50 protein-coding genes and 2 pseudogenes are annotated in these 49750 nt (G+C 62.4%); 16 read left to right on the top strand and 36 right to left on the bottom strand.

The window, feature by feature from the left end; genetic code table 11:
- The 8 genes from AC1DZ8_RS32120 to AC1DZ8_RS32085 form a co-directional block, all read right to left on the bottom strand.
- Positions 1–1775 (bottom strand): Ig-like domain-containing protein (locus tag AC1DZ8_RS32120; protein WP_477402303.1); only part of this gene is annotated, 1775 nt, incomplete at its 3' end.
- Positions 1776–1785: 10 nt separating this feature from the next.
- A complete protein-coding gene (locus AC1DZ8_RS32115) occupies positions 1786–2259 on the bottom strand; it encodes a hypothetical protein (RefSeq protein ID WP_477306928.1) in 474 nt (157 codons plus the stop codon).
- Between the two features lie 1072 nt (positions 2260–3331).
- Positions 3332–4591 carry an ABC transporter substrate-binding protein gene (locus AC1DZ8_RS32110; RefSeq protein WP_477307032.1) on the bottom strand — a complete coding sequence of 420 codons (1260 nt, stop codon included), beginning with the start codon at positions 4589–4591 and terminating at the stop codon, positions 3332–3334.
- A 42-nt stretch (positions 4592–4633) separates the two neighbouring features.
- On the bottom strand, positions 4634–5062 hold the full coding sequence (locus AC1DZ8_RS32105) for a hypothetical protein (protein ID WP_477306930.1): 429 nt from the start codon (positions 5060–5062) through the stop codon (positions 4634–4636).
- Positions 5059–6114 carry an aldo/keto reductase gene (locus tag AC1DZ8_RS32100; RefSeq protein ID WP_477402301.1) on the bottom strand — a complete coding sequence of 352 codons (1056 nt, stop codon included), beginning with the start codon at positions 6112–6114 and terminating at the stop codon, positions 5059–5061. The genes AC1DZ8_RS32105 and AC1DZ8_RS32100 overlap by 4 nt, the downstream gene beginning before the upstream one ends.
- Entirely contained in the window at positions 6111–6464 is a 354-nt protein-coding gene (locus AC1DZ8_RS32095; RefSeq protein WP_477306934.1) for a TIGR04076 family protein, read from the bottom strand. The genes AC1DZ8_RS32100 and AC1DZ8_RS32095 overlap by 4 nt, the downstream gene beginning before the upstream one ends.
- A gap of 1 nt (position 6465) precedes the next feature.
- Positions 6466–6954, bottom strand: coding sequence for a DUF3830 family protein (locus AC1DZ8_RS32090; RefSeq protein WP_477306936.1), 489 nt, complete (start codon positions 6952–6954; stop codon positions 6466–6468).
- A gap of 1 nt (position 6955) precedes the next feature.
- Positions 6956–7678, bottom strand: a complete 723-nt coding sequence (locus AC1DZ8_RS32085) for a GntR family transcriptional regulator (RefSeq protein WP_477306938.1) — start codon at positions 7676–7678, stop codon at positions 6956–6958.
- A gap of 127 nt (positions 7679–7805) precedes the next feature.
- On the opposite strand from AC1DZ8_RS32085, the gene AC1DZ8_RS32080 reads away from it, so the two are divergent.
- From AC1DZ8_RS32080 to AC1DZ8_RS32055, 6 genes are all read left to right on the top strand, one after another.
- Entirely contained in the window at positions 7806–8603 is a 798-nt protein-coding gene (locus AC1DZ8_RS32080; protein ID WP_477306940.1) for an ABC transporter ATP-binding protein, read from the top strand.
- Positions 8600–9367: an ABC transporter ATP-binding protein gene (locus tag AC1DZ8_RS32075; protein WP_477306942.1), complete on the top strand. Its 768-nt coding sequence runs from the start codon at positions 8600–8602 to the stop codon at positions 9365–9367. The genes AC1DZ8_RS32080 and AC1DZ8_RS32075 overlap by 4 nt, the downstream gene beginning before the upstream one ends.
- Positions 9364–10272 (top strand): branched-chain amino acid ABC transporter permease, encoded by a 909-nt coding sequence (locus tag AC1DZ8_RS32070; protein ID WP_477402298.1) that lies wholly within the window; start codon positions 9364–9366, stop codon positions 10270–10272. Before AC1DZ8_RS32075 ends, AC1DZ8_RS32070 begins: the two co-directional genes overlap by 4 nt.
- Positions 10269–11252, top strand: a complete 984-nt coding sequence (locus tag AC1DZ8_RS32065) for a branched-chain amino acid ABC transporter permease (protein ID WP_477306946.1) — start codon at positions 10269–10271, stop codon at positions 11250–11252. Before AC1DZ8_RS32070 ends, AC1DZ8_RS32065 begins: the two co-directional genes overlap by 4 nt.
- Complete coding sequence (locus AC1DZ8_RS32060; RefSeq protein WP_477306948.1) at positions 11249–12544, top strand: NAD(P)/FAD-dependent oxidoreductase; 1296 nt, start codon at positions 11249–11251, stop codon at positions 12542–12544. Before AC1DZ8_RS32065 ends, AC1DZ8_RS32060 begins: the two co-directional genes overlap by 4 nt.
- A gap of 154 nt (positions 12545–12698) precedes the next feature.
- On the top strand, positions 12699–14660 hold the full coding sequence (locus tag AC1DZ8_RS32055) for a 3-hydroxyacyl-CoA dehydrogenase NAD-binding domain-containing protein (protein ID WP_477402295.1): 1962 nt from the start codon (positions 12699–12701) through the stop codon (positions 14658–14660).
- Between the two features lie 9 nt (positions 14661–14669).
- Here the strand turns inward: AC1DZ8_RS32055 and AC1DZ8_RS32050 are convergent, their stop codons facing one another.
- The 5 genes from AC1DZ8_RS32050 to AC1DZ8_RS32030 form a co-directional block, all read right to left on the bottom strand.
- The gene (locus AC1DZ8_RS32050) at positions 14670–15947 is read right to left on the bottom strand and encodes a cysteine desulfurase-like protein (protein WP_477306952.1); all 1278 of its coding nucleotides are present in this window, start codon (positions 15945–15947) and stop codon (positions 14670–14672) included.
- 45 nt (positions 15948–15992) lie between these two features.
- Positions 15993–16667 (bottom strand): amino acid ABC transporter permease, encoded by a 675-nt coding sequence (locus AC1DZ8_RS32045; protein WP_477280153.1) that lies wholly within the window; start codon positions 16665–16667, stop codon positions 15993–15995.
- A 163-nt stretch (positions 16668–16830) separates the two neighbouring features.
- Entirely contained in the window at positions 16831–17628 is a 798-nt protein-coding gene (locus tag AC1DZ8_RS32040) for an ABC transporter substrate-binding protein (protein WP_477306954.1), read from the bottom strand.
- A 91-nt stretch (positions 17629–17719) separates the two neighbouring features.
- Positions 17720–18919 (bottom strand): pyridoxal phosphate-dependent aminotransferase, encoded by a 1200-nt coding sequence (locus AC1DZ8_RS32035; RefSeq protein WP_477306956.1) that lies wholly within the window; start codon positions 18917–18919, stop codon positions 17720–17722.
- 182 nt (positions 18920–19101) lie between these two features.
- Positions 19102–19863, bottom strand: a complete 762-nt coding sequence (locus tag AC1DZ8_RS32030) for an HpcH/HpaI aldolase family protein (RefSeq protein ID WP_477306958.1) — start codon at positions 19861–19863, stop codon at positions 19102–19104.
- A 123-nt stretch (positions 19864–19986) separates the two neighbouring features.
- Between AC1DZ8_RS32030 and AC1DZ8_RS32025 the strand changes: the two genes are divergently transcribed.
- A complete protein-coding gene (locus AC1DZ8_RS32025) occupies positions 19987–21078 on the top strand; it encodes an LLM class flavin-dependent oxidoreductase (RefSeq protein ID WP_477306960.1) in 1092 nt (363 codons plus the stop codon).
- A gap of 23 nt (positions 21079–21101) precedes the next feature.
- On the opposite strand, the gene AC1DZ8_RS32020 is transcribed toward AC1DZ8_RS32025, so the two are convergent.
- The 13 genes from AC1DZ8_RS32020 to AC1DZ8_RS31960 form a co-directional block, all read right to left on the bottom strand.
- Positions 21102–21497 carry a RidA family protein gene (locus tag AC1DZ8_RS32020; RefSeq protein ID WP_477306962.1) on the bottom strand — a complete coding sequence of 132 codons (396 nt, stop codon included), beginning with the start codon at positions 21495–21497 and terminating at the stop codon, positions 21102–21104.
- A gap of 59 nt (positions 21498–21556) precedes the next feature.
- The gene (locus tag AC1DZ8_RS32015; protein ID WP_477306964.1) at positions 21557–22705 is read right to left on the bottom strand and encodes an acyl-CoA dehydrogenase family protein; all 1149 of its coding nucleotides are present in this window, start codon (positions 22703–22705) and stop codon (positions 21557–21559) included.
- The gene (locus AC1DZ8_RS32010; RefSeq protein ID WP_477306965.1) at positions 22705–23517 is read right to left on the bottom strand and encodes an enoyl-CoA hydratase family protein; all 813 of its coding nucleotides are present in this window, start codon (positions 23515–23517) and stop codon (positions 22705–22707) included. Before AC1DZ8_RS32010 ends, AC1DZ8_RS32015 begins: the two co-directional genes overlap by 1 nt.
- A complete protein-coding gene (locus tag AC1DZ8_RS32005) occupies positions 23514–23984 on the bottom strand; it encodes a MarR family winged helix-turn-helix transcriptional regulator (RefSeq protein WP_477280145.1) in 471 nt (156 codons plus the stop codon). Before AC1DZ8_RS32005 ends, AC1DZ8_RS32010 begins: the two co-directional genes overlap by 4 nt.
- Entirely contained in the window at positions 23978–24751 is a 774-nt protein-coding gene (locus AC1DZ8_RS32000) for an SDR family NAD(P)-dependent oxidoreductase (RefSeq protein WP_477306968.1), read from the bottom strand. Before AC1DZ8_RS32000 ends, AC1DZ8_RS32005 begins: the two co-directional genes overlap by 7 nt.
- Positions 24748–27042 carry a bifunctional salicylyl-CoA 5-hydroxylase/oxidoreductase gene (locus AC1DZ8_RS31995; protein ID WP_477306970.1) on the bottom strand — a complete coding sequence of 765 codons (2295 nt, stop codon included), beginning with the start codon at positions 27040–27042 and terminating at the stop codon, positions 24748–24750. Before AC1DZ8_RS31995 ends, AC1DZ8_RS32000 begins: the two co-directional genes overlap by 4 nt.
- Before the next feature lie 143 nt (positions 27043–27185).
- Positions 27186–27785 (bottom strand): VOC family protein, encoded by a 600-nt coding sequence (locus AC1DZ8_RS31990; protein ID WP_477402291.1) that lies wholly within the window; start codon positions 27783–27785, stop codon positions 27186–27188.
- Positions 27786–27862: 77 nt separating this feature from the next.
- Positions 27863–28693 (bottom strand): ATP-binding cassette domain-containing protein, encoded by an 831-nt coding sequence (locus AC1DZ8_RS31985; protein WP_477402289.1) that lies wholly within the window; start codon positions 28691–28693, stop codon positions 27863–27865.
- Entirely contained in the window at positions 28686–29564 is an 879-nt protein-coding gene (locus tag AC1DZ8_RS31980) for an ABC transporter ATP-binding protein (RefSeq protein WP_477306976.1), read from the bottom strand. The genes AC1DZ8_RS31985 and AC1DZ8_RS31980 overlap by 8 nt, the downstream gene beginning before the upstream one ends.
- Entirely contained in the window at positions 29561–30409 is an 849-nt protein-coding gene (locus AC1DZ8_RS31975) for an ABC transporter permease (protein ID WP_477306978.1), read from the bottom strand. The genes AC1DZ8_RS31980 and AC1DZ8_RS31975 overlap by 4 nt, the downstream gene beginning before the upstream one ends.
- Positions 30402–31409 carry an ABC transporter permease gene (locus AC1DZ8_RS31970; RefSeq protein ID WP_477306980.1) on the bottom strand — a complete coding sequence of 336 codons (1008 nt, stop codon included), beginning with the start codon at positions 31407–31409 and terminating at the stop codon, positions 30402–30404. The genes AC1DZ8_RS31975 and AC1DZ8_RS31970 overlap by 8 nt, the downstream gene beginning before the upstream one ends.
- A gap of 71 nt (positions 31410–31480) precedes the next feature.
- A complete protein-coding gene (locus AC1DZ8_RS31965) occupies positions 31481–33010 on the bottom strand; it encodes an ABC transporter substrate-binding protein (protein WP_477306982.1) in 1530 nt (509 codons plus the stop codon).
- 112 nt (positions 33011–33122) lie between these two features.
- Complete coding sequence (locus tag AC1DZ8_RS31960) at positions 33123–34697, bottom strand: phytoene desaturase family protein (RefSeq protein ID WP_477306984.1); 1575 nt, start codon at positions 34695–34697, stop codon at positions 33123–33125.
- A 119-nt stretch (positions 34698–34816) separates the two neighbouring features.
- Between AC1DZ8_RS31960 and AC1DZ8_RS31955 the strand changes: the two genes are divergently transcribed.
- From AC1DZ8_RS31955 to AC1DZ8_RS31930, 6 genes and pseudogenes are all read left to right on the top strand, one after another.
- Entirely contained in the window at positions 34817–35608 is a 792-nt protein-coding gene (locus tag AC1DZ8_RS31955; RefSeq protein ID WP_477280136.1) for a cyclase family protein, read from the top strand.
- Between the two features lie 16 nt (positions 35609–35624).
- Positions 35625–37196: a phytoene desaturase family protein gene (locus AC1DZ8_RS31950; protein WP_477306986.1), complete on the top strand. Its 1572-nt coding sequence runs from the start codon at positions 35625–35627 to the stop codon at positions 37194–37196.
- A complete protein-coding gene (locus AC1DZ8_RS31945; protein ID WP_477306988.1) occupies positions 37196–37678 on the top strand; it encodes a MarR family winged helix-turn-helix transcriptional regulator in 483 nt (160 codons plus the stop codon). Before AC1DZ8_RS31950 ends, AC1DZ8_RS31945 begins: the two co-directional genes overlap by 1 nt.
- 43 nt (positions 37679–37721) lie before the next feature.
- Positions 37722–39875: a thiamine pyrophosphate-dependent enzyme gene (locus AC1DZ8_RS31940; protein WP_477306990.1), complete on the top strand. Its 2154-nt coding sequence runs from the start codon at positions 37722–37724 to the stop codon at positions 39873–39875.
- A pseudogene (locus AC1DZ8_RS31935) lies at positions 39868–41321 on the top strand (indolepyruvate oxidoreductase subunit beta family protein). The gene AC1DZ8_RS31940 and the pseudogene AC1DZ8_RS31935 overlap by 8 nt, the downstream one beginning before the upstream one ends.
- Before the next feature lie 5 nt (positions 41322–41326).
- On the top strand, positions 41327–41491 hold the full coding sequence (locus AC1DZ8_RS31930; protein WP_477402285.1) for a hypothetical protein: 165 nt from the start codon (positions 41327–41329) through the stop codon (positions 41489–41491).
- Positions 41492–41866: 375 nt separating this feature from the next.
- On the opposite strand, the gene AC1DZ8_RS31925 is transcribed toward AC1DZ8_RS31930, so the two are convergent.
- The gene (locus tag AC1DZ8_RS31925) at positions 41867–42046 is read right to left on the bottom strand and encodes a hypothetical protein (RefSeq protein ID WP_477306994.1); all 180 of its coding nucleotides are present in this window, start codon (positions 42044–42046) and stop codon (positions 41867–41869) included.
- Positions 42047–42276: 230 nt separating this feature from the next.
- Between AC1DZ8_RS31925 and AC1DZ8_RS31920 the strand changes: the two genes are divergently transcribed.
- Positions 42277–42933, top strand: coding sequence for an outer membrane protein (locus AC1DZ8_RS31920; RefSeq protein WP_477306996.1), 657 nt, complete (start codon positions 42277–42279; stop codon positions 42931–42933).
- Between the two features lie 933 nt (positions 42934–43866).
- Here AC1DZ8_RS31920 and AC1DZ8_RS31915 read toward each other — a convergent pair.
- The 5 genes from AC1DZ8_RS31915 to AC1DZ8_RS31895 form a co-directional block, all read right to left on the bottom strand.
- The gene (locus AC1DZ8_RS31915; RefSeq protein ID WP_477307000.1) at positions 43867–44271 is read right to left on the bottom strand and encodes an MAPEG family protein; all 405 of its coding nucleotides are present in this window, start codon (positions 44269–44271) and stop codon (positions 43867–43869) included.
- A 298-nt stretch (positions 44272–44569) separates the two neighbouring features.
- Positions 44570–44674 carry a LuxR C-terminal-related transcriptional regulator gene (locus AC1DZ8_RS31910; protein WP_477402305.1) on the bottom strand — a complete coding sequence of 35 codons (105 nt, stop codon included), beginning with the start codon at positions 44672–44674 and terminating at the stop codon, positions 44570–44572.
- A 316-nt stretch (positions 44675–44990) separates the two neighbouring features.
- Complete coding sequence (locus AC1DZ8_RS31905; protein WP_477307002.1) at positions 44991–45791, bottom strand: class I SAM-dependent methyltransferase; 801 nt, start codon at positions 45789–45791, stop codon at positions 44991–44993.
- 103 nt (positions 45792–45894) lie between these two features.
- Positions 45895–46116 (bottom strand): hypothetical protein, encoded by a 222-nt coding sequence (locus tag AC1DZ8_RS31900; RefSeq protein ID WP_477307004.1) that lies wholly within the window; start codon positions 46114–46116, stop codon positions 45895–45897.
- A 132-nt stretch (positions 46117–46248) separates the two neighbouring features.
- Positions 46249–46713, bottom strand: coding sequence for a hypothetical protein (locus AC1DZ8_RS31895; protein ID WP_477402282.1), 465 nt, complete (start codon positions 46711–46713; stop codon positions 46249–46251).
- Between the two features lie 11 nt (positions 46714–46724).
- Here AC1DZ8_RS31895 and AC1DZ8_RS31890 point away from each other — a divergent pair, with 11 nt between their 5' ends.
- Positions 46725–46934, top strand: coding sequence for a hypothetical protein (locus AC1DZ8_RS31890; RefSeq protein ID WP_477307008.1), 210 nt, complete (start codon positions 46725–46727; stop codon positions 46932–46934).
- Positions 46935–47931: 997 nt separating this feature from the next.
- A complete protein-coding gene (locus AC1DZ8_RS31885) occupies positions 47932–48222 on the top strand; it encodes a hypothetical protein (RefSeq protein WP_477307010.1) in 291 nt (96 codons plus the stop codon).
- Between the two features lie 54 nt (positions 48223–48276).
- On the opposite strand, the gene AC1DZ8_RS31880 is transcribed toward AC1DZ8_RS31885, so the two are convergent.
- From AC1DZ8_RS31880 to AC1DZ8_RS31865, 4 genes and pseudogenes are all read right to left on the bottom strand, one after another.
- A complete protein-coding gene (locus tag AC1DZ8_RS31880) occupies positions 48277–48498 on the bottom strand; it encodes a PIN domain-containing protein (RefSeq protein ID WP_477307012.1) in 222 nt (73 codons plus the stop codon).
- A 222-nt stretch (positions 48499–48720) separates the two neighbouring features.
- On the bottom strand, positions 48721–49134 hold the full coding sequence (locus AC1DZ8_RS31875) for a hypothetical protein (RefSeq protein ID WP_477307014.1): 414 nt from the start codon (positions 49132–49134) through the stop codon (positions 48721–48723).
- 66 nt (positions 49135–49200) lie between these two features.
- Complete coding sequence (locus AC1DZ8_RS31870; protein ID WP_477307016.1) at positions 49201–49401, bottom strand: hypothetical protein; 201 nt, start codon at positions 49399–49401, stop codon at positions 49201–49203.
- 3 nt (positions 49402–49404) lie between these two features.
- Positions 49405–49750, bottom strand: a pseudogene (locus AC1DZ8_RS31865) (DNA ligase); the annotation flags it as partial.

Raw genomic sequence — 49750 nt, 5'->3', positions numbered from 1 at the left:
TTGCCGATGTCGGCGACCGCGATTGATTGGCCTGCCGTCACGTCGACGCCGCTCAGCTTGAGCACGCCGTTGCTCGCCAGCGTGGTGATCGTCACCGCCGCCAGGGCGTTGGCCGGGCTGTCGTTGGCATCGGTGAAGCCGAAATCGGCCGCCGCGAACGTGTAGGTCCCGTCCTCGTTGATGGTCTTCGAATTGTCGGTGCCGTCCGGCGCGTCGTTCACACTGGTGACGTTGATGGTGATGCTGGCGGTCTCGTCGGCGCCGCCGTTGGACACGGTGTAGGAGAACATGGCCGGGCCGTTGTAGTCGGCGGCCGGGGTGAAGGTGAGCGTATTGCCGGCGCCGAGGGTGACCGAACCGTGGCTKACAGCAATGGCCGGCCCGCCCACGGTGATCGCGCTGCCGTTGATGGCGGTGATCTGCGCGCTGCCCTCGAAATTGTCGGCGCCCGAGACTTCGTTGGCCCCGCTTACCGGGTTGAAGGTGATGGCGGTGTCTTCATTGGTGGTGACCGTATCGGCGMCGATGTCGCTGACGGCATTGACCGTGACGGAGATGCTGGCGGTCTCGGTGACGCCGCCAGAGGTGACGGTGTAGGAAAATACGGCTGGGCCGTTGTAGTCGGCRGCCGGGGTGAAGGTGAGCGYATTGCCGGCGCCGAGGGTGACCGAACCGTGGCTGACAGCAATGGCCGGCCCGCCCACGGTGATCGCGCTGCCGTTGATGGCGGTGATCTGCGCGCTGCCCTCGAAATTGTCGGCGCCCGAGACYTCGTTGGCCCCGCTTACCGGGTTGAAGGTGATGGCGGTGTCTTCATTGGTGGTGACCGTATCGGCGACGATGTCGCTGACGGCATTGATGGTAATCGCTACGGTGTCCGTGTCGGTCGCCAACCCGTCCGAAGTCGTGATGGTAAGGTTGTCCGCACCATTATAGTCCGGCACTGCCTTATACGTCAGATTAGAGAGCACGGCGTTGATTTGCGCCGATGTACCCGCAATGATGACAGAATTCGTCCCGTTCTGTGTGACGCCTGGCCCGGACGTCACCGTAAGCGTACCGTGATTGACCGAGATCGTCGTCGTTAGTAGCCCGCCGTCGGAATCCGCGACAGATATTCCCCCGATCGCTTTTGTCGTGTCCTCGGTCGCGATCTGTGCCACAAGGGGGACAGTGTTTATCGGTCCATGATTTGTCGTGTTGTCGACCGTCACAGGGGCGATCGTCTCGACCGCACTGACCTTCAGGTTGATGCTCTTGAACTGGTAAAGTGACTGATCAGCCTGCAGCGTTTGCTGATTTCTGTGAGCCGGATACCAAACCGTATTGAAATAGTTGATCTCGTCGTTCAGCGCATGCATGAATGCGGCGTCATTGCTTTGTTGGACGCTGACGTAGATCTTAAGGGTGTCTATCTCCCCGGTTCCGCCCTTGGCCGAGCCGTTTCCGCCATCGTAGTTGTCGTATCCGCCAAAAGAACTGCCGCTCTGAGCGGCTCCGTTGTCGTAGACGGTGCCGCCGGCGAGAGTGCCGGGCAATCCGCCTGATCCCGCAACGTAGGTGCTCCCAAGCTTGTATTGGTTCTCATAGGCCCGGAAGATCAGAACGTCAGCGCCTGATCCGCCCAGAAGGTCATCAAAACCGCTGCCTCCATCGAGCGTATCGGCGCCTGACCCGCCATTCAGCCGGTCGCTTCCAGCGCCCCCCGACAGCACGTCGTCGCCGCTGCCGCCGACCAGATTGTCGTCGCTGCTTGTGCCAATGGTCGTCGCCATGCCCAGTCCCCTACCTTGCCAATTGTTCTTGTCGATCAAGAAGTGTCGACATCGACCCGCCGCTTGCAGCGGCGTCGCTCAAAAATTGTGAATCTGTGAGGGTAAGTTCGCCTCCGCCGACAAACGGCTTGATCCCAGGCGAGAGCGCCAGACCAAATGAGTTCGCGTTCAGACCAATGACATGTGTACCAATGCCAAACGCCCAAGCCCGCCAGTTCGGCAAACACAGACTGGTGCGCGCTGAACTTTCGCAGACAACAGCGGATTTCTTCCTATTGGTCGAGGTAGAAAACTCATCATCGCCAGAGCAAAGCGCGATTCCAACTAAATCCTTGCTCAACACATCGAAAGAAACGACGGCAAGGAGAGTGCAAATGGGGATGGTCGCATCTTCGGAAAAACTGGAGGCGTCATCGCCGGCCTGTGGCGTATCGCAAAGCGACTTCACAGCCCCGTTGCCGTCGGTGATTTGAGAAGACGCCATTCAACCCCCCTTTACCCATACACAGATGCCCCCACATCCGTTCACCGACCGCACTGAAAGACAAACTGCTCCCTGTCAGAAACTCCTGGCCGTCTATTGTCAGCGCATCATCCAAGCCGCCACAAGCCTGCCGCCTCACGACGAGCCCGACTAGCAAGGCCGTTTACAGACGGATGGCGGTTCGATGATGATAATAGCTCGCGGTGACATAAATCGCCGCCTTGCGTCTCCCTACCCCAATTGCACCATCTACTCGTTGGTTGCTGATCACGAGTTTTTAGAGAGTGCTAAATTAAGAGATTATTAACTCTTCCGAAGAGGAGGCGTCAACGTGCAAGTTTGCAAACAGTTAATGGTTGGGACCGCGGCCACTCCACAAATCCGTCTCTCAGACCAGATTCTCGCCTTAAAGCGTTTGCAGCGCGGCGTCGTACAGCAGCGGCAGTGACAGTTGGCCCACCCCGATGCCACTACTTCTGTCCGTCAGCACGGACTACCCGTGTCTCGAGCTTCGCCCGCGCCCCAGCCTTCGCCCTTGCCGGAATTTGCCAAAGTACCGCCAACGCAAAACCGTCATCTGCGGGCGATTTTCTTTATATATTTCAAAACGCTGACCTGAAAAAAGGACTGTCAGGCCCGAAAATCCGTGACGGTACTTTTCGCGGACGCTGAGCCTCGTATGAAAAGTCCCGTCAAAAGTACCGTCAGATTGATCTGCGTAGAATATTTTGAGGTTTCACCCACACTGCCGGGATCAATGGGACGATTTCTGCGCGAAGGGAGTTATCCGAGGGCGCGTTCAAGCGATCATGAGAAGTACCGTCAACGCTCCAACGGCGCCGCGACCTACGCGGCGCTCAACGTCAAGGCAAGGCGGATGCGATCACCTTCGGTTCACATTCTCGAAGACGGTCTTGTTCCGCTGCATCGTGGTGGGTCGGATAGAAGACCGCAGGCGATGTGGCGGGCGGGACGAAAGGCCCGCAGAATTTGCGCTTTCGGCTCTCTCGCCGCCGCGCGTTGTCCGGCGCTGATCTCGAGGATCGAATGCGCCGGACAAGGTGCCTGTGCCTTACTGCAGCTTCGCCTGCAATGCATTGACGTCGTCGGTAGTCATTTCACCATCCGTCGTCACTTTGCCGTCAACGATCTTCCACAGACGGAACGGGCCGGTGATATCACCATACTTGTCGAAGGAGACCGGGCCGATGACACCTTCGTAGCGGATCGGCTTGCCGTCCTTGATCAGGCCGAGCGCCTTGGCGAACTCGTCCTTGCCGGCATAGATCGGTGCACCGGCCGGATCGACCGCCTTGTACATGGCGTCCTTGATCTTGGCCGGATCCTCGGAGCCGGCAATGGCGATGGCGAGGCCGACAATGGCGCCGGCATCGTAGGAACGGTCGGCCGCCGGGTTCGACGGTTCGATACCGGAAAACGCCTTGTAGTTCTTGGTGAAATACTCCGTCGAGGCCGTCGGGCTGGTGCCCGAGGAGGTGCCATAGGCATCCTTGAGATAATCGGCGCCGACGGACTCGATGAAGTCGGGGCTGTTCATGCCGTCATTGAGCAGGAATTTTTGCACGCCGCCTTGCGAAATCCAGGTGCGGGCGACCGTTGCGCCGTCGACCGGCGTGCTGACGAGATAGAGCCCGTCCGGTTCGCCGCCCATCGCCGCCGTCACTTCCGAGGCGTAGCTCGACTGCTTCTCGTTGTAAGGCGTATCGGAGACGATGGTGCCGCCGAGCGCTTTGTAGGCGCGCGAGAATTCGGCCACCATGTTGACGCCGAAGTCGTTGTTGACGTGGATGATCGACAATTTCTTGAAGCCCTTGTCGATGGCGTATTTGGCGGCGGCGACGCCTTGCAGCGCATCCGAGGTGATGGTGCGGAAGAAGATGCCGTTGGTCTTGCCGTCGCGGCCAAGTGCGGTCAGCGTCGGCGAGGACGAAGCCGGTGAGACCTGGACGATCTTGGCCGGCCCGGTGACCGAGGTCAAAATCGGGATCGACACCGAGGAGATGATGCCGCCGATGATCACCGGCACCTTCTTGACCTGCACCAGCTGGGTCGCGGCGTCGACGGCGATATTGCCCTGGCTCTGGCTGTCGCGCGTGTCGGTCACCAGGTCGCAGCCGCGCACACCGCCGGCTTCGTTGATGTCGCGAAAGGCCATCTCGACCGATTTCGCGCCGGCCTGGCCGTATTCGCCGGCCGGTCCGGTCAGTTCCATGACCAGGCCGACGGTGATCTTGCAGTCTGCTGCGTGTGCGGCGCCGGCCATCGTCACGAGAGCCAGTGCGGTGGTGAATTGAAGTATTGTCTTTTTCATTTTCATTGCTGTTCCCCTTTTCTCAACTGAAACTTTGCCTGTTCAGCCTTCCGGCGCCTGCAGCCAGGTCTCATGCAGATGCCGCCATTCGACGCCGTTAGGCGCCGATGAACTGGTGGTGAAGACAGCACTGGACTGCCGGCGACTGTGCTTGCCGGCGCGCAGCTGCGCTTCGATGTAGAAGACAACGATCGTGTTCGCGTCCTGCCAACCCGGCCTGATATCCTCGATCGATATGGCAAAACCCTCGTCGCAAGTGGCGCGGCTTGTCCGGACATGGTCGACGACCGCGGCGCGATCGAGGATCTGGCCATTCGGCGCGACCATGGTGAGGCCTTCACCCATGACGGCCTCGAAGCGGCCGAACTCCACAGCGTCGGCTCGCGCTGCGACAAACCAGTCGACGAAGAAGCGATGCAGCTCGATGATTTCGGCGCTGGCACGCGAAAAGAGGGAGGGCTTGCCGCTCATTTCTTCCCCGCATTGAGGTTGTAATGCATGATCGAGCCGTGGCGGCCATGACGATCTCGCTCCAGCGTGTAGACATCGCCCTCGAGGCCGCGGCTTTCCGAGAGCACCGCGGCGATCCTGGCCCGGTCTTCCGCGTCGAGCGCGACGTCCATGATCTTGGCATTGGCCAGCGCATGCGCCTGGTTGCGGGCGCCGACAATGACGGCGGCCACTTGCGGCTGTTCGAGCACCCAAGCCGAAGCAATGGTGGCGATGTCGACGCCGTGGCGATCGCCGACGGCTTTCAGCGCCTTGAGCAGGGACTGGAACAGATCCCAGCCGCCGAAATCATCGATGATCAGCTTGTATTTGACCAGCGAACGATTTTCGAGCGGCGTGGCTGGCTCGGCCGCGCCAAGCCATTTGTCGCTGAGGAAACCGCCGGCCACCGAGCCGTAGCAGAGGAAGCTGACACCGTTCTTCGCGGCGAGGCCCGCCAGGCTGTTTGCCGGCCGCTGGTCGAGCACCGAATATTGCAGTTGCTGGCTGACCAGCGGAATGCCTGCGGCCAGGATTTCGGCCAGACGCGGCGTATCGAAATTGGTGGTGCCGAGATTGCGCACCTTGCCTTCCAGCCGAAGCTCGTCGAGCCAGCCCATCGCATCGACATAGCGAGGCTGGTCATAATCCCACCAGTGAAACTGCACGAGATCGATCCGCTCGGTCTTGAGCCTGCGAAGCGACTGATCGACGATGCCCCTGATATAGTCGCGGCTGATGCTGGCCAGCCGTTCGAGGTCAGGCACCAGCTTGGTGTGCACCTTCATCCTGGCCGCGACATCGAGGCCGCGCTCGCTGGCCAGCCGCAGGCGTGCGGCGCCGATCAATTCCTCGACGCCGGTGTAGATGTCGGCGCAGTCATAGGTCCAGATGCCGGCATCGAAAGTGGCGATCAGGTCGGTCACTGCCTGGCTGCGGTCGATGGCGCCATGGCCACCGGCGAGCTGCCAGCCGCCGCGGATGACGCGCGAGATCGTGTAGCCGGGGCTGAGTTCGACGGTCCTGGCGCTCATCGCTTGTCGGTCTCCTTCGGCAGGGGCACGGCCGTGGTTTCGGCATGGCTGAACCGCCGCCTGGCCAGCCTGACGATCCGCAGGCGGCTGGCGCAATTGGGATCGGGACAGGCGATCTCGGCATCAGAGGTCATCCAGTCATTGGCGTGCGTCGGGCGCTGCTTGGCCGCCAGGAGCGGCAACACGGCCGCGATCGAATAGATCGAAAAGCCTTGCCCGGCCGGCAGCGACAGCATCTCGCCCTTGAGCTCGAAATAATCGCCCGCTCTGGCGCCGCAATAGATCGGCTTACCCTCGGGGATGACCGCCTCGACGCGAAGGTCGAAGAGCTCGAAACTGTCGTCGGCCATGTCAGACCTCCACCAGACTCAAAGTGATCTCGCAGGCGCCGTTGCGGCGGATGACGCCGCAAGCAGCGGCGAACTGGTCGCGCTCTTCGGAACGCACCTGGGCGACGACGCTGCCGGCCAGCCAGCCGATCGGGAACAGCAGCCGAGCCCCCTGCCCGTAGTACAGGCCGATATCGAAGATGGCATTGGGATTGCCGCCCCACATGCGTGGCGGCACATAGGACAGCACGATATCGCCGGGCTGAGGCGTCAGCGTTGCATTCTCCGCCGGCAAGGGCCTGGCATAGGCCTCCCCCTCGAGCTGCGCCGAGGGAACCGGGCAGGAAATCTCGGGGCCGGTCCACATCGCATGGATACCCGGGACGATGCGTGGCTGCGCCAGATACGCCAGCAGGAAGGCGGCGTTTTCGGGGACCTTCTCCGGCAACAGCAGCGCCGTCACGGAAAGCTTCGAGCGTGGCTCTGTGATGCTGATGGCGGGCTTGGTCATGTCAGTCCTTCGCCGATTGAAGCTTGTCGCGCAGGAAGGCAAAGGGGCGGCTGATGTCAGCCACCAGCGCCTCGCGCGCCGCTTGCGCATCCTGTTTGGCAAGAGCCGCGACGATGCTACGATGATAGTGCGCGGTGTCGACCTCGCCGGCTTCGGAGAACGCGTAGATGGCGACGCGTATGCATGGCCCCGATTGAAGCCAGAGGCTTTCGATCATCGGGATCAGCACCGCCGAGCCGCAGCAGCGGTAGATTTCGAAATGGAAGCGCTGATTGAGCGTCGCTTCGCGGTCGATGTCCTTCTTGTGCTTCAGCGCCCGCATCTCGTCCCACTCGCCAAGCATGGCCTCGATGGTGGCGATCTGGCGCGGCCCCATCCGCGTGGCGGCAAGCGCGATCGCTTCGCCTTCGATGAGGGAACGCGCGCGCAGGAGGTCGTCGATGCGCTCCAGCGTGATCGGCGGCACACGCACGGAACGGTTGGGCAGCGCCTCCAGCGCCTTTTCCGTGATCAGCCGGCCGAGCGCCTCTCGCACCGGCATGGTCGAGGTGACCAGCGCATCGGCGAGACCGCGGATGGTCAGCACCTGGCTCGGTTCGAAAAGACCGCCGATCAGGGCCCGTCGCAACTCCGAGTAAACGCGATCCTGCACGGTCTCGCGGCCGACCGGCGTGAGCTGGGACGCGATCGTTTCGTTGTTTCGCTCGATGGCAGCCTTTTGCATGGCATTCCCAGTCTTGGCCCGTTTTCGGCTTGCGGAGAAAATTAAAGCCGATTAGCGTGATCAAAGCAAGTGTGATCACAAATCAAAAAAATCAGAAAGCGGCAAAGACCGCTCGGCCAGAGGGTGCATGAGCGAGACAGCTGAACGGCAGGACGAAATCCGCGCACCGGTTCTGTCGGCGACGAATGTCGTCAGGCGGTTCGGTGGCCTCGTCGCCGTCAACGGTGTCTCGTTTGATGTCAAAGCGGGCGAAATCCTCGGCCTGATCGGCCCGAATGGCGCCGGCAAGACGACGATGTTCGATCTGTTGGCGGGCAGCATATTGCCGACTAGTGGCGATATCCTTCTCAACGGCACGCGCGTCTCGGGTGAAGCCGCTCATCTGCGCATCGGCCGCGGGCTTGGCCGCACCTTTCAGATCCCGCGCCCGCTGCCCAATCTGACGCTGGTCGAAAACATCATGCTGGCGGCACAGGGCCAAACCGGCGAAAAGCTGCTCGCCAATTTCGTCACGCCTTGGCGGGTGGCCGCGCAGGAAAAAGCGGCTAGGACAAAGGCGCTCGAACTGCTGGAGTTGGTCACCCTCACCCACCTCGCGCATGAGCCGGCGCGCGTGCTCTCGGGCGGCCAGCGCAAGCTGCTCGAACTCGCCCGCGTCATGATGGCCGACCCGGCGATCATCCTGCTCGACGAGCCGGCGGCAGGCGTCAACGCCACACTGCTCGAAGTCATCATCGACCGCATCCGCGACATCAACGAAAGCGGCATCACCTTCCTGTTGATCGAGCACAATATCGACATGGTGACGCGGCTCTGCCACCGCGTGCTGGTGATGGCGAGCGGCGAATTGCTGTGCGAAGGCACGGCCGACGAGGTGGCGCGCGATCCGCGCGTCATCGAGGCCTATCTCGGAGGCGCGGCATGAGTGAGATCGTGCTGGACGTCCGTGACCTCGAGGCCGGTTACGAGCCCGGCGTGCCGATCGTGCGCGGCGCCTCGATCACCGTCAACAAGGGTGAAATCGTCGTCGTGCTCGGGCCGAACGGCGCAGGCAAGTCGAGCCTCATCAAGGCCGTCGCTGGCCTGGTGCCGATCAGCCGTGGCAGCGTGCTGCTCGACGGCAAGGACATTACCGCGGCGCCGGCGCACACCATGGTGCGCCTCGGCCTCGCCTTCGTGCCGCAGACCGAAAACGTCTTTACGCTGATGTCGGTGGACGACAATCTGAAGGTCGCCTGCGGCATTCTCGAGCGGCGCGAGGCTCCTGCCCGCATCGAGGAAATGTACGCCACCTTCCCCGACCTTGCGCGCCAGCGCCGCACGGCGGCCGGCTATCTCTCGGGCGGTCAGCGGCAGATGCTGGCGGTGGCCCGCGCGCTGATCGTCCATCCCAAGGTGCTGGTGCTCGACGAACCCTCGGCCGGCCTGTCGCCGAAATTCGTGTCGATGGTGTTTGAGATGCTGGCCGGCATCCGCAAGTCCGGCGTCACCATCCTTCTGGTCGAACAGAACGCCAAGGCAGCACTGGCCATCGGCGACCGCGCCTATGTGCTGGTCGAAGGCAAGGACCGGCACGAGGGCATCGCCTCGCAGCTGTGGAACGATCCCGTCGTCGCCGAGCTCTATCTCGGCCAACGGCCGCTACATCAAGAGAGCGCCGCAGCGTCCGGCAAGGGAGGCGCAGCATGAGCCTGCAATTCGTCGTCGACGGGCTGCTGACCGGTTCGATGATCGGCCTTGGCGCCATCGGCGTGACGCTCACCTATTCGATCTTGCGCTTCTCCAACTTCGCCCATGGCGACTTCATGGCCTGGGGCACCTATGCAACGCTGGCCGTCGTCAGCGCCATCGGCGCAACTTTCGGCAAGGTGGCGCCGATCGCACCGCTGTCCTTCGGCTGGCCGCTGCTTGTCGCCCTGGTTGTCGGCATGGCGTTCACCGCTGTGCTCGCGCTACTGCTTGACAAGATACTGTTTTCGCGGCTGCGCTCTCAAGGCCAGGCGATCATCGTGGTGATGGCGAGTTTCGGTGCTTCGATGGCGCTGCGCAGCCTGCTTGAATTCACCTTCACTTCGCAACCGACCTATTTCAGCCGGGCGATCCAGATCGCCATGCCGGTCGGTTTCGGCATCCGCATTACGCCCGACCAGATCGCATTGCTGCTGCTGACGGCTGTGCTGGTACTCGGCGTGCATCTGTTGATGACGCGCACGCAGACCGGACGCTCCATGCAGGCGCTGAGCCAGAACGCGGCGCTGGCCCGCATCGTCGGCATCGACGTCGCCAGCGTGGTGCGCGTCACCTGGATCATCGGCGGAGCGCTCGCCTGCGTCGCCGGGGTGATGATCGGCATTCTGGTGCAGATCCGCCCGTTTATGGGCTTCGACATGCTGCTGCCGATGTTCGCCGCTGCCATTCTGGGCGGCATCGGCAGCATACCAGGCGCCGTGCTCGGCGGCCTGATCATTGGCCTCGCCGAAGCCGGCGCGGTGCAGCTGATCGGCGCCGAATGGCGGGCCGCAATCTCCTTCATTATCCTGATGGCGGTGCTGTTCGTGCGGCCGATCGGCCTCTTCGGCGTGGGGGAAAGATGATGGACCTCATCGGTTACGGCGCTTTCTTCCTGACCACCGCGCTGATCTTTTCGCTGGTCACGCTGGGGCTCAATCTGCAGTGGGGGCTGACTGGGCTGTTCAATGTCGGCCTCGCCGGCTTCGTTGCCATCGGCGCCTATACCTCGGCGCTGTTGACCACGCCCGACGATGCCGCGCGTCTCGGCGGCTTCGGCCTGCCGATCCTCGTCGGTTGGGCGGGCGCCATGATCGTCGGCGGTATCGCCGCGGCCCTGACCGGAATCGCCACGCTGCGGCTGAAATCGGACTATCTGGCGATCACCACTTTCGGCGTCGCCGTCGTCGTGCAACTGGTCGCGCTCAACGCGCAGAAGCTGACCGGTGGTCCCTTCGGCATTGGCTTCATTCCGCGCCCTTTCGGCAGCCTTGCCGAGACGCCGCTGCTGTTCAACCTGTCCAACCTCGCCGTCGTCTGCGTGGTGACGTTGATCGCCTATCTCGCTCTGGAGCATCTGTCGCGCAGCCCCTGGGGCCGGGTGCTGAAGGCGTTGCGCGAGGACGAGCGGGCAGCGATCTCGCTTGGCAAGAGCGCGCGCTTCTACCGTGTCCAGGCCTTTGCCGTCGGTGGCGCCATCATGGCGCTGGCCGGCGCGTTGCAGGCGCATTTCACCGGCTTCATCGCGCCCGACAATTATCTGCCGATCCTGACCTTCCAGGTCTGGGTGATGCTGATCGTCGGCGGCTCGGGCAGCAATGCCGGCGCCATCGCCGGCAGCATCCTGGTGTGGGCGATATGGGCGGGTTCCGGCACCATGACCAGCGTGCTCTTCTCGCCGGAACAACAGGCCCGCGCGGCCTCGCTGCAGATCGTTGCCATCGGCGTCATGCTGTGCCTCATCCTGCTGATCCGGCCGACCGGCCTGTTTGGCGATCGGCCAAAGCGGCCGAAGCTCGGCAAACAGACGAAGCCCGTAGCAAGCGAGAGCGAGGCTGGATCATGAACGCCATGGTTCGGCAGCAAGTGCATGGCGTCTCGCTCTGGCATGCCGTCAGCCGCATCCGCCGCGAACGACCCGCACTGCAAGGCGGGCTCGACGTCGATCTCGCCATTGTCGGCGGCGGTTTTTCCGGCCTGTCGACGGCATTGCATGCAGCCGAGAAAGGGCTTTCGGTCGCCGTCCTCGAGGCCGAGTACATTGCCTGGGGCGCGACCGGGCGAAATGCCGGCCTCGTCGTGCCGAACTTCGCCAAGCGCGACCCGAACGATATCATCGCCGAACTCGGAGCCGAGCGCGGCGAGCGGCTGGTCGACTTCGCTGCCGGCAGCGCCGATCTCGTCTTCGGCCTGATCAAGCGGCACGGCATCGAATGCGACGCGCTGCAGAATGGCTGGATCCAGCCGGCGCATTCGCCTGCCGCGCTGGCAAAGACGAGATCGCGCGCCGAGCAATGGGCGGCGCGTGGCAGGCCGACTGTAACGCTTGATGCCAAGGCGGTCACGACGCTGACCGGTATCGGCGGCTATGCCGGCGGCTGGATGGACAATTCGGGCGGCGTACTTAATCCGGCCGAGTATGCGCGTGGTCTTGCCGATGCGGCCGACAAAGCCGGTGCACGCATCTTCGAGCAGACGCGCGTCACCTCGATCGATCGGACAAAAGATGGCTGGGTATTGAAGACCGCATCCGGCGCTGTGCGGGCGGGAAAGGTGCTGGTCGCCACCAACGCCTATGGCGGAGCGCTGAACCGAACGCTGGCGCGGACCTATGTCCCGCTGAAAGTATTCCAGATCGCCACCGCGCCGCTGCCGCGTGCCATACGCGCGCGCCTGCTGCCCGGCGGCCATGGCATCGGTGACACAAGGCGCAACCTGTTCACCTGCCGCTTCGACAGCCAGAACAGGTTGATCAGCGGTGGCATGCATATCGTCGGCAGCGGCGCCGAGACGCGCGTGCCGCGAACGGTCTGGCGACGGCTCGCCAGGCATCTCGATTTGCCTGACCTGCCGCCGCTTGCCTACAGCTGGACGGGCGTGGCGGCGGTGATGCCGGATTTCCTGCCGCGCCTCATCGACCTCGGCCCGGGCTTGATCGCCGGCTTCGCCTGCAACGGGCGCGGCATCGCCATGACCACGGCGATGGGCAAGGTGTTGGCGGACTGGGCTGCCGGAGCGGACGCCCACGATCTGCCGCTTCCCTTCGCCGCGCCATCGCCGATTCCGTTCCATGAAGTTGTCCGCTATGCGCCGAACATGTTGCTCCCCTGGAGCATGCTGCGCGACCGGCTGGATTAGACTGCCAACCCAAGGATGCAGGCTTGAAGTTTTTTGAATTCTAATTATTTTAAGCTTGAAGTTTTTTTGAAGACTCCACGGCGCTGCATTCGCCCGAGCCGGGGCCTCGCGCCATTTGGCTGGAGAGCAGGCCGTCGTTGCGGAATGAAACTCCATGAGCACTGAACGATTTTTCGAGAGTGTCGTTGGCAACATCGTCGATGGAGTTCTCATCGTCACCATCGAAAATCCGCCGGTCAACGCGCTCTCCTTCCACGTCAGGGGCGGACTGACGGCTGCGCTTGAACGCGCGAGATCGGATGACGTGTCCGCCGTGGTGCTCACTGGCGCCGGGCGTACTTTTGTCGGCGGCGCCGATATCAAGGAATTCGGCAAGCCCGCTATTGAACCCACACTGCCTGAGGTCATCGAAGCGATCGAGAGCTTCGCGAAACCGGTGGTCGCGGCAATCGGCGGCGCGGCGCTCGGCGGCGGCTGCGAGATTGCGCTGGCCTGCCACTACCGCGTCGCCGGCAAGGCGGCCAGCTTCGGGCTGCCCGAGGTCAAGCTCGGGATCGTGCCCGGGGCTGGCGGAACCCAACGCTTGCCTCGCCTCGTCGGCACCGTCGTTGCAATCGACCTCATCGGCACGGGTCGCGTCGCGAAAGCCGATGAAGCCCTCACTCTCGGCCTGATCGATGCCATTGCGGACGACCTTCCCGAAGGCGCGCTCGATGCCGCTCGCCGTCTCGTTGACCAGCCGTTGCGGCGGACAGGCGCACTCTCCGTCCCGAGTTCGCAACCTGGGGCCGACGCGGCCGCTGCAAAGAAGGTGCTTTCCCTTAGCCGTGGACAGATCGCGCCTGCGGAAGCTGTGCGACTGGTCCAGGCGGCGTCCACGGCCAGACTGAAGGACGGTCTCGCGGACGAACGCGCGACCTTCCTGCGCCTTCGGGATTCCCGCGAGGCGGCGGCATTGCGCCACGTCTTCTTTGCCGAGCGGCAAGCCAGCAAGGTCGACAGGCTGGAGGGTGTTGCGCCTCGCAAGGTCGAGACGGTCGGCATCGTCGGAACCGGCCTGATGGGCGCAGGCATAGCAGTCTCGGCCCTGAATGCCGGCTATCGCGTGATCGGCATCGAGCAGACCGACGAGGCGGCGGCCAAAGGATACGAGCGTATCGCTGGCCTCCTCGACAAGTCGGTCCAATCCGGCCGCCTCACGGATCATGCGCGCGGGGAGGCACTGAGCCGGCTTGAAACGGCCAGTGACGCCGGCAGGTTGGCAGAGGCCGATCTGGTCATAGAAGCGGTGTTCGACGAACTCGCAGTAAAAACCGAGCTCTTCCGCAAGCTCGATCGCATCGTCCGCCCCGACGCCATCCTTGCCACCAACACCAGCTACCTCAATCCCGACGAGATCGCCTCGGCAACCGCCCGGCCCGAGCGGATCGTCGGCCTGCATTTCTTCTCGCCGGCCAACGTCATGCGGCTCACCGAAGTGGTGGATTGCGCGGCGACCGCGCCCGACGTGCTCGCCTCGGCGATCGCCTTCGTGCGAAAGCTCGGCAAGCTGCCTGTCGTGAGCGGCGTGACCGAGGGTTTCATCGGCAACCGCATCTATTCGGCCTACCGCCGCGAAGCGGAGTTCATGGTCGAGGATGGCGCGACACCGGAAGAGGTGGATGCCTCGCTGGAGGCCTGGGGCTTCCCGATGGGGATCTTCGCCGTCAACGACATGGCTGGACTGGAGATAGCATGGGCGCGGCGCAAGCGGCAAGCGCCCATGCGCGATCCAAAAGCGCGATATGTCGAGATCGCCGACCGGCTGTGCGAGACCGGCCGCTTCGGCCGCAAGACCGGGCGCGGCTGGTACGACTATTCGAACGGCGAGCGCAGGAGCGACCCGCAAGTGATGGCGCTGATCGAGGGGGCACGGGCAGCCAAGGGCATTGAGCCGCGCCGCTTTTCGGCCGACGAGATCGTCACGCGCCTGCTGGCGGCAATGGCCGACGAAGGCAAGGCGTTGCTCGCCGAAGGCATCGCGGCGCGTGCCTCCGACATCGATCTGGTGATGATCAACGGCTACGGCTTCCCGGCCCACAAGGGCGGACCGATGTTCCATGCCGGAGATGTCTGAGGGTCCGAACTAAGACAGCCTGGCGATGACGGCGCGCAGCGCTTCGCCGAAACGCCTGACCTCGTCGACCGTGTTGTAATGCACCAGCGAAGCGCGGATGGCGCCGCTGTCCATCGACAGGTTGAGGCGCTTCATCAGCCGCGGCGCGTACATGTGGCCATCGCGGATGCCGATCTGCATCTCGGCCATCTCCTCGACGATTTTCTGCGGCGACAGCTTGCCGATGTTGAAGCAGAAGGTCGGCACGCGCTCATGGATGCGGGCCTCTTCGGCGACGCCGTAGATCGTGGCATTGCAGTCCTTCAGCACGGCCAGCATCTCGCGCGCCAGGAGCAGTTCATAGTCGCGGATGGCCCCCATGCCGGCAACGATATTCTCACGCCGCGAACGGTTGTTGGACGGCGCCAGATTGCGGCCGATCAGTTCCAGGTACTGCACGGCGGCATCCATGCCCGAGACGTTCTCGTAGATGAAGGTGCCTGCCTCGACCTTGTAGGGCGGCTCGTCGGGGATGAAATCCTCGCGGAAGGTCGGCAGCCGCTTCAGTGTTTCGAAGCGGCCCCACAGAAAGCCCATATGCGGCGAGAAATTCTTGTAGCCGGAGCAGACGAGATAGTCGCAGTCCCAGGCCTGCACGTCGATCAGCCCGTGCGGTCCGTAGTGCACGCAGTCGAGGAACACTTCCGCGCCGGCGGCGTGCGCGATTCTGGCCACCGAGGCCACATCGACGATCGAGCCGATCGAATGCGCCGTCACCGTGCAGGCGACGAGGCGGGTGCGCTCGGACACCAGCGGCTTGAGGTCGTCGACATGCAGATTGCCGTCCTCGCGCATGCGCCACCACTTGAACTTGGCCCCGGCGGACTCCAGCGCCAGCCACGTCGCGATGTTGGCGTCATGGTCCATGTCGGTGATGACGATCTCGTCGCGCGTCCCATCAGTGTCTCTGGCCAGCATCTGGCCGATGCCGAGACTGACCAGGCGGATGAACGAAGTGGCGTTCATGCCGAAGCAGATTTCCGACGGACTATAGGCGTTGATCAGTAGCGCCACGCTTGTCCTTGCATCGGCGACCGATTGGTCGACCGTGACGGAGCGACCATAGCGGCCGCCGCGCTGCACATTGTGCGAGACCAGATGGTTGGTCACCGCGTCGAGCACGCTCTGCGGGATTTGCGCGCCGGCGGCATTGTCCATGAAGATGAAATCACCGGCCCGCTGCAAGGCGGGAAACATGGCGCGTATGGTGTCGACCGGAAAGCCGCCGGTGGCTTGGGAAGTGCTCAATTGTATCTCCTGCGCAGGGCTTGGACGTGGGTTTGATTGGCGAGGTCAGCGAGCCTTCTCGTCCTTGAAGCGCGCTTCAAGCAGACTGACGAGGCGGACCATCGGCCAGAGGAAGATGAGATAGACCAAAGCGGCGCCGATCAGCGGCGAGGGATTGGCGTAGAGCGACTGCGCGTTGGTCGCTTCCTTCAACAGTTCCGGCAACGCCACGGTGGAGGCGAGCGACGTGTCCTTGAACATCGAGACGCAATTGCTGGTCATCGGCGGGATGACCACACGGATCGCCTGTGGCAGCACCACCTTGCGCAAGGTGAGCAGGAACGGCAGGCCGAGCGCCTGCGACGCCTCGAACTGGCCGCGCGGAATGCTTTCTATGCCAGAGCGGAACACTTCGGCCGAATAGGCCGACATGATGATGGCGAACGCCGTCACCGCGGAGGCCCAGGACGACAGGCGTATGCCGAGGAACGGCAGCGCGTAATAGATCAGGATCAGCACCACCAGCACCGGCAGGGCACGGAAGATGTCGGTGTAGCCTACCGCCAGCCAGCGCAGCGGCTTCGGCGCGTAGAGCCGCAACAGGCTTATCCCCAGGCCGATCGGAATGCCGATGCCGATGCTCAAAATGCCGAGCAGCAGCGTGTTCAGGAAGCCGCGCAGCAGCGCCGGCAGGCTGGACATGATGACATCGGGATTGAAGAAGGTGTCGATCAGCGACATCAGGGCATTCCCGACCGTTTGTGCGTCACGCGACGCTGGAGAAGGGCCCGGAAGCATCGAAAGCGGTTTGCCGCGCTGACCTGTGGCTCCGGGGAAGGATCATGAATGGAAACGAGACGTGCCGGCCCTTAAGCCGGCACGTCTTGTGTTTGCCGGCGGCCGTTCAGGCCTTGGGCAGCGGCAATTCCTTGACCGTTGAGGAATCAGCCGGCGCGTCGCTGCCGAACCACTTCTTGTGGATCGCGGCCAGCGTGCCGTCCTTCTTCATCGCGCTCAGCGCGTCGTTCAGCTTGCCGAGCAGCGGGTGATCCTTGCTCATCATCAGCCCGTACTGCTCACCGGTCTTGATGCGTTCCTTGACAACGAGGTCCTTCATCTTCTGGAAGGAGTACTGCATGCCGGGAATGTCGCTGACGGCGGCGTCGACGCGGCCGGCGCTGAGATCGAGCAGAAGATTCTGCTGCGTGTCATAGCCCTTCACGTCGCTGTAGCCGTCTGCTTCCTGATGCGCCTTCACCCAAGTCTCGCCGGTCGAGCCCGACAGCACGCCAACGATCTTGCCCTTGAGGTCGGCCTCGGTATTGACGGCGCTGTCTGTCTTGGTGGCGATGCCCATATCGGAATCATAATAGGGCTGAGTGAACGACAGCGTCTTCAGCCGCTCCGGCGTGATGGTGATCGAGGAGATCGCGACATCGATGCGTTTGGAGCTGACAGCCGCAAACAGCGCCTGGAAGCCGAGATCGGCAATCTCGGTGGTCATGCCGACGCGCTTGGCCGCCTCGTTGACGATATCGACCTCAAAACCCTCGAACGTGCCGCTCTCGTTCTTGTATTCGAAGGGCGGGTTGGTCGGGTAAGCGCCGACATTGAGCACATCTGCCGCGTAAGCAGTTGCGGGACCGGCGGCGATGCCGATGGCTGCGGCGAAAAGGATGAGATTGCGACGGCTAAGCTTCATAGGTGTTTCCCTCTGGGGTGTTCCCTCTGGTTGTTGATCGGACGGGAATTCTCCCGCACGGTTTGTTGCCGTCCCACCTCCCAGCGGGGCGTCAATTCATGGCGGCGACCATGCGCTCGAGCGCGGTCGCGATCTGGTTGCGGTCTCGGCACACGCACATGCGCAGGAAGGCCGCGGCCGAATGTCCAAAGAGGTGGCCGGGCGCCAGCCCGACGCGCGCTGTCTCCAGTATCCTGGCACAGGCCTGCCGGGCGTCGCTTTCGCCGTCCATGGCAAAGAAGGCATACATGCCGCCGCGCGGTTTCGTCGGCAGGATGATGCCGGGAATTTGGGCTAGCCTGTCATAGGCAAGGTCGAGGCCGGTCTTGATCCGCTGTCTGATCTCCTCGACCAGCGGTTCGCCCTGGCGGATGGCGGCAACAGCGCCTGCCTGGATCGGCGCGGCAGTGCCGCTGTTGATATACTGCGTCATGGCACCAAGTTGGTCGGTCACCCCCGACGGATGCGTCAGCCAGCCGATGCGCCAGCCGGTCATCGCCCACGCTTTCGAAAAGCTGTTGACCGACAGCACCCGGTCGCCATCCTCGGCGATCTGCAGGATGGAAGGGGCAACATCGCCGTCGAAATAGAGCCGGCCATAGACCTCGTCGGAAATGATCCAGATGCCGGTGCGCCGGCTGAAGTCGAGCAGCGCCTGCATCTCCTCGCGCGACGCGGCCCAGCCGGTCGGGTTGGACGGCGTCGACAGGAAGATCGCGCGGGTGCGCGCGTCGCAGGTTGCAAACAGCCGGTCGAGATCGAGCTTCCAGTCCCCTTTGAAGTCGAGCGAAAACGGCCTCGGCTCGCCGCCGATCAGATGGATGGCGTTGTGGATGTTGGGCCATTGCGGCGCGACATAGACGACGTTGGTTCCGGTATCGACCAGCAGTTCCAGCGCCAGGTACAGCGCCTGCATGCCGCCCGGCGTGACGGTGGTGCGCGCGATCGGGATCGAGCGGCCGTGAATGCGCGTCTGGTAGTCCGACAGCGCCTCGTTCAATGGACCGTGGCCGCGCATGTTGGGAACGTAAAAGGTCTGGCCTTCGTCGAAGGCAGCCTTGGCGGCGTCTCGGATGAAGGCGGGCGTCACCATGTCGCCTTCGCCGTACCAGAGCGCGATGACGTCGCCCAGTTCGCGGGCGCGCACGGCAAGGTTGGCGATGTTTTCGGTGTGCAGGTCACGAATCTGCGCGCGCACGCCGTCGAAAGCATAGCGCGCGCTGGACGATGACTGGGGCAGTATGAACGACAAGGACTGAAACCCCTCCCACCCGGAGCACTACGACTGCCCGGCAAGCCCCTCCGGCACCGCAGTCGCTACCGGCCTGGATGCTATCCAAAGCGCGGCGCTTTTCAAGGAAAAAGTTTTAAGCTTAAAAAGTTTGGCTTGGCTGTTGCCTCGCCGATACGCCCTTTTTCCTGGCTGCGCCCGTCTCATGCCAATTCGTCGCGCGCGGCGGCAAAGTTGGCCGCCGCACCTGCGCCAAGAAACATCGCGTCGCTGGCCAGCATGAAGAAGCTCGCGCCGATCGCTGCCCACCGGCCGATATTCTGCGGGCTGGCGCAAAATATGCCGGCTGCCTTGTCGTGTGCGATCGTCACACGAATGATTGTTTCGATCGCCGCGTTGAGCTTGTCCGCGCCTTTCGCCGCGATCGCATCGATCGAGACAGAGAGATCACCGGGGCCGACGAAGATCACATCGACGCCGTCGACGGCAGCGATCGCCTCGATGTTGGCGAGCCCTTCCGATGTCTCGACCTGGACCGCGACGACGATCCTGTCATTGGCGGCGGCCAGATATTCGGGAATGCGATAGCCATAGCCGGCCGCGCGGCCAGGCCCGACGCCGCGTTCGCCCAGCGGCGGATAGCGCGAGAACTTGACCGCCATCGCGGCCTGCGCGGCAGTTGAGACGCGCGGCACCAAAACGCCCTGAGCGCCGCTGTCGAGCGCCGCCTGAATGGTTTCCGGCGCATGGCCGGGAACGCGCACCATCGCTGGCACGCGGTGCACATCGGCCGCGCGCACCATGGCCTCGATCGTGTCGCGCGCGATCTGGGCATGTTCCCAGTCGATGCACAGGAAGTCGAGGCCGGCGAGCGCCATCACCTCGACTGCGACGGGGTGTGGAATGGCTGCGAAAGAGCCGACGAGACTGGTCTTGCCGATGCACTTCTGACGGAACTCGCTCATCGCCATCCCTTTCGATGTTCCGGAGAATCCATATCCGCAAACGGCGTCGAGGCGAAGCTATTTCAGGCTTGAAATATTTTCGCGTGGGCCTAGCGTGTGGGTCTCCCGCCGCGAGTTCCCACCATGATCAAAACGCATCCGCTGCACGGCCCGAACAAACTGAAGCTCGGCGTCTTCTCGACCAATGCCGATGGCGGCCTGGCCATCACCGATGTGCCGGAACGCTGGACGGCGAGCTGGCAGGACAATCTGACGGCGGCGCAGATTGCCGACCGCGCCGGGCTGGAATTTATCCTGCCGATCGCGCGCTGGCGTGGCTTTGGCGGCCGCAACAAGGTGCGCGAATGGTCGTTCGAGACCTTCACCTGGGCGGCTGCACTGGGTGCTGCCACCGACCAGATCGGCCTGTTCATGACGGTGCATGTTCCGCTGGTGCATCCGCTTTACGCCGCCAAGGCGCTGGCAACGGTCGACCATATCAGCCAGGGCCGCGCTGGCCTGAACATCGTCTGCGGCTGGAACCCGAAGGAATTCGGCATGTTCGGCACACCGCTGGTCGAAAAGGGCTATGAGCAGGCTGCGGAATGGATCGAAGTTCTGGAGCGGCTTTACGCATCGAGCGAACCACTCGATTACGAAGGCATCTACTATCGCCTGACGCAAGCGGTCAGCCGGCCGGCGAGCCTGCAGGTGCCCCGCCCGGTGACCATGAACGCCGCCTTCGGTGGCCCGGGCCGCGATTTCGCCGCCGCCCGATGCGATTATCTGTTCACCACCTTCTCCGAGATGGGCGATGCCGGCAAGCATGTCGCCGACATCGGCGAGCGGGCTGACAAGGTTGGCCGCAATGTCGGCGTCTATACGGTGGCGCATGTCGTCTGCCGTCCAACGATGGAAGAGGCGCAGGCCTATTACAACAGATATGCCGTCGAACTGGCCGACCACGACGCGGTCGATGCCCATATGGCCGGCAAGAAGGAGTTCTCGCAGTCGCATGACCCGCATGCCTACGACCGCTACCGGCAGCGTTTCGCCGGTGGCGCCGGCACTTACCCGCTGGTTGGAACGCCGCAGACGATAGCCGCCGAGATGGCCGCAATAGCCGGGCACGGCTACCAGGGCATCGCGCTGTCCTTCGTCAACTACACGCAGGAACTGCCCTATTTCTGCGACCATGTGTTGCCGCTGCTCAAGCAGGCCGGGCTTCGTGGCTGATCAATCCGGGAATAACGAATTCGTTATTCTGGAATAACGGCGGTTGCCTGAATCTCGACCTTGGCGCGATCTTCCACCAGCGCCACCACTTGCATCGCGGCCATCGCCGGAAAATGCCGGCCGATCACCTCGCGATAGGCCTCGCCGATCCCCTTGAGGTTGCCGAGATATTCAGCCTTATCGGTGAAATACCAGGTCATCGCGGTGATGTGGCGTGGCTCGCCGCCGGCCTCCGCCAGCACGGCGACGATGTTTTGCAGCGTCTGCCGCACCTGGCCGGCGAAATCGTCGGTCTCGAACTGGCACTGCCCGTTCCAGCCGACTTGTCCGCCGACGAAGATGAGCCTGCCGCGCGCCGCGACGCCGTTGGCGTAGCCGACCGGTTTCGCCCAGCCTTCCGGCTGCAGGATCTTGTGCATTTTCAATGCCTCCCCGGTATTCCTAAAAACCAAATCTCAAAATCGAATATGTCTTGCCGTCAGGCTGCACCCATCACTTGCCGCGCAATGACCACTTTCTGCACGTCGGAAGCGCCCTCATAAATGCGCAGCGCGCGAATTTCGCGATAGAGGCTCTCGACGATATGGCCCTTCCGAACGCCGTCGCCGCCATGCAGCTGCACGGCCTTGTCGATGACCTCCTGCGCCTTGTCGGTGGCAAACAGCTTGGCCATCGCCGCCTCGCGGGTGACGCGCGCGGCGCCCATGTCCTTGGTCCACGCAGCGCGGTAGACCAGCAGCGCTGCCGCATCGACGTCCAGCGCCATATCGGCGACATGGCCTTGCACCATTTGCAGCTCCGCCATCGGCGCGCCAAACAGTTTGCGCTCCGCCACCCTGCCGACGCTTTCATCAAGCGCCCGGCGGGCAAAGCCGAGTGCCGCCGCGCCGACCGTCGAGCGGAACACGTCAAGCACCGACATGGCGATGCGGAAGCCGTCGCCCGGTTTGCCGATCAGCGCCGAAGCCGGCACCCGGACCTGGTCGAAGGAAAGCCGCGCCAGCGGATGCGGCGCGATCACTTCAAGGCGCTCGGCGATGCCAAGCCCCTTGGTGTCGGCAGGCACGAGAAGGGCGGAAAGCCCCTTGGCGCCCGGCGCCTCGCCGGTGCGGGCAAAGACGACGTAAAGATCGGCAATGCCGCCATTGGAAATCCAGGTCTTCTCGCCGTCGAGGGTGTAGAAGTCGCCATCGCGGCTCGCCGTCATTTCGGTGTTGGCGACATCCGAGCCGGAGCGTGGCTCCGACAGCGCGAAGGCCGAGATCGCCTTGCCGGCCCTGGTCTTGGCCAGCCATTGCTGCTGGTCGGGCGTGCCGAACAGGCTGAGCGCGCCGGTGCCGAGGCCCTGCATGGCGAAGGCGAAGTCGGCCAACCCGTCATGGCGCGCCAGCGTCTCGCGCGTGATGCACAAAGTGCGCACATCGAGCGGTCCCGGATTGTCCGTATCGAGCGCTGTCGGTTTCAGCCAGCCGTCTCGGCCAAGCCTGGCCACGAGCTCGCGACAGGCGGCATCGACGTCATGGTGATCGACGGGAAGGTTTTTCGCGCACCATGCTTCCAGCCTTTCGGCCCATTCGCGGTGGCGATCTTCAAAGAACGGCCAGTCGAGGAAACTCTTGTCAGCCATCAATTGCCCTCGAACACCGGTTTTTCCTTGGCCACGAAGGCCTTGTAGGCGCGCTCGAAGTCACGCGTCTGCATGCAGATCGCCTGCGCCTGCGCTTCTGCCTCGATCGCCTGGTCGAGGCCCATCGACCATTCCTGGTTGAGCTGCGTCTTGGTGATGCCGTGCGCGAAGGTCGGGCCGGAGACGATGCGCGCCGCCATCTCGAGCGCGTCGGCTTCGAGCGCCGCCGCATCGACCAGCCTGTTGTAAAAACCCCAGCGCTCGCCTTCCGCCGCCGTCATTGTGCGGCCGGTGTAGAGCAGCTCGGCGGTGCGGCCCTGGCCGATGATGCGCGGCAGGATCGCGCAGGCGCCCATATCGCAGCCGGCAAGGCCGACGCGGGTGAACAGGAAGGCGGTCTTGGCCTCCGGCGTGGCGATGCGGATATCGGCGCTCATGGCGATGATGGCGCCGGCGCCGACCGCGACACCGTCGACCGCCGCGATGATCGGCTTGCCGCAGTTGAGCATCGCCTTGACGAAATCGCCGGTCATGCGGGTGAAGGCGAGCAACTCCTTCATGTCCATCTTGACCAAGGGGCCGATAATGTCGTGGACATCGCCACCCGAGCAGAAATTGCCGCCATTGGACAGAAACACCACGGCGTCGATGTCGTCGGCATAGACGAGATCGCGGAACGTATCGCGCAGTTCCGCATAGCTGTCGAAGGTCAGCGGGTTCTTGCGCTCCGGCCGGTCGAGCCGCACCCTGGCGATCCTGCCTTCGACCTCCCAGAGGAAGTGTTTTGGCTTGAGGCCGGCCATCGAACTCATTCGCGTCCCTCCCAGTTGCTGCGGAACGAGGTCAGCATGCCGGTCAGCCGGCGCGCATCCTCCTCGCTGACCTTGCCCAGCAATTCGCCGATCCAACCCTCATGCGCCGCGGCCATTGCGGCAAAGGTTTTGGACCCCTCATCGGTCAGCCGCACCATCGACGTGCGGCGATCGCCATTGCGGCGCGCGCGGGCAACCAGGCCTTCCGAAACCAGCCGGTCGACAATGCCGGTGACATTGCCGTTGGACACCAGCAGGAAGCGCGACAGATCGCTCATCAGCATGCCTTCCGGCGCGCGGTAGAGGGCGGCCATCACGTCGAAACGCGGCAGCGTGGTATCGAATTCTTTCTTCAGGCGCTCGCGCAGCTCCGCCTCGATCGTGCGCGAGGCGCGCAGCAGCCTGATCCAGAGACGCAGCCGGTCCTTGCCGGGTCCCGACGGCGCGGGCAATGGGCCGGCTACCATGTTTCGCCTCCTGAGATCGAAATTGCCTGTCCGGTGATCGAGGCCGCCGCATCGCTGCACAGCCACAGCACCGCCGCGGCAACCTCCTGCGGCTGGATGAAGCGGCCTTGCGGGTTGGTCGAGGCCAGGCTCGCCCGCGCCTCGCCAGCCGAGCGGCCGGTCTTTTCGACAATGCGCTGGACAGATGCTTCCAACATGTCGGTCTCGACGAAACCTGGGCACACGGCGTTGACGGTGACGCCGGATTTCGCCGTCTCGGCCGCCAGCGCCCGCATCAGCCCGACCACACCATGCTTGGCCGCCACATAGGGCGCGACATAGGCGTAGCCTTTCAGCCCCGCGGTGGAGGCGATGAAGACGATCCGGCCCGCCTTGCGCGCGGCCATACCGGCCAGCGCCGGCTTCACCGTCAGGAAGGCGCCGGTCAGGTTGACGTCGAGCGTCCGCTGCCAGTCGGCAAGCGAGGTCTTGTGCGCCGGCGTGCTGCCGGCCATGCCAGCATTGGCAACGACGATATCGAACGGGCCGCGCAGGGCTTCCGCTTGCGCATAGAGCGCCGTCATCGCCGCCTCGTCGGTAACATCGGTCGATATGGCGTGGATGCGGTCGTTCTCGCCGGCCACCTTGGCAAGCTCGGCATCGCGCCGCCCGCATATGGTCACCGCGATGCCGGCTTCGGCCAGCACGAGTGCGATGGCCCGGCCGACGCCGGAGCCGCCGCCGGTGACCAGCGCATGTTTGCCGGAAATCGCTGAAGCCGTCGTCATACTTTCAGCCCCGCCGCTGCATCGCGCTCGGCCAGCCGGTAGATCTGGTCGCGTCCAGGCAGATAGGGATCCGGCCATTTGACGCCGCGGTCGCCGAGCGTCACGGCCGCATGCAGCGTCCAATAGGGATCGGCGAGATGCGGCCGAGCCAGTGCCACCAGGTCGGCGCGGCCGGCCATCAGGATCGAGTTGACATGGTCAGGCTCGTAGATGTTGCCGACCGCCATCGTCGCCATCCCGACCTCGTTGCGGATGCGGTCGGAAAATGGCGTCTGGAACATGCGGCCATAGACAGGCTTGGCGGCAATCGAGGTCTGACCCGCCGAGACGTCGCATAGGTCGACGCCGGCTTCATGCAGCATGCGCGCGATCTCCACCGCGTCGGCCGGCGTCACACCCTCGATGCCGACCCAGTCATTGGCTGAAATGCGCACCGAGATCGGCTTTTGTGCCGGCCAGGCGGCGCGCACCGCATGGAAGATTTCCAGGGGATAGCGCATGCGATTTTCGAGGGAACCGCCATAGCCATCCGTGCGCTGGTTGGTAACCGGCGTGATGAAGGACGACAAAAGGTAGCCATGCGCGGCATGGATCTCCAGCATGTCGAAGCCGCAACGATCCGCCATCTCGGCGGAGGCCACGAACTGGTCGCGCACCAGATCCATGTCGGCGCGATCCATCGCCTTCGGCACCTGGTTCTGCGGCGACCATGCGATCGCCGAAGCCGCCATGACCGGCCAGTTGCCGGAGGCGAGCGGCACGTCGGTGCCTTCCCAGCCAACACGGGTTGAGCCCTTGGAGCCGGAATGGCCGATCTGGGCGCAGATTTTCGCCTCGGTCTCGGTGTGGACGAAGTCGACAAGCCGCTTCCACGCCACCTTATGCTCCGGCGCATAGAAGCCGGGACAGCCGGGCGTGATGCGCCCCTCCGGGCTGACGCAGGTCATCTCGATGTAGACTAGGCCGGCGCCACCCTTGGCGCGTTCGGCATAGTGGGCGAAATGCCAGTCGGTCGGGCAGCCGTCGACGGCCTTGTACTGGGCCATCGGCGAAACCACGATGCGGTTGTTGAGCTGCATTTCGCGCAGCTTGAACGGCGCAAACATCGGCGCCCGGCGCTGCCTGTTGCCGCCCGCGCCCGCCTGGCGCTGGAACCATTCCTCGGCGCTTTCAAGCCATTCGGCATCGCGCATCCGCAAATTCTCGTGGCTGATGCGTTGCGAGCGGGTCAGCAGCGAATAGTTGAACTGCACCGGATCAAGGCCGAGATAGCGCTCGACCTCCTCGAACCATTCCAGCGAATTGCGCGCCGCCGACTGCAGCTTCAGCACCTCGGTGCGGCGCGCATCCTCATATTTGCGGAAGGCCGCGTCGAGGTCCGGTTCGGTTTTGACATATTCGGCCAGTGCCACAGCACTTTCCAAAGCGAGCTTGGTGCCGGAGCCGATCGAGAAATGCGCCGAGGCCGCCGCGTCGCCCATCAGCGCCAGGTTCTTGTAGGACCAGCGTTCGCACAGCACGCGCGGGAAATTGATCCAGGCTGAACCACGGATGTGATTGGCATTTGTCATCAGCGCATGGCCGCCGAGGTGCCTGGCAAAGATGCGCTCGCACACCGCGATCGATTCCTGCTGCGACATCGCACCGAAGCCGAAGGCCGCCCAGGTCCGTTCGCTGCACTCGACGATGAAGGTCGCTGTCTCGCTGTCGAACTGATAGGCGTGCGCCCACACCCAGCCATGCTCGGTCTTCTCGAAGATGAAAGTGAAGGCGTCGTCGAATTTCTGGTTGGTGCCTAGCCAGACGAATTTGCATTTGCGGGTGTCGATGTCGGGCTTGAAGACATCGACGAAAGTGTTGCGCGCCTTTGAGTTCAGCCCGTCGGCGGCAACGACCAGATCATGCGTCTCCATATAGGGCTGGGGGTCGGCGATATCGCTTTCGAACATCAGCTTGACGCCGAGTTCGCGCGCGCGCCGCTGCAGCAGGACCAGAAGTCGCTTTCGGCCGATGCCACAGAAACCGTGGCCCGACGAGACCGTGCGCACGCCGTCATGGATGACGGCGATGTCGTCCCAATAGGCGAAATGCTTCTTGATCCAGACAGCGCTGACCGGGTCGTTCTTGGCAAGGTTGTCGAGTGTTTCGGCCGACAGCACGACGCCCCAGCCGAACGTGTCGTCGGCGCGGTTGCGCTCGAACACCGTAACCTCGTGCGCAGCGTCGCGCAGCTTCATCGAAATGGCAAAGTAGAGGCCGGCTGGTCCGCCGCCGAGAACCGCAACCTTCATTCGTGCGATCTCCTCTTCGCTTGCTGCACCCCAAGTATTGCGCCGGAGATAAAATATTTCAAGCTTAAAGTTTCATATTGGAATGACTGCCTGGGCAATGGGTGGCGCGCTTGCGGGTCGGCCCCGCAAACGCGCTCTGGAAATCACTTCTCAGGGTTCTTCGGGTTCCACAGAACGGTCTCGGCACCCTTCTCATAGGCCATCCCATCGGGATAGCTGATCGCCTCCAGTTGCAGCCCCCATGGCGCCTGGAAATAGAGGATGATCTGGCCGGCGGCCGGCCCTTCCTTGACCGGCAGCGGCCCCATCCGCGTCTTCACGCCCTTCCCGTCGAGATAGGCTTTCGCCGCAGCGACGTCGTCGACATACAAGGCAATGTGAAAGCCGCCGATATCGCTGTTCTTCGGCGTCAAATCCTTCTGGTCGGGCGCGGTGTATTTGAACAGTTCGATGTTCGATCCATAGCCGCAACGCACCATGGTGACCTGCTCGATGACAGCCTTCGGATCGACACCCAGAAGGTCTTGCATGAAGGTGCCCTTGTCGTCAGCGAACGGACCGAACGACATCGCTTTCTTGCAGCCGACCACTTCGGTGAAGAAGTCGACCGCCTGCTTCATGTCGGGAACGGTGATGCCGGTATGATCGTGGCCGCGCATGCCGGGGATCGAATCGGCCGAGGCCGCTCCCACCGAGCCGAACAGGATCGCGGCAAGCATCGTGCCGCGGGTTGCATAGTTCATGTTACCCTCCGTTCACGGGCTGATTTTGCTCTTCTGCACGTCCGAGGCCGGATGTTCGGCGTGCAGGATGAACAGTCCTATGCCGGCGCTTTCGCTACCGGCCGCAGCCAGTCCGCATCGATCTCAGGCAGTGGAATGGCGGCAAGCAGGTCGCGCGTGTAGGTCTCCCTGGGGTTGTCGAACAGCGCATCGGTGGCGCTCGCCTCGACGATCCTGCCCTCGCGCATGACGATCACTTGTTGGCAGAGCCGCCTGATCACCGACAGATCGTGGCTGATGAAGGCGACGGTCAGCCCCATCTCCGCCGCCAGCCTCTCCAAAAGCGTGAGGATCTGCGCCTGCGTCGACACGTCGAGGCCGGAGACGATCTCGTCGGCCAGCACGAATTTCGGCGACAGCGCCAGCGCGCGCGCAATGCCGACGCGCTGGCGCTGTCCGCCCGACAGCTGGTGACGATAGCGGCTGGCGAAGCTTTGCGGCAGTCCGACGCGATGCAAGGCTTCGGCGACGCGCTCCTTGAGCCTGTCGCCGAGCCCGTTCTGCTTGAGCGGCGCGGCAATGATGCTCGCGATGGTACGGCGCGGGTTGAGCGACGACATCGGATCCTGGAAGATCATCTGCAGGTCACGGCGCAGCGGCCGTAGCTCCGCCTCCGGCAGATGGGTGATATCGCGGCCCTCGAAGCTGATACTGCCGGCGCTCGGCTCCAGCAGCCTGACCAGAGTGCGGCCAAGCGTCGATTTTCCGGACCCGGATTCGCCGACGACGCCGGTCACCGAACCGCGCGGCAGATCGAAGTCCAGGCCTTTCAAAATCTCGGCCAGCGGCGCGCGGCCGATCAGCGGCTTGCGGGTCATGTCGGGCAGCGCCACCTTCAGCCCGCGCACGGAGATGAGCGGCTCAACCACGCGGCCGCCTCCACGCCTGGTCTGCCGCGGCGATCTCGGCGGCAAGCCCCGCCAGCACCGCCTCGTCCACCGGCTTCAGCGAAGCGAAGGGATCGGTGTAGCGCGGCGTCGCGGCCATCAATGCCCGCGTATAGGGATGCTCAGGCGCGGAGAAGAGTGCGGCCGTGTCGGCCTCTTCCACCACCTTGCCGGCATAGAGCACCGACACTTTCTGGCTGATCTTGGCAACGACACCGAGATCGTGGGTGACGAACAGGATCGCGGTGCCGTGCTCGCGCTGCAATTCGGCGATCAGGTGCAGGATCTGCTTTTGCACGGTGACGTCGAGCGCGGTGGTCGGCTCGTCGGCAACAATCAGCCGTGGCTCGGCGGCGAAGGCCGCGGCTATCAGCACACGCTGGCGCATACCGCCGGACAGTTCATGCGGATAGCTCTTCAGCACGCGGTCCGGATCGCGGATCTGCACCTCGTCCAGCAATTGCCGGATGCGCGTGTCGGCCTTCTCTCCGCTCCAGCCGAGGATGCGCACCAGCCGGTCGGTCATTTGCGGACCGATGCGCCGCGACGGGTTGAGTGCGGTCAGCGGATCCTGCGGGATCAGCGCCGTACGGGCGCCGATCAGCGTGCGCCTTGCCTTGGGCTGCAGTCTGCCAAGGTCTTCGCCTTCGAGTGCCATCGTGCCCTCGACGATGCGCACGCTCGACGGCAACACGCCGAGCACTGCCTTGCCGATCATCGTCTTGCCGGCACCGCTTTCGCCGACCAGGGCGCGTACCTCGCCGGGTTGAACGGACAGCGACACCGAGCGCAGCACGCGCAGCCCGGTTGGCAGCACGGCGCTCAGATCGCTTATGTCGAGGCAGGCGCTCATCGCAGCACCGGATCGAAGCGTGTCTTCAGCGCTTCGCCGAACTGGCTGAACGACAAGACAGTGAGGATCAGCGTGATCAGCGGAAACACCAGCACCCACCAGGCCTGGTGGATCGACAGCCGGCCCTCGGCGATGATGCCGCCCCAGGTCGGATCGTCGGTCGAGATCGACAGATTGACGAAGGACAGGATCGCCTCGACGATGACGGCGATACCCATTTCCAGCGACAGCAGCGCCACGATCGACGGCACCACATTGGGCAGCACTTCGCGCAGCATGATGCCGATGCGGCCATAGCCGGCGATGCGGGCGTTCTCGACATAGTCCATGCGAGACTGGCCCATCGCTTCGGCGCGGATCACCCGGCAGAAACGCGTCCAGTCGATGATGGCGATGGCGAGAATGACGGAGCTCAGGCCCGTGCCAAGCACCGCAACCAGCAGGATGGCGAACAGCACCGGCGGAAACGCCATCCAGACATCGACGATGCGTGAAATGATGCGGTCGGCCCAGCCGCCGAAATAGCCTGCGATCAACCCCAGACTTGATCCGACCAGACACGCGGCGATCGCCGCCGCGAAAGCCACGATAAAGGCGATGCGGCCGCCGAAGATCAGCCGGGACAACAGATCGCGGCCGAGGCTGTCGGTGCCCAGCCAATAGCCTGGCTCGGCGCCATCGAGCCAGAAGGGCGGCAGCCGCTCCAGCATCAGATCCTGCGCCAGCGGATCCTGCGGCGCCACCAGCGGCGCAAAGATCGCGGCCAGCAGCGCCAGCAACAGCCAGCCGCCGGCCAGCCACAGCCTCGGGCTCAATCCGCGCCTGGGGATGCGCGCCTCATCCATGACGCAGCCTCGGATTGAGCAGCGCGTACATCATGTCGACCGCAAGATTGATCAGCACAAACAACAATGCGAACACCAGCACGATGCCCTGGATCAGCGGCAGGTCGCGGTTGATCACGGCGTCGATCGCCATGTTGCCGAGCCCCTCATAGGAAAACAGCCGCTCGACGATGACCGTGCCGCCGATGAGGAAAGTGAACTGCACGCCGACCAGGGTCAGCGTCGGCAGAGCGGCGTTCTTCAGCGCCTCGCGCAGGATGACCTGCGTCTCGGAAAAACCCTTCACCCGCGCCAGCACGACATAGTCGAGGTCGAGTACTTCCTTCAGCGACTGTTTCAGCAATTGCGAGATGATTGCAGCCAGCGGCAGCGCCAGCGCCACGGCCGGCATCAGCATGTGCTTGAGCAGATCCCAGGTCAGGTCGAGGCGCAGCCGAAGCAAGCTTTCGAAGAAATAGAACTGGGTGATGAAGGGCAGGTCGAGCTGCGGCGACACCCGGCCGGAAATGTCGAAGATCGGCACCAGCACGCCGAACAGAAGGATCAGCACCAGGCCCCACAGGAAATCGGGAATGGAGAGGGCCGCGCCGCTGGCGATGTCGATGCCGGCCTCGACCGCCGTGCCGCGTTCGCGCGCGCCGAGGATCGCCGTCGTGCCACCGAGCGCCACCGCCATGATGAGCGCAACGATGGCGAGTTCCAGCGTTGCCGGCAACCGGTTGAAAACGAGGCCGAGCACATCTTGCCTGAGGGAAATCGAGGTGCCGAAATCGCCCCTGACGACACCCGACAGCCAGATGAAGAACTGCTGCACGATGGTCTTGTCCAGTCCGTAGAGCGCCCGCAGTCGGTCGATATCCTCCTGGGTCGCACCGGGCGGCAGCATCATGGCGATTGGATCGCCGGGAGCGACGCGGATCACGACGAAGACGACGACGGCGACGCCGAACAGCGTGACCAGCATCGTCAGAAGACGGATCAGAAATCTTTGCAGAAGCATGGTCGCCTGTATTTCCGGCGAAAAGGGGCGCGCCACCGGTTGCGGTGGCGCGCATGCAGTCTATGCCGATATCAGGCCGGGGTCATCAGCGCCGGCAGCAGCGCACCGGACACATGCTGCACCACATTGACGCCCTTGGCATGCACGATCGGTTGCGCATACTGGATCAGCGGCAGCACATAAGCCTGCTCGGCGATGTATTTGTCGACCGCCTTCCAGCCGGCAATGCGCTTGGCTTCGTCCTTCTCGCCCCACAGCGGGTTGATCATGTCGATCAAATCCTTGCTGTCCCACACCGAGTGCGGGCTCGGGCCATACATGGCAAAGCCGGTCGACGTCGTCGGATCGCCGATGGCGTTGCCCCAATTGTAGAAGGCGGCCGGCGCCAGCTTGTCGGCCGCGCGCAGTTCATAGTGCTTGGCGATCTCGTAGACCTCAATCGTCGCCTCGATGCCGACCTTGCGCCACATGCCGACGATCGCCTGGATCATCTCATAGTCCTTGGGCTTGAAGCCCTTGGTCGTCTGGATGGTGAACTTGACCGGCTTCTCCGGCGAATAGCCGGAAGCCGCGAGCAGCTCCTTGGCTTTTTCCGGATTGTGCTCGACCTTGATCGAGGCGTCGAAGGCCGTGTACTCCGGCGTCTCCAGCGTCGCGATCGGTTGGCCATAGCCGCGCAGCAGCCGCTTGACCAGAAGCTCCTTGTCCACCGCCATGACGGCAGCCTGGCGGACGTTCTTGTCCAGCATCGCTTCAATGTCGTTGAAGAAGATCATGCCGATATCGGAAACGTTCTTGCACGAGCCGGCGAGCCCGTCCTTGGCGACCAGCCGGTCATACTCCTCATAGGGGATTTCGAGCGTCACCTGGGAGGAACCGGATTCGATCTCGGCAACGCGGCTCGCCGCATCGGTGACGAACTTGATCGTCACATTCTCGAAGGCCGGCTTGTCGCCCCAATAGTGCGGGTTGGCCTTCAGCCGCAGGAAGGCGTTGCGCTCGAACTTTTCCACCATGTAGGGGCCGGTGCCGATCGGCGCCTTCTCGAAACCTTCGGCGCCGACCTTCTCGTAATAGGCCTTCGGCAGGATGTAGCCGGTCAGGAACGACATCCATTTGAAATAGACCGGGTCAAACTGCACGACGTCGCCGGTGATCTTGTTACCGTCGATCTTGAAATTGTTGACGTTCTTCCAGACGAACTGGATCGGGTTGCCGGTCTTCTCGTCGCCCGCCCGCTGCAACGACCAGACCACGTCCTCGGGCGTGAAGGGCGAGCCGTCATGCCATTTTACGCCTTCGCGCACCGTCATCGTCACCTTGGTGCGGTCCTCGTTCCAGCCCCATTCGGTGAGCAGGCCGGGTGCGAAGGACAGGTCGGGCTTCTGCGGTATGAATTGGTCGAACACCGACTGGTAGAGACCCTGAATGGTCGGGTTGACCGCCGAGGGTCCGGTGGTCGGGTCCCAGGACGGCAGGTTGACGTTATAGGCGATGGTGAGTTCGCCGGCCGCCGCCTTGGCGATCTGCGGCAGGCCGACTGCCGCCACGCCAAGTGCCGCGGCACTGTATCCCAGCAATTCGCGTCTGTTGATTGTCATGTTGGTTCCCCTTGTTGGTTTTGTTGTCTTTGCGCGGCACTGTCAGTTTATCGGTCCGGGCTTCGTGGGCAGCAGCGCCTTGCCTCTCGTCGCCTTCATGAAATCTCCCGAGCTACCTCCCGCCAAGCTGTTGCGCGAGCATGAAGCCCGAGGCTGCGCCGGTGCCGGCACCGGGCCATGTCGCGGCGCCTATGAGATGCAGATTGGCGACCGGCGTGTTCCAGCCGGCATACCCTCGCGCCGGGCGGAACAGGAAATTCTGCGCCAGATGATGGCTGCCGCAGACCTGATCGCCGCCGACGAGGTTGGGATTCTCACGCTCGAGGTCGATGGGTGAGAACACTGCACGGCCGAGGATTTTTGCACGCAGGCCGGGCGCATAGGTCTCAATGATGTCGAGCACGCGCTCGGCATAGGCATCCTTGACCTGATCCCAGTGCGCGGGCGCGATCTTGCCGGCCGCATCGCCAGCGATTTCGGCGGGCAGCATGCGCACCTGCACCCACAATATGTGCTTGCCCTGCGGTGCGCGCGACGGATCGATCGCGGTCGGCTGGCCGACGACCAGAACGGGCTCGTCCGGCAGCACGCCCGCCATCGCCTGCTGGTAGGTGCGCGACATCGCATCGAGCGATGGCGACAGATGCACATAGGCGAACTGGCGCAGCTCGGCACCGGCGCGCCAGTCCGGCAAATCGTCAAGCGCCAGATGGATCATCATCGTGCCCGGCGCATGCCGGAACTTTTTCATCGCCGTATCGAAGCCTGCGTCGCCGGAGCCGTTGGGCAGCAACTTGCCGGTCAACGCCTTGGGCGCAACGCCAGCTATCACAGCCTTGGTCGCTGTATGCGTCTCACCTGAGGCGAGCCGCACGCCTGATGCCTTGCCTCCGGCAACGGTGATTTCGGCCACTTCGGCACCGGTGACGATCGTGCCGCCGGCCGAGGTCACCATGCCCGACAACGCCCGGATGATGGTGTCGGCGCCACCCTTGCCCAGCACCATGCCAAAGCTCTGGTTGGCCATCGATTCCAGATAGGGGAACACCGCACCGCCGGCTATGTCGGGCGCGAAGTCGAGGTGCATGCCCCAGGTGGCGAGCGTTGCCTGCACATGCGTTGACTCGAAGTTTTCCTCCAGCCAGGCGCGTGGCGATGACAGCAAAAGCCGACCGGTGTCGAGCGCGCCGGACATGCCCTTCTTGCGCCACAGGTTCCAGGCGGTGCCGGCAAGCGCGCGGGCACTCATCGGCGAGCCCAGCAGCCGGAACAAATGCTCGGCCTCGCCTTGGAAGGCGGCAACGAGCTTGCGCCATGTCGCGGCATCGGCTGCGGAGAACGCAGCCATGCGGCTGGCGGTTTTTTCCAAGTCGTTGCTGACGCCAAACCAGCTTCCATCCGGGAAGGCGCTGGCGAAACAGTCGGCCACCGGCGCGAACTCGAGGCCCTGCGCTTTCAATTCATTTGCATATTTCCGGTGGAAGGCGGAGCCGGAAAACAGGCTCAGATTCATCGCGCCGAAATCGTGACGGAAGCCTGGAAGGGTAAATTCTCGGGTCTGGACGGCGCCGCCGATTGCTGCACTGCGCTCAAATATACCGGTTTTCCAGCCTTTGAGCGCCAGATGCGCGGCGCATGCCAGACTGTTGTGGCCCGCCCCGACAAAGATGGCGTCGAACTCGCTCACGCCCCGTTCCCATTTCCTTTATGCTTAAAGATAATTGCAGATGCATATGTTTTCGTCTAGTAGGATATTAAGGGCCGAGACGAGCCTTGATGATCATCAGAAAGAGGGAACTTCAGACCATGGACACGCAAAAACTCCTCGGCGAAGTCGCCGGCCAGCTGCTTTCAGGCGCCATCAAGGTGGTCGACCTCTCGGCGCAACTCGGGCCGGACACGCCGCTGATCAAGCTGCCGCCGGAACTCGCCGTCGACACGCCGAAGGTCGAGATCCACTCGATCTCCCGCTATGACAAGAACGGCCCGTGGTGGGCGTGGAACTGGCTGAAGCTCGGCGAGCATTCGGGCACGCATTTCGACGCGCCGCAGCATTGGATCACCGGCAAGGATTATCCGGACGGCGCCACGGACACCATTCCGGCGCAGAACTTCGTCGGCCCGGTCAATGTCATCGACTGCTCGAAGGAAGCCGCAGCCGACCACGACTTCCTGCTCACCGTCGACCATATCAAGGCATGGGAAGCCAAGCATGGCGCCATCAACGCCGGCGAGTGGGTGGTGATGCGCACCGACTGGTACAAGCGCAACGGCTCGGAAGCCGAGTTCCTCAACGCCAATGAGACCGGCCCGCATACGCCAGGCCCGACGGCTGAAGCCATCCAGTATCTGATCAGCAAGGACATCAAGGGCTGGGGCTCGGAGACGATCGGCACCGACGCCGGCAAGGCCGGCGGCATGGAGCCGCCATTCCCGGCGCACACGCTGATGCACAAGGCCAACCGCTATGGCTTGGCGAGCCTCTGCAACCTCGACCAGTTGCCGCCGAAAGGCGCCATCCTGATCGCAGCACCGCTCAAGATCGAACACGGCACCGGCAGCCCGATCCGCGCGCTGGCGCTTGTGTCGAAAGGCTAAGCGAAAGCACGCTGAAGTGAGCCAGCCGGATCACATCATCGTTGGCAGCGGCATCAACGCGCTGGTCTGCGCGGCGATGCTCGGTGGCAAAGGTGCGCGTGTGCTCGTCCTCGAACGCAACGATCGCATCGGCGGTTGTATGCGCACCGAGGAGATCACCGCGCCCGGCTTCATCCATGATGTGATGGCGACGACCTTCGTGCTGTTCGTCACCTCGCCGGCCTTTGCGGCACTGGGCGGCGATCTCGCCCGGCATGGACTGGAGTTCTGCCACACCGGCACGCCAACCGGCGTGCTGCGGCCGGACGGCAGCCATGCCGTGCTCACCACCGACCGCGCCGCCAATGTCGCGGCAATCAACGCGATTGCCGCCGGCGATGGCGACCGGCATGCGGGCGATGTCGGCAGCATCGAGCGCAATGCCGGCCTGCTGTTCGGCCTGCTCGGCGGCAGCCTATGGTCTTATCCGACGGCGAAACTGCTGGCCGGCGATGCCTGGCGGCGCAGCCCGCGCGGCCTTGCCGCCTTTCTCGGCGATGCGCTGGTGCCGGCGCGCAACTGGGTGGAAAGCACCTACCGGTCCGAGACCATCCGCGCACTGTGGGCGCCCTGGGTGCTGCATGCCGGGCTTGGACCGGAAGACGCCTTCTCCGGCCAGATCGCCAAGGTCATCGCCTTCGCGCTGGAGGCGGCCGGCGCGCCGATCGTCAAGGGCGGGGCGAAGAACCTGCTCTCGGCGTTCGAAGCGCTGATCCGGGAACGCGGAGGCGAGATCCGCACCGGGGCCGATGTCGCCTCGATCGTCCAGAGCGGTGGCCGCGCGAGTGGCGTCCATCTGGCGTCCGGTGAAACGATTGCCGCCAACAAAAGCGTCATCTGCTCGGTCACGCCGACGCAGCTTTATGGCCGGCTGCTCGGCAGCGAGGCTCCCGAAGCCGATATCGAAGCAACGCGGAAATATCGCTACGGCAAGGGCAATTTCCAGATCCACTATGCGTTGAACAAGCCGCCGGCATGGCGCGGCGAAGGCCTCGACAAGGTGGCGCTGCTGCACTTGACGCCGGGGCTCGACGGCGTCTCGAAAGCCTGCAACGAGGCGGCGCGCGGCATGCTGCCGGAAGTGCCGACCATCTGTGTCGGCCAGCCACACGCACTCGACCCGTCGCGCTGTCCGGAGGGCAAGGCGATCCTGTGGCTGCAACTGCCCGAGGCGCCTCGTGCCATCAAGGGCGATGCCGCCGGCAAGCTGCAAACACCGCCCGACGGTCGCTGGACCGACGCGCTGCGCGAGGCCTATGCCGATCGTGCGGAGGCCATCCTCGCCAGCCATATCGACGGCTTCAAGGACAGCGTGATTGCACGCCGCGCCTATTCGCCGGCCGACCTCGAAGCGATGAACATCAATCTGGTCGGCGGCGATCCCTATGGCGGGTCCTCGACCATCGACCAGTCGTTCCTCTGGCGGCCGTTCAAGACCAGCCGCAATCACCAAACCGGGATCAAAGACCTCTATCATATCGGCGCTTCGACCCATCCGGGCGCAGGCCTCGGCGGCGGTTCCGGCTTTCTGCTGGCGGGGCGGCTATGATGGATCAGAAGCCCTCGGAAAAACGTCAGCGCATTTCAACCCTCGGCCAGATCGGCCTGCAGCAATTCGCGCCCTATCTGATGAACCGCATCATGGGCCGCTACAACGCCACCTTGCGCGACGATTTCCGCAAGCAGGGCCTGACCATTCCGCAGGTCCGCACGCTGGCCGTGCTGTCGGTCACCGACGGCGTCACCGTCAACGACCTCTCGGTCTACACCGTCATCGAGCAGTCGACCTTGAGCCGCACGCTCGACACGCTGGAAGGGCAAGGCTTCGTGCGGCGCGAGCAGGGTGTCACCGACAGCCGCATCCGCCATGTCTTCCTGACCGATGAGGGCCGCGCCGAGTTCACCCGCGCCTGGCCAGCCATGCATGACGCGTTCGAAGCAATGTTCGACGATATAGACGACGCGGAATATGCCGCGCTGATCGCGACGCTTTTGAAGATGCTCAAGAACATTCGCAAACACGACATCTAGACGTAAGCGCCGGCCGCATGGCCGGCAACGGAAGGTTGGAAAAATGGCCGAACGGTCTTTTGCCAAGGAAGTCGAAAAACTGAGGCTCGGCGCCGGCGAGGAATTTGCCGGCGAAGGCATCCTCGCCATCACCAAGGCGCTGTTGCAATGCGGCGTCGGCTATGTCGGCGGCTACCAGGGCGCGCCGATCAGCCACCTGATGGATGTGCTGGCCGACGCGCAGGATATTCTGGGCGAACTCGGCGTGCATTTCGAGGCGAGCGCGTCGGAGGCCACTGCCACCGCGATGCTGGCCGCCTCGGTGCACTACCCCATTCGCGGTGCCGCCACCTTCAAGTCGACCGTCGGCACCAATGTCGCTTCCGATGCGCTCGCCAACCTCGCTTCCGGCGGTGTCACCGGCGGCGCACTGATCATCGTCGGCGAGGATTATGGCGAAGGCTCCTCGATCATGCAGGAGCGCAGCCATGCCTTCGCTATGAAGAGCCAGGTCTGGCTGCTCGACCCTCGCCCCAATCTGCCGTCGATCGTCAAGGCGGTGGAGGACGGCTTTGAACTGTCCGAGGCCTCCAACACGCCGGTCATGCTTCAGGTCCGCATCCGCTGCTGCCATGTGCATGGCCATTTCATCGCCAAGAACAACAAGCGCCCGCCGATGACGGTGGCCGACGCGCTCGACGCGCCGCGCCGCGACACCGGCCGCATCGTGCTGCCACCCGCTTCCTTCCTGCACGAGAAGGAAAAGGTGCAAAAGCGCTGGCCGGCGGCCGTGGACTTCATTCGCGATAACAAGATCAACGAATTTTTCGGCTCGGACAACGGCTCCGTCGGCATCGTCATGCAGGGCGGCATGTACAATTCGGTCATCCGCGCCCTACAGCGTCTCGGCCTCGCCGACACCTATGGCGAGACGGATGTGCCTCTCTATGTGCTCAACGCCGTCTATCCGCTGATCGACGACGAGTTCCTGTCCTTCTGCGAAGGCAAGCAGGCGGTGCTGGTGGTCGAGGAAGGCCAGCCCAACTACATCGAGCAGGCCTTTGCCGCCATGCTGCACAAGGCCGGGCGCGGCACCAGGCTGGTCGGCAAGGAGTATTTGCCGATGGCCGGGGAATATACCGGCCAGGTAATGCTCGACGGCATCGGCGCCTTCCTGCGCGCCGAGGCCCCGCATCTCTTGCCGGGTGAAGTGCGCGCGCCCAACAAGGTCGGCGACGGCGTCGACACCGCTGATCTGATCAACGTCGTGCCGGGCCGTCCGCCGGGTTTCTGCATCGGTTGCCCGGAGCGGCCGATCTTTGCCGCGACCAAGCTGGTCGAGCAGGAACTCGGCAAGCACCACATCGCATCCGACATTGGCTGCCATTTGTTCTCGATCATGCCGCCCTTCGAGCTTGGCGCCACCACCATGGGCTACGGATTGGGTCCGGCCTCGGCCTCGGCCTTCAATTCGCCGGACGCCAAGCGCCGCTCGATCTCCTTCGTCGGCGATGGCGGCTTCTGGCACAACGGCCTGACCTCCTCGATCGGCAACGCCGTGTTCAACAAGAACGACGGCGTCATCGTCATCGTCGACAATTTCTACTCAGCCGCCACCGGCGGTCAGGACATTCTCTCCTCCCGCGCGGGCAACAAGACCAAGTCGACCAAGCATCCGATCACCGAGGCAGTGAAAGGCATGGGCGTCAAATGGCTGCGCCACATCGACCGCACCTATGATGTCGGCAAGATGCAGGACACGCTGCGCGAGGCACTGACAACGGAGGAGAAAGGTCCCAAGGTTATCGTCGCCTCGTCCGAATGCATGCTCAATCGCCAGCGCCGCGAAAAGCCGCTGGTCGACCAGGCGATCAAGGGCGGGACCCGTGTCGTCAAGCCGAAGTTCGGCGTCGATGAGGACATCTGCACCGGCGACCACGCCTGCATGCGGCTGTCCGGCTGCCCGTCGCTGTCGGTGAAGTCGCTCGACGATCCCTTGCGCGACGATCCGGTGGCATCGATCGACCAGAGCTGCGTCGGCTGCGGCAATTGCGGCGAGGTGGCGGACGCCGCCGTGCTGTGCCCATCCTTCTACCGCGCCGATGTCGTGCACAATCCGAGCCGATGGGATCGCTTTTTGGAGAACGCCCGCCGCGTCGTGATCGGCCTGATGCAGCGCCGCCGCGAGAGCCAGCGCCTGACCTTTGCCGATGCTTGACGCTGTCCCGCCATTCAGCGCCCGAAGCGGCGCACAGGACGACGAGCGCGTCATCAAGCTTGCCGTGCTGGCGGTCGGCGGCCAGGGCGGCGGCGTGCTGGCCGACTGGATCACCGACGTTGCCGAGCGCAATTCCTACGTCGCGCAATCGACCTCGGTCGCCGGCGTCGCCCAGCGCACTGGCGCCACGATCTACTACGTCGAGATGGCCCGCGATACCGGCCGGCTGCCGGTCTTTGCCCTGTCGCCTTCGCAAGGCGACGTCGACATATTGATCGCTGCCGAGTTGATGGAAGCCGGCCGCGCCATCATCAGAGGCTTCGTCACGCCCGATCGCACCACGCTCATCGCTTCTTCACACCGTATTGCCGCCGTGTCGGAAAAGATCGAGCCGGGTGACGGCCGGGCCTCGTCTTCCAAGGTACACGCGACAGCCGAAGCTGCATCGAAACGCTTCATCGCTTTCGACATGGAAAAGATCGCCGCCGACAATGGCTCGATGATCTCTGCCAGCCTGCTTGGCGCGCTGGCCGGCTCCGATGCGCTGCCGTTTACACGCGAAAGCTACGAACAGGCGATCGGCGTCGGCGGCCGGGGCGTGAAAGCCAGCCTCGCCGCCTTTGGCGCCGCCTTTGATCGCGCCCGCGGCACCAGTTCACCAGCGCCACAGGCGGCGGAACCCGCGGTCGCCAGGATTGGCTTGGATGCGGCGGGAAAAGTCAGCGGACCGCAAAGCCTGCTGCAAGGTTGGCGGATAGCGCCGGCCATGCCTATGCGCTATCCATCGCCGCCGCGAAGCATCTCGCCAACGCCCTGTGCTACGACGACATGATCCGCGTTGCCGACCTGAAGACGCGTTCGTCGCGCGACCGGCGTGTGCGCAAGGAGGTCGGCGTCAAGGACGGTTCTATCCTGCAGGTGACCGAATATTTCCATCCGCGCATCGAGGAGTTCTGCGGCACGATGCCGGCGGGGCTCGGCAGCTACATCGAGAGCAGGCCGAAACTCGCCGCCTTTCTCGACCGGCGCATCAACCATGGCCGCCGCATTCGCACCGACAGCTTTGCCGGTTTTGCAGCGCTCTGGTTCATCGGCGGCCTGCGCCGCTGGCGCCGTCGGCTGTTGCGCCACAAGGTGGAGACCGCACATCTGGAGCGCTGGTATGCGCTGGCGCTCCGCCACGTGCCTCAGGACTACGCGTTGGCCACAGAAATCCTCAACTGCCGCCGACTGATCAAGGGCTACAGCGACACCCATATCCGCGCCCAGTCGAAATTCGACCGCGTCCTGTCGGCGCTCGATCTGGTCAAGGGCCGCGATGACGCTGCCGACTGGATCAGGCGGTTGCGCGAGGCCGCGCTGAAGGACGAGAAAGGCGACATGCTCGATGGCGCGCTGAAGACGGTGGCGTCATTGTCCGATCGTAGTGTGGGAGGAGGAGGTTGACCTTGATGGTCCCGAAGTCGGCGACAGATGTCGTGCTCTCCGCTGCAGGCGGACTGCCCGGCGAACTCTACTGCACCTGGAGATCGATCGGCGTCGGCACATTCGAGTCCGAATATGGCTTCTCAGTACGCTACGTCGCAGATTGGCGTGCTTCGGCGGCGTTTGGGTAAGGCTGAATCACTCCCACTCGATTGTTCTAATAACCTATAACCCATTGAAATTACTGCCAAATATTTTTCTTTGTCGCGAAATGTCCGACAACAGAACCGTCAAAAAGTTACGCTTTTGATTTTAAAGGAAAATCGCCACAAAAAATAATTTGAGGTTTCAGCAACTATCCAGATCAATCGAGCGATTTTTGCATCTTGCCACGTTCGACCAAGCGACAAAACAGCCACAAAAAGTACCGTCAACTGTCGGGAATGTCCATGGAGGCCTCGTGGGACATCCTCTTTCTGTTTGACCATCAGTTGGCGGAGGGTCACCGTCTTGGACGATTCGCGCCATAGGCGGACCGTTGGCGCACTTAGCGACAAAAGTAGGCCTTACGGTAGACCGAAACCGGCATAAGGCTTAAGCGGAATCTCGACACTGCCGATGCCGATCGCTTTGGCGTCGGCAGCTTTTGCGTAAGCTTCGGCAACGGAGAGGACATCAGCGCTGACCGTCTCTGGTACGTTGCTGGAAAGCCATTTGTGAAGGAAGTTCGTGCCGCGTGTGCTCATGAGCCGATAAGCACGAGGCTTTCATTATGTTCCGCTCATATAGCTTTCCGCTAGGGAAGCCCTCTACAACCACCCGTATATCGCAATGTTCCGAGGCTTACGAAAAAGCCCGCCACCGACACGGATAGGTCCAACGCCCGCAGCTTAGCCGACATGTGTTGCTGCGTAGCTACATACAAAGTTGCAGACCCGTTGATAATAGGCGCCTAAGATTTGGCTTGGGGATTCCAATGAAGGCTCTAGTTCTCGCTTCTCTCATTGCGCTTACGGTTACCGCGTCGGCAATCGCCGCTGACACAATTAGTGCTCCCGTCGACACCCCTGAATGGACTTGGCAAGGACCGTACGCTGGTATCTTCGGCGCGGGTACGCTGGAACACTATAAGATTCATGAGCCAAACATCGGCGCCGGCGCCACCCATAGCCCCGGCTCGGCAACAATCGGCGGCTTTGCGGGCTATAACTTCCAGTCAGGCAAGATTGTCTACGGCGTCGAAGGGGAGCTTGGGTATCGCTTCAAGAAGAACACCTTCAACGACATACCAGGTCCAGGCACCCTCGACGCATCCACCGGCCTGTTCGGCTCCGTTAAGGGTCGTGTCGGCATGGACATGGGGGCTTACATGCCGTTCGTCACGGCTGGCGTCACCGCCGCAAAGTTGAAGACGTTCTATCCAGGTGGCGACGCCGAGCGTGACGCCACTTTGGTCGGCGGCATCGTCGGCGCAGGTTTAGACGTCGCGCTCACCCATAACGTGTTCTTGCGCGGGGAATACGATTTCTCCTTCTTCGGGAAGAAATCGCTAGAGTATTGCGGCGGCGGGTGCACCCTTGAACATACGCTCCAGACACATGACTTCCGCGTCGGCGTCGCAATGAAATTCTAGCTTGGCGTATCCCATCGTCCAAAGTACCAATAGCGATCAGTTTTCCTCTCGGAAGTCCTGCAGCGAAGCATGCCGCAAGTCCTCCTCGCCGCGCAGGTGCTTCACRCGGCCGATCAGACCCGGCTTGACCCATTGTGTCGGCGGCCGCTTCATACCCTTCGGCGCTGGTCCCGGGTGCTCCTGCACGCGCTTCCACAGGCGGGCTTCTGTCGCCAAGTTTATTGCCAGTCAAAATGAAATTTCATTGCCCCAACTGTGACACTCCCGTAGAAAAGATGGCCTGGTTTCAGGCAATCACATGGTTCGAATGCACCGGCTGCCAACGCCACATTTATCTCACTCACTCAGCGACTCTGGATCTCTTTGAGAGGCATGCTCACCTTGTTTCCTGTGCGCTCTTATTCACCGAGAAGGTCCTTAAGGGAACCGCGTGGCAGTTCATCTTCGGTGCGTAGGTGCTTTATCCGACCGGCGATGCCCGGCTTGTAGATGTTCTGACTTGGCAAAAGTGTTTTACTGCTGGCGGTTCCCTTTCCTGGCATCTAACCTGTGCACAAGGTCCGTCGGCTGCTAAGTTTTGCTACCTTCGCTCGGGCGACTCATTTACCCGGCGAATGATGGAACGGCGATACACCATACGAAGGGCCCACGACGACCGTTGGGATGTCTATGACACAGGCGACGGAGAGGTTGTCATCGTAGAGGGGGTCGCATTGACAGATCTTGAAAGCGAAGACGCGCTTGACGCGCTTGGATTGCTCAAGGAGGGGTTCCTGAGGCCAAGCCGACGAAGAGCTACTTCTTCCCGACATGGGTAAGCGTCGGGAGGCAAACTCCCGGTAGATAAATGTTCCGGCGGGCACAAAAATACCCGCCRAACGAAAAAAGATCGCCGTAATTCACCCGCCAGCGGCGGCTTCTGAAGTGGGCTCTTCACCTCAACAGCGCCCAGGACCAATACGCACCAATCACCATTTGCACGGCGAACGCAGTGAACCTGAGACTGACTGCGACTTGGGTCGTGGAGACGAGGTGAATTATCGACTGAACTATCCGCGCGCCTAACAGGGTAGCGGCAAGCGGATCCGTGACATCTGTCTTTGAAATAATGATCGCGACTCCGAGCAGGCCTCCGAAGATTGGAAGCCCTTCTATGCAGTTGGCGTGGGCGCGGGCTAACCTCTGCATAAAGGGGGAAAGACCCGCGTTATCTGGCGTAAAGCCGTTAGCTGCGACCTTTCCGGAAATCACCAGATATGTACGGATCACTTCCATCACGATCAGCAGCCCCAGTGCCCACGAGATGAATCCGGTCAATGCAAAAGCAGTCGCCGACATATGCCGTCCCCGTTGCTCTCAGTCTCGGTCGTCGTAACCGATCAGCTAGTCTACCGCTATGCGTTGGTGGAGGCCAATGGCACACTAGTGACGCATTGCTGACCGGCAGATTTTGGGCCGTGTCCGGACCGTCGGCTTTTCGCGCGAGAAAAGCAAAAGCCGCCATTCACTGATCGTTCGGGCGGTGCACCGCTCACCAATCTCGCCAGTTCACTAGCGGACGATGAGTTTTCGGCAAACCATTAAGTGAGCACTAAATCGGAAGCGGGGATTCGCCGCGAGTCCGACGCCCTAACCTTCACGGAACGGACAGTCCGAGACTGGCGCTCATGTTGACAAGTTCGGCCAATGAACGGGCGTGCATCTTTTCCATCACCCGACCGCGGTGTTTCTTCACGGTGATCTCGGAGATGCGGGCGTCTCAGAACAACTGAGCCTACACGAGGGAAGGCCAATCAATGTTTGGCACCGGTCTTCGGTCGTGCCGTTCCTCGCCTTCACGGTTGATACCGTCAAAGCCTTGTCTGTCAACGTGTTGCGGCGCTTGGGGTGGCATTGTGCTAGGCTGTCCCGTCTCATACTGTAGCGTGCGTTGTAAAAACCGTAGCAGTGCCGGCGGCTTCGCGGGCGCGACTTCCACTTTTTTGTTTCAGACCGGTGAGGCGGACTAACCAGGGTCCGTACATGCTCAGAGGCTGCGTCGGATGAGAACCTAGGCCCTATTTGACCGTCCCCCGGCAAGCCCATGCGACCGAAACGAACGAACGGGGGCCATCGGGGCGACCTGCTTGGTAGGCATCACGAACGGCCGCGTCTGCCTTGGCTCGCATCACCGGATCCAGACCCGCTGCGTACTTCCCAAGCGGCCCCTCTCCCGAAGTGATCGGACCCCAATAGTCATCGAATGAAGAATAATCCATCCGGATCAAAAGCTGGGTTTCCTCCACATCATGGAGCCCTTGGTCGATAAAGCTTTGCTTCATTTCATTCGGCTGCATCATGGGCTGGAAACAGTACCGGCTTCGAAGTGCTCGCGCGTTCTCATCGATAACCGCGAGCGTGTCCAACATCATGCGCATAACCGGCATGCCGCCGAGATGGTCCCACACCGCTGCAGCCACAACGCCCCCTGGCCTGACGACCCGTCGCATCTCTCCGATCGCTCGACCCGTTTCTGGCACGAAATGCAAAACAAGCAGCGCCAGGGCTCGATCGAAGTATGCGTCTGGAAACGATAACGAGGTCGCGTCGCCCCGGTGAATGTGGATACGCGGGTCGGTATTGAGCCGGTTAGCCTCGTCGACGAAAACCGGCGAGAAATCTATTGCAGCAACTTCTTGAACATTCGCCGCGTTCGGAAGCGCAAAGGTCAGGCTGCCCGTCCCACATCCGACGTCCAGGATCCGTTCGCCGTCAGACAATCCGACGAAATTGATAAAGAGCGGTGCCAGCTTTTTGCTCCACCGGCCCATCAACTGCTCATAGCCACCGGCATTTCCGACATTGAATGTGGACGTCAAGGAAACCTCCAAGCGTTTTGTGGGTCTTGGTGGCCGCAACATGAGTACGACTCCACAAGAAATCAACGGTTAGAGCGCTACTCAGCCGTCGGCCGAGTTGCGCCTACGTCGCAATTTGTTTCAACACGATCGCATCGCGCTGTACTTGTTGTCGCTCTGCCGCAGTTGCATCAAGCAATTCCCCCAGCGCTTTGTCTACCTTGTCCGCTGCAGCCGCAGTCACATCCATGTGGAAAATGACTCTGTGCGTCAGCATCGCGATCTTGGCATCGCCAAACAACTTGGTGTGCCTGAGTGGCGTAGTGTCGAAATCTCCGACCAGCATGGGGAGTTAACCACAACACGTCGTCTTGGTTCCCAGATCGATGTCAGCCGGCGATGTCACCTGTTGAGCAGCACCAAGGCTCCCAGCCCGGCCACTCAGCGAAACGCTACCCGGCTTCTGGGAGCGAAGGTATCACGCGCACTTCCTCGCCTTTACCACCTCAACACCAAGCCGAAACGCCTGCCCGTCAGCGTAGGAGCGCGCGTAGCTTTCAGCTGTAAAGGCAACGGTCTTGGTGACGCCATTGAAGGTCACGCGAACCGACCACGTATTGCCCTCGACAATTTCAACGGCATGCTGTCCGTGCGGAGCCATGCTAAATCCCCAAAGCTTACGTTGAGGAAGCATCCATAGCGTCGCGGAATTGATTTGCATACGAATAATCCGACGTCCGGTTGTTGAATTCCCGACTTGTGGCGATGGGGACGATAGCAAAGCAACTTGAAGCGAGCGGCGCCGGCCAATCTTCATTCTTACCGAAATCGCCATAAGCGAGCCGGCTTGCGCGCGCACTGGCGTTGCGCGATCCTGCTTGCAGCCGCGTACCTGGGCCATGACAACGAGAACGAGCAATGAAACAAAGGTCGCAATTGTCATCCGAGGCAGTGATGACGAAGCGTGCCGGTAGAACAGCGTATCCGAAGATTGGCGTCTGGTATGACGACGATCTGCGCGAAATCCACCTGAGCATCGAGGGCCAGGGTCTTTCGACCGTAAAGGCCAATGCGGCCAGCGCTAGAGGCAACCCACACCTGTTCAAGAAGCTGGCAAAGGTTCTTCGCAATAGCGGGAAGCCTCACCCAACGATCACGGAATAGCTATATCGCGCCCTTAGCGGGGAAGCTTGCTCGCAAGGTGTTTGCGCAACCTCCCGGAACATCTCGACGGCAGCGACGTTCTTGGATGGTTATTGTTACAGGGCTGGCGGCTGCCCTTGTTGTTCTTTTTGTCGTGCTGCTGCTTCAGTTCGCGACCTTCAGAGCGCGCCCAGCTATCATCGGTTGTCGGCTGCGCAAGGGCCCTGGCCATTCGGGTGGCGAATGACGGTTGTGTGAGACGAGATTGGCAAGAGAGGTGGCCGTGCTTTCCCTGTTACATGCGCTTCATGTCCATGCCGCAAAACGAGGCGATGGGCTATTGCCGAAGCTGTTGACCATGTCGCCGTGGCCGCACGAACAGCCGATGAATGAGAATTCAGCTGCCGCTATGCAAGTATCGAAAAGCGAACCTGACAAGCTGGCAGCATGTGTGACCTTCCTGACCCATGGCGAGAGGGTCGACGGCGGCACCGGGGTTAGGCTGAGCAAGCCATGAAAGACGTGGCATTCAGTCTGCTTGCTGTGGCGGCAACGATCAGCGCGGAATCTGCCGACACGAGTAAACGAGACGCGTTTGAAGGCTCGCCAGGGCGAGAGTGCAACCCGCAACTCCCCGACCTCGAATTCAGCGTCCGCTAGCCTTCTCGACGTAGACGAGAATCCATTCAGCGGAAGTTGGATTCTTAATCGCCGCCTCCTCAATGGCCAGCAGGCAATCCCTAGAAGGCGTACCTAAGCCCGGTCTAAGATAGGTCTCACAACAGGGACAAACACATGACGGACGACCACAACCACCACGACTACCACCACGCAGTTGAACTAGCCGAACTAACGGCGGATGTTGTCTCAGCCTACGTTAGCAATTGCCAGCTAACAGCCTGCCCAACCTAATTTCATATGTGCACGGGCCCTTCGTCTTTTTTACGCTTGACCTACGTCACCAACTTCGAGGAATATAATCCTCGTTGCGGCGAACCCCTTCAAACGGAGATCGCCAATGGCCAGAACCAAACCATCCAACCAGCTTTCGCAGGATCAGATTGACCGCTTCCTGTCGGCGGCAGAGGCGCTGCACAAGAGCATCGTCGGTCCGCTTCTAGCTTACCACAGCAAGCCCTACCAGGCGCTTCGTGAGGTTCATGAGCCGCTGCTGAAGTCGATCGAGACAATCACCGGCAAAAGGGCGCCTTTCATCCAGTGGAATTTAACGGGACCGGTGAAGCCTGCGCAGGCCGTGAGTGAGGTGAGAGCGCGGCAAGGGATAGCGACATCACGAGAGCAACAATAGCAAGCGTTGCCAAGATCCCTGCAGCGATCCAGAATCTTTTTGATTTCGGCACGGTCATCCATCCTCGCCGCCGGCACGGTTCTGCATCGCCTCAAGAATGACCCGGAAAACGCTACCGACCTCTTTGCTGACCTCGTCTGCGCTAATGCCCTCCTTGTCAGCTGCCGTCATTGCCTGGTCGGCAAAATCAGTGATGGCCGCCGGGTCGTCGGTGAACCTGTTCGGCAGGTGTTCTTTCATCCATTTGTGAAGGAAGTCGACGCCGCGCTTACTCATTGAAGGAACCAAAATACGAGTAGAGCAATGAACGCAAAGAGCAGCACCGCAGCGGCCACCAAGACCCCTTTGCTGGTCTCCCGCCGGGGCTGAGGGCCGGGGACAAGTTTTTTGGGGTTAGGCCGTTCGTTCATGGGGAGATAAAGTTGCGGAATCAAATTAGGTTCCGCTAATCCTTGACTGCTCAGAAACCCGCCGCCGGGCTGGTGTCTGGGGTATAGATCAGGCCGACGTTATTGCCCCGGCATTTTTTGCACCGAAGCTTCGGCCGAAATCCCATTCCATGGCCGGCGCGTCTGGGCCGAATCGGTCGCTGAGCTTCGTAATATCGAGCGCTTGCTTATGGTGATAGGCTGGGTTGGGCAGTACGCCGGCACTGACATTTTTTCGATCAGTGATTGAAATGTCCAGCCTTTGCCCATCCGGCCGATATATCGCGGTCACGGCCAGGCCGCCGTCGCGATGGACGATCGCGTCAAGGATAGTTTCATAGACGCTGCCGGTGTCTTCCTCGATCTCGACGCTGCCGATGCCGATCGCCTTGGCGTCGGCAAATAGCTTTTGCGTAAGCTCGGCAACGGAGAGGATGTCAGAGCCGACCGTTGCGGGAACATTGGCGCCAATCCATTTGTACAAAAATCTGTGCCGCGTGTGCTCATAGCCCTCTAATTTCCATGGGCAGGTTAGGTTCCGCCTATCGGCCTAAAGGTTGCTTGGACAGCGATATGAGTTCGGCTTGTCGGTGACGCCGGCCATAAAATTGGCGATGATCCGAGAAGCCAGTCTGCTCTGAGAATCGGCTGATTGGTCACCAGTTTTCATCTGCGCGAAAACTCGCCCCAGCAACGCCAATTCGGCAGGATCCAAAATGCCGGCATCCACGGCTTTCCGTCTGATAGGCATGAGTTACTCTTCCCGAAAATCCTGCACCGAGGCGTGACGTAGCTTCAACTCACCGCGCAGATGACGGACGTGGGCAGTGATGCTAGGCTTGACCCAGTCAACATCGTCGTCAGCGACGGCCGAGGGCACGCCGGCCGGCTGTTCGGCACGATCGCGCTCTATGCGCTGCCACAGCCGGTCTTTGATGGCGCGGGTTGTTGCGATTACGGCCTTGCCGACATATTTGCCATCCTTTGCGAACAGCCCCTCGGAAGGCTTGCCGGCCGCTTGCTTGACGCCGATGAGATCCAGGTGGTCGACATCCCAGCATTTGGTTTTGACCCAGGCATCGGATTCACCACTGCGATAG

The sequence above is a fragment of the Mesorhizobium sp. P2_F7 genome, from assembly GCF_056403695.1.
The sequence above is the reverse complement of the archived record's forward strand: the minus strand, read 5'-3'. Positions and strand labels throughout refer to the sequence as shown.

Excerpts from the sequence above, each read along its gene's own strand:
- AC1DZ8_RS32115 (WP_477306928.1), bottom strand. The coding sequence starts at position 2,259 with ATGGCGTCTTCTCAAATCACCGACGGCAACGGGGCTGTGAAGTCGCTT.
- AC1DZ8_RS32110 (WP_477307032.1), bottom strand. The coding sequence starts at position 4,591 with ATGAAAAAGACAATACTTCAATTCACCACCGCACTGGCTCTCGTGACG.
- AC1DZ8_RS32105 (WP_477306930.1), bottom strand. The coding sequence starts at position 5,062 with ATGAGCGGCAAGCCCTCCCTCTTTTCGCGTGCCAGCGCCGAAATCATC.
- AC1DZ8_RS32100 (WP_477402301.1), bottom strand. The coding sequence starts at position 6,114 with ATGAGCGCCAGGACCGTCGAACTCAGCCCCGGCTACACGATCTCGCGC.
- AC1DZ8_RS32095 (WP_477306934.1), bottom strand. The coding sequence starts at position 6,464 with ATGGCCGACGACAGTTTCGAGCTCTTCGACCTTCGCGTCGAGGCGGTC.
- AC1DZ8_RS32090 (WP_477306936.1), bottom strand. The coding sequence starts at position 6,954 with ATGACCAAGCCCGCCATCAGCATCACAGAGCCACGCTCGAAGCTTTCC.
- AC1DZ8_RS32085 (WP_477306938.1), bottom strand. The coding sequence starts at position 7,678 with ATGCAAAAGGCTGCCATCGAGCGAAACAACGAAACGATCGCGTCCCAG.
- AC1DZ8_RS32080 (WP_477306940.1), top strand. The coding sequence starts at position 7,806 with ATGAGCGAGACAGCTGAACGGCAGGACGAAATCCGCGCACCGGTTCTG.
- AC1DZ8_RS32075 (WP_477306942.1), top strand. The coding sequence starts at position 8,600 with ATGAGTGAGATCGTGCTGGACGTCCGTGACCTCGAGGCCGGTTACGAG.
- AC1DZ8_RS32070 (WP_477402298.1), top strand. The coding sequence starts at position 9,364 with ATGAGCCTGCAATTCGTCGTCGACGGGCTGCTGACCGGTTCGATGATC.
- AC1DZ8_RS32065 (WP_477306946.1), top strand. The coding sequence starts at position 10,269 with ATGATGGACCTCATCGGTTACGGCGCTTTCTTCCTGACCACCGCGCTG.
- AC1DZ8_RS32060 (WP_477306948.1), top strand. The coding sequence starts at position 11,249 with ATGAACGCCATGGTTCGGCAGCAAGTGCATGGCGTCTCGCTCTGGCAT.
- AC1DZ8_RS32055 (WP_477402295.1), top strand. The coding sequence starts at position 12,699 with ATGAGCACTGAACGATTTTTCGAGAGTGTCGTTGGCAACATCGTCGAT.
- AC1DZ8_RS32045 (WP_477280153.1), bottom strand. The coding sequence starts at position 16,667 with ATGTCGCTGATCGACACCTTCTTCAATCCCGATGTCATCATGTCCAGC.
- AC1DZ8_RS32040 (WP_477306954.1), bottom strand. The coding sequence starts at position 17,628 with ATGAAGCTTAGCCGTCGCAATCTCATCCTTTTCGCCGCAGCCATCGGC.
- AC1DZ8_RS32030 (WP_477306958.1), bottom strand. The coding sequence starts at position 19,863 with ATGAGCGAGTTCCGTCAGAAGTGCATCGGCAAGACCAGTCTCGTCGGC.
- AC1DZ8_RS32025 (WP_477306960.1), top strand. The coding sequence starts at position 19,987 with ATGATCAAAACGCATCCGCTGCACGGCCCGAACAAACTGAAGCTCGGC.
- AC1DZ8_RS32020 (WP_477306962.1), bottom strand. The coding sequence starts at position 21,497 with ATGCACAAGATCCTGCAGCCGGAAGGCTGGGCGAAACCGGTCGGCTAC.
- AC1DZ8_RS32015 (WP_477306964.1), bottom strand. The coding sequence starts at position 22,705 with ATGGCTGACAAGAGTTTCCTCGACTGGCCGTTCTTTGAAGATCGCCAC.
- AC1DZ8_RS32010 (WP_477306965.1), bottom strand. The coding sequence starts at position 23,517 with ATGAGTTCGATGGCCGGCCTCAAGCCAAAACACTTCCTCTGGGAGGTC.
- AC1DZ8_RS32005 (WP_477280145.1), bottom strand. The coding sequence starts at position 23,984 with ATGGTAGCCGGCCCATTGCCCGCGCCGTCGGGACCCGGCAAGGACCGG.
- AC1DZ8_RS32000 (WP_477306968.1), bottom strand. The coding sequence starts at position 24,751 with ATGACGACGGCTTCAGCGATTTCCGGCAAACATGCGCTGGTCACCGGC.
- AC1DZ8_RS31995 (WP_477306970.1), bottom strand. The coding sequence starts at position 27,042 with ATGAAGGTTGCGGTTCTCGGCGGCGGACCAGCCGGCCTCTACTTTGCC.
- AC1DZ8_RS31990 (WP_477402291.1), bottom strand. The coding sequence starts at position 27,785 with ATGAACTATGCAACCCGCGGCACGATGCTTGCCGCGATCCTGTTCGGC.
- AC1DZ8_RS31980 (WP_477306976.1), bottom strand. The coding sequence starts at position 29,564 with ATGAGCGCCTGCCTCGACATAAGCGATCTGAGCGCCGTGCTGCCAACC.
- AC1DZ8_RS31975 (WP_477306978.1), bottom strand. The coding sequence starts at position 30,409 with ATGGATGAGGCGCGCATCCCCAGGCGCGGATTGAGCCCGAGGCTGTGG.
- AC1DZ8_RS31970 (WP_477306980.1), bottom strand. The coding sequence starts at position 31,409 with ATGCTTCTGCAAAGATTTCTGATCCGTCTTCTGACGATGCTGGTCACG.
- AC1DZ8_RS31965 (WP_477306982.1), bottom strand. The coding sequence starts at position 33,010 with ATGACAATCAACAGACGCGAATTGCTGGGATACAGTGCCGCGGCACTT.
- AC1DZ8_RS31955 (WP_477280136.1), top strand. The coding sequence starts at position 34,817 with ATGGACACGCAAAAACTCCTCGGCGAAGTCGCCGGCCAGCTGCTTTCA.
- AC1DZ8_RS31945 (WP_477306988.1), top strand. The coding sequence starts at position 37,196 with ATGGATCAGAAGCCCTCGGAAAAACGTCAGCGCATTTCAACCCTCGGC.
- AC1DZ8_RS31940 (WP_477306990.1), top strand. The coding sequence starts at position 37,722 with ATGGCCGAACGGTCTTTTGCCAAGGAAGTCGAAAAACTGAGGCTCGGC.
- AC1DZ8_RS31930 (WP_477402285.1), top strand. The coding sequence starts at position 41,327 with ATGGTCCCGAAGTCGGCGACAGATGTCGTGCTCTCCGCTGCAGGCGGA.
- AC1DZ8_RS31925 (WP_477306994.1), bottom strand. The coding sequence starts at position 42,046 with ATGAGCACACGCGGCACGAACTTCCTTCACAAATGGCTTTCCAGCAAC.
- AC1DZ8_RS31920 (WP_477306996.1), top strand. The coding sequence starts at position 42,277 with ATGAAGGCTCTAGTTCTCGCTTCTCTCATTGCGCTTACGGTTACCGCG.
- AC1DZ8_RS31915 (WP_477307000.1), bottom strand. The coding sequence starts at position 44,271 with ATGTCGGCGACTGCTTTTGCATTGACCGGATTCATCTCGTGGGCACTG.
- AC1DZ8_RS31900 (WP_477307004.1), bottom strand. The coding sequence starts at position 46,116 with ATGCTGGTCGGAGATTTCGACACTACGCCACTCAGGCACACCAAGTTG.
- AC1DZ8_RS31895 (WP_477402282.1), bottom strand. The coding sequence starts at position 46,713 with ATGACAATTGCGACCTTTGTTTCATTGCTCGTTCTCGTTGTCATGGCC.
- AC1DZ8_RS31890 (WP_477307008.1), top strand. The coding sequence starts at position 46,725 with ATGACGAAGCGTGCCGGTAGAACAGCGTATCCGAAGATTGGCGTCTGG.
- AC1DZ8_RS31885 (WP_477307010.1), top strand. The coding sequence starts at position 47,932 with ATGGCCAGAACCAAACCATCCAACCAGCTTTCGCAGGATCAGATTGAC.
- AC1DZ8_RS31880 (WP_477307012.1), bottom strand. The coding sequence starts at position 48,498 with ATGAGTAAGCGCGGCGTCGACTTCCTTCACAAATGGATGAAAGAACAC.
- AC1DZ8_RS31870 (WP_477307016.1), bottom strand. The coding sequence starts at position 49,401 with ATGCCTATCAGACGGAAAGCCGTGGATGCCGGCATTTTGGATCCTGCC.